Raw genomic sequence first — 57319 nt, 5'->3', positions numbered from 1 at the left:
CTGGACGTGCTGATCGAGGCGAACACCCGATACCGGCAGGGCGCGGGGAGTTCGTGCTAGATGCTGATGACTAGCTTGCCCGAAGCGTGCCGGGACTCGACGAGCGCCAACGCTTCCCGCGCCCGCGCGAGCGGATAGGTCCCGGTGATGTGCGGATCGAGCCGCCCTTCGGCCATCAGCTCGGCAACCCTTTCCAGGCCTGCCCGATCGAGACGACGATGGACGAACTCTCCGCCGAGTTCGGTCACCGAGGGGTCCCCGACGGCGATGAGCTTCTCCGCCAACGGCGCGACACTGCGCAAGGATTCTCCGCCGACCGTGTCGACCACAGCGTCGAAGTCGCCGAGTTGGTCCACGACGTTGCCTGCGGTGTAGTCGACGAATCTCGCCCCGTACTTCGCCGCGAGATCCCGCTTGGCCGTGCTGCCCGTACCCGTCACGACGAGTCCCCGGTCCCGTGCAAGCTGGGCCAGCGCGATCCCGACGCCGCCGCCGATCCCGTTCACCAGCAGGGACGCGCCCTCAGGCAGGTCTAGTTGATCAAGCACGTCCAGTGCCGTGGTGCCCGCGACGGGGATGGTCGCCGCCCAGGTCCACGGCAGAGTGTCCGGGATGCGGGCGGTGGATTCGCCGAGCAGCAGCGTCGTTTCGGCGTACGTGCCCGCCCCGGTCAACGCGAACCCGGTGACCCGATCGCCGACTTCGAGCCCCGTCACGTCTTCGCCGACTGCGAGCACAGTTCCCGCCGCTTCCATCCCGATGACCTGGGGAAACGGCAGATGTCCATTCAGATCGGGGACATGCCCGGCCCGAAGCAGATGATCGAGCGGATTCACCCCCGCGGCGGCGACGCGGACGAGAACCTCGGCGGGACCGGGCGTCGGGTCTGGCCGTTCGAAGAACTCCTGAACGTCGGCCGCGCCGAAAGCCCGGTATCCCAAGACGGTGCTCATCTGCTGATTCCTCCTGCATCTCGGTTTGTTCGAAACCGACGCTATTCGTTGACACCGATGTCAACTTCCAGCCGATGTGACCCGGCCGACATGGTCCGTGGGAAGCTGAGTCGTCGGAGGGGGACTCCAGGTGGACGAGCCGATCACGAACCAGATCCTGGGTCCGGTCACGGGCAAGGTCGTGCAGATCGGCCACGCGGATTCGGTCACCTACGCGGGTGCCTCGCCCGCTCGGTCCCGCTACCTGGAGTGGGTGCGGCAAATCGCGCCGCGCGAACTCGTCGGCCGCGACGCGGAATTAGCCGAACTGACGCGATTCTGCACCGCGCCGGACGGCCCGGACTACGTCTGGTTCCGTGCTGAACCGTGGACCGGAAAATCGGCGCTGATGTCCACTTTCGCCCTCAATCCGCCCGCCGGGGCGCGGATCGTCTCGTTCTTCGTCACTGCCCGGCTGGCCGGGGACGACACGCGGGAAGCGTTCGTGGACGCCGTCCAGGAGCAGCTCGCGGAAATCCTCGAGACGGCGAAGGACCCGGAAGCCCGCAACCTGCCCGCGGTGTTCGCGGAGGCCGCCGCGCGGTGCGAATCCGACGGGCAGCGGCTGGTGCTGGTGATCGACGGGCTGGACGAGGACCGAAGCGCCGGGGGACGCAGCATTGCCGCTCTGCTGCCCTTCCCGTCCGCCGGACTGCGGGTGATCGTCGCCAGCAGGCTCAATCCGGACGTCCCGTCCGACGTCCGGGCGGACCACCCGCTGCGCGCCCCCGGCATCGAGAGGCTCTTGGCCCCGTCCGAGGCCGCCCGCGCCGCCCAAGGCGACATGGAACGCGAACTGGACGCCCTCCTCTCCGGAGAACCGGACCTGCTGGGCCTGGTGACAGCGGCTCGAGGCGGGCTTTCCCGCTCGGATCTGGCAGAGCTGACCGAGCGGCCGGTGCGGAGCGTCGAGCGAGCGCTGGGCAGCGTGGCGAGCCGGTCCTTTTCGCGCCGTCCCGCGCAGTGGCACGCCGCCAAAGCCCCCGAGATCTACGTGCTGGGCCACGAAAATCTGCATCGCGAGGCGGAAGAAGCGCTGGGCGCGGACGCGCTGGCCGACTTCAGGTCCACATTGGACACATGGGCGCACCGCTATCGCGCGGCTGGCTGGCCCGCCGAGACACCGCAGTTCCTGCTGCGCGGGTACTTCCGGCTGGTGCAGGAAACCGGCGATCCGGCCGCTCTCGCCGATTTGGCGGCTGACCCCGCGCGGCACACCCGCCTGCTGGACGTCTCCGGCAACGACCTGGCCGCGCTGGCGGAGCTGGATGTCGCGAGCGCAGCGGTGCGGAACGCGGCCGAGCCGGATCTTCTCCGGCTCGTCACGCTGGAAACCTACCGGGACAACTTCCGGGACCGAAGCAACGTGATGCCGTTGGAGCTCCCGGCGTTGTGGGCGAGTCTCGGCGAGATCGACCACGCGATGGCTCTGGCGCGGTCGGTGCTCGATTCCGACCGGAAGCGGATGGCTCTCACCGCACTGGCCGCCGAACTCGCCCGCACCGGCAGGCCGGACGAGGCCCGGCAGCTGGCGGCCGAGCAGCCGGAGGCGGAGGTGCGCGATCTGCTGCTGGCCGAGATTCCGCTTGCCCTGGCCGAGGACGGCCGCCGGGCGGAGGCTGTCGCGTCCCTGGATCCGGGACTCAGCGCGGACCGGCGCAAGCAGGTCGAGGCGCACCTCGCGGTCGCCCGTCCCGATCCGGATTTCGCTCGGGCGATCCGCCGGGTGATGGCGATGTCGCCCGGTCCGGGACAGACCTCGGCATGGAAGCGGCTGGTCCGCCTGGTCGCCGCGGTCCACCCGGGCCTTGCCGAGCGCTTCGTGGAGGCGAGCGCTGGACACCCGTCGCTGGACCGGGTCAAACCAGCGGTTGAGATCGCCGGAGTCTTCCGCCGCAGCGGCGAGGTCGACCGGCTGCGCGCGTGGGCGGAGCGACACGGCCTGGAACAGCCCGAGGTGACGCTCTACGCCGATCTGCTGGCCGGGAAGGAACTGAACACGGCCGGGGAAGACGAACGGGACGCGTGGGCGCTGATCGACCTCCTGGCCGCGGCCGGGGAGCTGCCCCCGATCCCAGCGGTGCTCGCGGGTATTTCGGACGCGTCCTGGTACGAGGCCGCCAGCGGCCGGTACTTCGCCGCGCTCGCGGAAGGCGGCGAACCGGACCGTGCCGTAGAACTGACCGTCGGGTTCCGGCCGAAGTCCAGGGAACGGGATTCGCGCCGGGAAATCCCCGGTTTCCTCGTCCGGATCGCCGAATCCGTGCTGCGGAAGGGCGACGAGGCCCGGGCACGGGACATCGCGGCCAAGGCGGAGGCGCACGCTCGCCGCCCCGTGCTCGCCCGCCGCGTCGCGGACGCGATCGTCGCGCTGGTCGAGGCGGCCGCAGCTGCGGGCGACATCCGGCGGACCGAGGCGCTGGCCCCGCTCGTGCCCTCCGACCGGTATCCCGGGATGCGGACGTTCGTGCACCTGCTCGCCGAGCGGGGGGAGGCGGCGATCGCGGAGAAGGTGATCACCGGGCTCCGCGATCCGGAGCAGACGTGTGGACCGATGCTGCTGCTCGCCCACAGGCTGCGGCAGACCGGCGACACCGCGGCGCTCGCCCGTCTCGCCGCGCAGGTGCGCGCCTGGCTCGACGGGTACGACGACGGTCCGTACCTCGGCTGGCGTGACTATTTGACGATGATGTGCGCGGTCGGCAGCCGGGAGGAAATCACCGACACCATCGCTTTGTGCAGTCGGCACAGTCGGCAGGCACTCGACTATGCGATCGGCAGCGTGGCCGAGCTGGCCGCCCGGGGCGAGGACGGTCCCGCCCTCAAACTGTGCGGTTTCCTGAAGGGGTACGACCGCAGCAATGCACTGTCCGCCTTGGTTTCCGGATTGGCCGAGGCAGGATGGGCGGATCGCGCGGAGGCCATCGCCGAACGCACCAGCGGCGAGTACCGGCGCCAGCAGTTGCTGGAGGCGTTCGCACGGGGAGTCGCCTCCCGGGACCTGGAACGAGCGCTGGCGAAAGCCGAACAGGTCGACTATCCGCCGGTGCGGGCGAGGCTGCTGGTCGACCTGGCCGCGCACGCGGATCCGGGCCAGCGCAAGCGCATCCTCGCCGCAGCCGCGGAACTGGACCATTGGTCGACCATCGTCCCGGCCCTCGGGGCGGAAGAACTGGCCGGTCTTCTCGACGTGGCCGACCGCATCGGCACGCTCTACCTCCCGGAAGACCCGGACGCGTGACCCTCGACGCCCACCGCCCCGGGCAAAGGCGGCAGACCCTATCCTGAGACGCGTGAACTGGACAGTCGACGTTCCCGTAGACACTCTCCCCGAGCTGCCGCCCCTGCCTCCTGAGCTGCGGGACCGCCTCGACACCGCCTTGTCGCTGCCTGCCGCGCAGCAGCCGGAGTGGCCCGACGTCGCGCTGGCCAAGCGGGTGCGCGGCGTGCTGGAGAGCGTGCCGCCGATCACTGTGCCCGCCGAGATCGACCGGTTGAAGAGCCGGCTCGCCATGGTGGCTCGCGGGGAGGCCTTCCTGCTGCAGGGCGGCGACTGCGCGGAGACGTTCGAGTCCAACACCGAACCGCACATCCGGGCCAATCTGCGCACGCTGCTGCAGATGGCCGTCGTGCTCACCTACGGCGCCAGCCTGCCGGTGGTGAAGGTCGGGCGGATCGCGGGCCAGTACGCGAAGCCGCGCTCGTCCGGCACCGACGCGCTCGGGCTGCCCGTCTACCGCGGCGACATCATCAACTCGCTCGTCGCCAAGCCGGAGCTGCGGGTTCCGGACCCGGGCCGGATGATCCGCGCCTACGCGAACGCCGGCGCGGCGATGAACCTCGTCCGCGCGCTCACCGGGGCCGGCATGGCCGACCTGCACCAGGTGCACGACTGGAACAAGGACTTCGTGTCCTCGTCGCCCGCGGGGGAGCGGTACGAGGCGCTCGCCGCCGAGATCGACCGCGGCCTGCGGTTCATGAACGCCTGCGGCGTCACCGACACCTCGCTGCAGTACACCGAGATCTTCGCCAGCCACGAGGCGCTCCTGCTCGACTACGAGCGCGCGATGCTGCGGCTGGACCAGGCCGACGCGGCGAACCCGAAGCTGTACAACCTGTCCTCGCACTTCCTGTGGATCGGCGAGCGCACCCGGCAGCTCGACGGCGCGCACATCGCGTTCGCCGAGCTGCTGTCGAACCCGATCGGGCTCAAGATCGGCCCGACGACCACGCCCGAGCAGGCGCTGGAGTACGTCGAGCGGCTCGACCCGCGCAACGAACCGGGCCGGCTCACGCTGATCTCCCGGATGGGCAACGGCAAGGTCCGCGAGGTGCTGCCCGCGATCGTGGAGAAGGTCGAATCGTCCGGGCACAAGGTCATCTGGCAGTGCGACCCGATGCACGGGAACACGCACGAGTCGTCCACCGGGTACAAGACCCGGCACTTCGACCGCATCGTCGACGAGGTCCAGGGCTTCTTCGAGGTGCACCACAAGCTCGGCACCTACCCCGGCGGCATCCACGTCGAGCTGACCGGCGAGGACGTCACCGAATGCCTCGGCGGGGCACAGGAAATCTCCGACGTCGACCTCTCCGGCCGCTACGAGACCGCCTGCGACCCCCGGCTCAACACCCAGCAGTCGCTGGAGCTGGCCTTCCTGGTCGCGGAGATGCTGCGCGGCTGACCTCCGCCCGGGAGTGCTGATCCCGGGCGGAGCGGACACCGGACCCAGCACGCGATGCCGAGGTACGTGAGGGGAACCCTGAGGGAATCAGATTCCCCCAGGGTTCCCCTCACGTACCGTTCGCGGGAACGGTGCCGCGCGGCCCATCGGCCAGCCGGTGCTCCGCATCCTCTGGCCAGCACCGCTGCAACGGACCCGCCGCACCCGGCACTGCCGAGAAACCCCAATGTGGCATTCGGTGCGTGAGATGCACCCAATGTGGCGTTCGGTGCGTTGAGCGCACCCAATGCCACATTGGGGCGCAAGACCGCGCACAAGCCGAAGCCGCAGCGCACCGCTCACGAGGCGGCCAGCAGCTCCGCCGCCGATTTGGCCACCGCGTCGCGCAGCGACCCGAGATCCGCCACCGCGTCCGCGTTCGCCTGCAGTCCGATGTGGACACTGTCGAGATACGGCGCCACCGCGATGCCCACCGCCTGGTGCGGGGCCAGCGGCACGAACGGGTACACCTGCGTCAGCGGCGCTCCGGCCAGCGCGTGCCGGGCAGGCGGCACCGGCACGGTCGTCACCACCAGGTCGAACAGCAGCGGCGCGGCCAGCCCGGCGGTTCGCGTGCCCAGCCAGTGCAGTGCGGCGGGCACCCGGTCGGCCAGCAGCGGGAAGGCCCCGGCGCCGCGCGAAGGTCCGGCGGCTTTGTTGCGCGTCATCGCGGCGCGCACTTCGGCCAGCCGACGCACCGGATCGTCCATTCCGATCGGCAAATCGCACAAATAGCCGGAAAGCTTGTTCCCGCCCACTTGCTCGGCCGCTCTCCCGCGCACGCTCACGGGAATCAGCGCGCGCACGGAACGTCCCGCCGCGCGAATGCCGCGATTGATAAGCCATTCGCGCAAAGCACCGGACAACACCGCGAGCACGACGTCATTCGTGGTCCCGCCGTGCGTTCGCCGGATCCGGCGAAGATCGGCCGAGGCCAGCCGGGCGAAACCGAGGCGGCGTTCGGCGGTGGCGGGTGCGGCCAGCGGCAGGCACGGCGGACGGGCCGCCCGGACCACCGACGACGCGATTCCCGCTGTCTCCAACGTATCCCGTACCGCCTCCATCGGCGTGCGCGGCTGCGGAATCGCCGGTTCGGGCTCCGGGAGCGGCAATCCGTCCAGGAGTCCTACCGTGACGGCGTACGCGCCCGCGCCGTCGGTGAGCGCGTGGTGGAGTTTTAGCAAGATCGCGAAGGTTCCGTCCGGAAAACCTGTCACCACAGTGAGTTCCCACAACGGACGGTGCGGGTCGAGCGGTTCGGCGATCCACCTCGCCGCGAACTCCGGGAGCGGGTCCGGGTCGTACAGCGTGGTCAGCCGGTGGTGGTGAATGTGTTTCACTGCCCGGAAATCCGGGTCGTCCACCCAGGTCGCGGAGCCGGGCGGGAAGAGCCCGGCGCGGATTTTCCGGCGCAGCGGCGGGATATGCGCCGCCCGGCGGGCGAGCAGCGCGGCCAGCCGGTCCGGATCGATCGGCTCCTCCGGTGCGAACACCAGGGCCACGCCCATCTGCATTGGCGCGGTTTCCCTGGAGAGGCAAAGAAAAGCGACATCGAGCGAGCTGAGCGGGGCAGGCGCCATGGTCCACCTTCCAACGTCCGGCGTCGAGTGCGAATGTCGAGGGCGAATGTCACGACACTACTCGGGTATGACCGGCGGACGGCCGTTATGTTTCGGGGACGCTAATTCCCGCGGATTTCACTCGCCCGGGGCACGGCGCGGCTGCCGTTGCGGCAGTCCGGGTCCGGCGGAGTCGTTGACCTCGGCGGCGATCTGGCGCATCGCGACGCCGTTGCCCGGCCGTTTGGGCAGCCCTGGCCACAGTTCGCTGGCCTCGTGCGCCGCCGCGCGCAGCCGCCCGCCGTCGAGTTTGGTGTGCGTTTCCGGGATCTCGCGGTCGAGCCACTGCACGATCAGCTTCACCGGACCGGCGCTGGGCAGCGGCCACACGAAGACCGGCTGCTCGTAGTGGAACTCCGACCCGCCGCCGTCCTCGACGCGCAGCACCGGTTCGTGCGGTTCGCCCGCGCTCGGCACCGAAACGGTTTCGGAGCTGGCCCGGCCGCCGTCCGGGAACAGCACGCCGACCAGCAGCGAGTTGTAGTCCGGGATGCGCCGGTGGCCGATCAGCGGCGCGCCGTCCATGCGGTCGCGCGAGTACACCGCGATCCGCAGCGTCATCGCCTCCGGCCACACCTCGACCGCGCGCAGCGCCACGATGGTGCGCTCGGACCGGCCCAGCGGCGTCGCCCACGGCACCAGCGCGGGCACGATGTGGTCGGCGGGCGGGCCCGTCCACGGACGGCCCTCGTAGCCGAACAGCTCCTGCTCCCGGACCGGGAACAGGGGTCGCTCGCGAGGACCGTCCGTGAAGAAGCTCATCAGTCCTCGCGGGGGGCGACGCTGCCGTCGGAACCGGACTGCTTGGGGCCCATGGCGTCCATCAGCTGGCGCGCGAGGCCGAGGCCCGTGCCGCCGAGGGAGAGCGCCTTGGTGAACATGTCCGACATCCCGTCCGCGCCGTTCAGGACCACCATGTGGTCGACATTGCTGAAGGCCTGCGCGCCGGCTTCGACGATCTCCGGCCAGCGCTCGGCCAGCTGTTGTGCTACCACAGCCTCCTGGTTCTCCGCCAGTGCGGCCGCGCGCGCCTTGATCGCCTCGGCCTCGGCGAGCCCCTTCGCTTTCGCCGCTTCGGCTTCGGCCAGACCCTTGGCTTTCGCCGCGTCCGCGTCCGCGAGGCCCTTCGCCTTGGCCGCCGCGGCTTCGGCCTCGCCAGTGGCCTTCGTCGCGCTCGCGCTGGCTTCCGCCCGGGCCTTCGTCGCCTGCGCTTCAGCGTCCGCCGCGGTCTTGACCCGGGTCGCGTCCGCGCCCGCCCGCAGTTCGGTTTCCTTCGCCTGTGCTTGTGCGCGGGCGATTTGCGCGTCGCGTTCCGCGTCGGCCGTGGTGCGCGTTTCGTACGCCTTCGCGTCGGCCGGTTTCCGCACCTGCGACTGCAGCCGCTGCTCGGACAGCGCCGCTTCCAGTTCGGCCGCCTTGGTCTCCTGGACCACGACCTCCTGGCGCGCCGTCGCCTCGGCCAGCGGACCGGACTGGCTCGCCTTCGCCTTGGCCTGGTCCACCTCGGCCTGGTACCCGGCCTGCTGGATCTGGCTTTCCCGGATCGCGCCCGCCTTGCGCGCGGCGGAGACCTGCTCGGCCTCGGTGGCCTCCTGGTCGCGCTGCGCCTCGGCGATCCGCGCGGCGGCGGCGATCGCGGCCGCGTGCGGTTTGCCGAGGTTGACGATGTAGCCGGACTCGTCGTCGATCTCCTGGATCTGCAGCGAGTCCACGATCAGCCCGAGCTTGATCATCTCGGTCGCCGACGACTGGCGGACCTCGCCGGTCAGCGCGTCGCGGTTGTGGATCATCTCCTCGATGGTCAGCCCGCCCACGATCGAGCGCAGATGCCCGGAGAACAGCTCGTGGATGGTGTCGTTCATGCCCTTCTGCTGGTCGAGGAACCGGCGGGCGGCGTTCGCGATCGAGGCGAAATCGTCGCCGACCTTGTAGATCACGACCGCGCGCACGGTGACCGGAAGCCCCTGTTTCGTCACGCACGAGACCTGCAGGTTCACCCCCCGGGTGTCCAGCGACAGCCTGCGCGCGGTCTGGAAGCCCGGCAGCACGTTCACGCCGCGGCCGGTGATGATCTTGAACCCGAGGCTGTCGGCCGTTTCGGTGCGCTCGACCCGGACGCCCCAGCCGGAGATGATGAGCGCCTCGTTCGGCTCCGCCACCTTGTACAGGATCCGCAGGAGCCCGAACAGCAGGATCACGGCCACGACCGCGATCACCACGATGACCCAGATTTCCATAGCCCTCGCCGCACTTTCCGTATTCAGCTGGCACGGCGCTCAGGCGCCGTCAGCACTGCGACGCGGTCAAGCGCGCAACGGTTGCCACCTTTCCACGTAGACCGTGCGCGGAGGCTCGAAATCGACCACCAGAACGGGTGTTCCGACGGAGAACGTGGTGTCCGGCTCGGCCGGGTAGGCGTAAAAGGCCTCGGTGCCGCCGCGGACGCTGAGCAGCACCTCGCCGATCAGCCCCGGCCCGACGGTGCCGGTCACCCGGCCGCGGCTGCCGATCATCCGCCGAACCCCCGGATCTTGACCTTGGTGCCCTTGGGCACGAACGAGCCGGGGGCCGGGTCCTGCTGCAGGACGAAGTCGAAGCCGCCGCCGTGCCCGTGGCCGTTGCCGTCGCCGCCCTTGCGGTCGACGTCGAGCCCGGCCTGCTTGAGCATGTCCGCGGCCTGGTCGAACGTGCGGTACCGGACGTCCGGGACCTGCACCGCGTTCGAAACGTAGACCTTGACCTTCTTGGTCCCCGCCGAGCCCGCGCCCGGGTCGGTGCGCGTGACCGCGCCCGCGGGCACGGTCTGCGAGAACTCCTCGCCGCCGTCCTGCGGCTGGAATCCGGCCTGCTGGAGGATCTGGAACGCCTCGGCCTTGGACCGCCCGGTGACGTCCGGGACCGGCGGAAGCGGCTCCGGGCCCTTGGACAGCACCAGCGTCACCTGGCCGCCGATGTCCACCGGGGTGCCCGCCGCCGGGCTCACGCTCACGACGGTGCCCTGCGGCGCGGTGTCGCTGTACTCCGGAGTGCCTTGGACGACGGTGAGCTTCTGCTCCTGGACCGCCTTCGTGGCCGTGTCGAGCGCGGTGCCGACTTGGATGTTCGGCACCTTCGGCTTGCCCTTCGACACGACCACGGACACGGTCGCGTCCTGGTCGAGCGTGGTGCCCGGGGCCGGGTCCACCTTGATCACCTTGTTGGCGTCGACGGTGTTGTCGAACTCCTGGCTGTAGCGCGGGTTCAGCTTCGCCGCGCGCAGCTGGTCGCCCGCCTCGGCCTGGGTCAGCCCGGCGAGCTTCGGCACCGTCGTGGTCGTGACCTTGGAATCGCTGAGGATGAACGCGAACGCGCCGATCAGCCCGCCGAGCACCAGCACCCCGGCGATCGCCAGCGCGATCAGCTTGCGCTTGTCGCGCGGTTTCCGCGGCTCAGCGGGAGCGGGAGCCGGCGGCCCGGCGTGCGGCGGTCCGGCCGGGGGAGGCGCGGCGGGCACGGCGCGGGTCATGGCGCGCGTGCCGCGCGGCCCGGAGACCGGCATGGTCTGCTGGCCCGGCGGAACGTTCTGCTGGACCGCCGGGATGTTCGGGAGCGTGCGTTCGACGTCCGACACCCGGTCGCCGTCCGGCGGCGGGGGCACCGGCACCGCGACCGGCTGCAGCCCCAGCTCGGCGCGCGCGGCCTGCAGCTGCGCCAGGAACTCGCCGGCGTCGGCCGGGCGCTGCTCCGGGTCGCGGCGGGTGGCGCGCAGGATCAGGTCGTCGAGCACCGGCGGCAGGTCCGGGCGCAGTTCGCTCGGGCGGGGCACGTCGTCGTTCACGTGCCGGTAGGCGACCGAGATCGCCGTGTCGCCGGTGTAGGGCAGGCGGCCGGTGAGCATCTCGTACAGCAGGATGCCCGCCGAATAGACGTCGCTGCGGGCCGTGGTGTCGCCGGTGGCGACCTGTTCGGGGGCCAGGTAGCCCACGGTGCCGAGGATGACGCTCGAGCTCGTGGTGCCCGCGCTGGCCACCGCGCGGACCAGGCCGAAGTCGCCGACCTTGACCACGCCGCCCGCGAGCTGCCCGCTGCGGCCGATGAGCACGTTCTCGGGCTTGACGTCGCGGTGGACCAGCCCGGCGGCGTGCGCGGCGGCCAGCGCGGCCAGCACCGGCTCCGCGACGCTCAGCGCGAGCGAGACGTCCAGCTGGCCCTGCTCGTCCAGCAGGTCGCGCAGCGTGCCGCCGTTGACCAGCTCCATCACCAGGAACGCGAGGCCGGTGTCCTGGCCCGCCGGGGTGTCGAAGCCCTGGTCGTGCACGGCGACCACGTTCGGGTGGTGCAGCTGGGCGGCCGAACGCGCTTCGCGCACGAACCGGTCGACGAACGACCGGTCGTCGGCGAAGCGCGGGTCCATGATCTTGATCGCCACCGCCCGGTCGAGGCGGGTGTCGAGGCCCCGGTAGACGGCCGACATCCCGCCCCTGGCCAGCAGCTGGTCAACGCGGTACCGGCGTTCGAGCAGGGTGCCGACGAGGCTGGGCTGGGTGCGCGTCACGGTGGGCAATCGTACGGAAGGGCGCGCGCGGCGGGGCGGGTCACCCGTGCGTAGCAGTGGGCCGGACGGGGGAATGTGGCACAGTGTCACCTGTGAGTGGGATTCCTGTCGCCGACGACATCCTCGACACCGAGGTCGCGGTCAAGCCGTTGCCGGAGGTGGCGGCCGCATTGGGGGTGTCGGCCAACAAGGTCCGCCAGATGCTGCGGGACGGCGAGCTGATCGCTGTCCGGCGCAAGGGCGAACTCTGCGTGCCCGCCGCCTTCTTCGTGAAGGACGGCATCGTCAAGGGGCTGGGCGGCACGATCACCGTGCTCGCCGACTCCGGCTTCAGCCGCACCGAGATGCTCCGCTGGCTCTTCACCGCCGACGACACGCTCCCGGGCAGCACGCCGATCAACGCGCTGCGCACGAGCCACGGGACCGAGGTCAAGCGGCGCGCGCAGGCGATGGCGTTCTAGTCCCTTCCCGCATTGCTCCGGAAGGGCTGACAACAATCGCCCTTCCGGACAGAAACCGCGTTGGTCGTTGACGCGGTCAATTGGTCCAGTCCATCCTCGGGAACCGTCCTGAAAATCCTGCTCTGCCGCATGCTGGAGAGGAGCATCGGGCATGGGAGGACGGGTTTCCGGAAGACTCCGCGCGGTCGCGTCGATCGCGCTGGTGCTGGGCAGTTCCGCTTTGCCGGCACCACCCGCGGCGGCCGCGCCCTTCGCCGTGGCGGCACCGCGAGCGCGGGAAGTGACCTTGCCGACGGGGGACCGGCTGACGGTTTTCCCGGGGCCGAACGGCGGCACGAATTACGCCTTTTCGTCGCCGCCGCGCACCGCTTTCCAGTCGTATCAAACCGACGGCGGCGACCGTTATGTCATTCCGGGCGAGGCCGTTCCGTTTCTCGGGCGGCTGGACAAATCGCTCTTCGACGTCACCGCGCTGGCCCGGCTGCAGTCCGGGCAGACGCCCCTCGAGCTGACGTTCCCCGCTGGCTCGGCCCCGACGGCGTTGCCCGGCATCACGCTCGCCTCGTCCGCCGGGAACACCGCGACCGGGTACCTCGCTTCGGCCACGGAATTCGCCGCTGACCTGCACCGACGCCTCGCGGAGGACGCCGTCGCCGGCCGTCCGGCAGGCAGCAGCGCGCTGCCCGCGACGATCCGGCTGGCCGGCGCGTCCCGCGAACAGCAGCCGCAGTATCCGATGAAAATCCTCGAACTCCGGCTCCTCGACCTGCAGGGCCGCTCAGTCAACGGCATCGTGTCGCTGATCAACACCGATTCCGCGGCCAAGCTGCTGCGGCATGTCGACGTCGACGGCGTCACCCGGATCGCGGTTCCCGAAGGGCATTACACCGCGTCCTCGACCTTCTCCGACTTCGACAGCACGGGGAGCGTGATCGCCACGCGGACCTCGTGGGTCGAAGGGTTCACTGTCGGCGATTCGCCGGACGCGCAGACTCTCACCGTGGAGGAGAAGTACGCGACCGCCGAGGTGAAGGTGGCTCCGTCGAAGTCGACCACGCAGGCTTCGCTCACCACCAACTTCTTCCGCGAGGACGCGACCGGCCGCGGATTCGCTGTCGGCATCTCGGGCAGCACAACCAAGCAGTACGTGCGGCCGGTGCCGAAGCCCGCTCAGGGCTTGCTGCACTACGTCGTGCAGTGGGCAGGCAAACCGCCCAAGCCCGAGGACCGGTACCGCGTCGACCTTTCGTTCGCCAGCGACGGCATCGCCGAGAACCAGTCGTTTTCCACAAAGGACAGTGAACTAGCGACGGTCGAGGACCGGATGTACGCCGATCCCGCCGACACCATGCCGGTCGCGATCGACAGCGGCCCGGTGGACCCGGTGATCCTGCGGCACGGACTCGGCGCGAGCGGCTTCTTCATTCCCGCCCCCGGCGTCCTGACCGACTACCTCGGCACCACGCACACCACGGAATGGGTGCAGTACGAGCAAAAAGGCTCGTCGTACACGCTCATGACCGCCGATCCGCGTACCTACCGGCCGGGCAGCACCACGACCGTCGACTGGTCGCGCGGCCCGCTGACCGCCGGTCTCGGGCAGTGGAAGCGGGACCGGCTGTGCGAGGCGTGTTATTCCGGCGGCATGGTTTCGGTCGCCATCCCGGAATTGCGCGACAGCGAACCGGACCACACCGCGATCCCGTTGTTCTACGCTCCGCAACTGCACTTCTCCTTGTACCGCAACGATCAGCAACTGTTCGATCAGGACGGTGCCTACGGCGCGTCGGTCGAAGTGCCGAAGACACCAGCGACATTACGAGGCATGCTGGACGTCGACCGGACCGCGATCCCTGGCGTCGGCCAGGCCGGAAAACTGCACACTGAACTGACGCTGCAGTACGACCCGGCCGCGGCTGGCCCCACGCTGCCGTCCCCGCATCGTTGCCAGGCAGTCGATCCGACGCAGCCGTGCCGGATTCTCGGCGCGCTGACGGTGGATTACCGGCTGGATTCCGATCTCTCCACGACGTCGTCCTCGCCGCTGCAGGTGCTTGAACTGCACGTCGGCCACGCCGCTTACAGCGGTGCCGGATCGCATTCGCCGATCACCTCGGCGACCGTTTCGGTGTCTGTCGACAACGGAGTCACCTGGCAGCCCGCGCAGGTCTTCGGATTGTTCGGCGAATACGTCGCCATGTGGTGGAATCCGCCAGCCGGGACCTCGCCGTCGCTGAAGGTGACCGCGCGGGACCTGGCGGGCAATGCGATCACGCAGACGATCAGCAACGCCTACACCGTCGGGAAGGCCGAGCGATGAAACGCATCCTCGCTGTGCTGCTTCTCCTCGGCGCGCTCATCCCGTCCGTCGCGTCCGCCTCCCCGCGTGACCTCTGCGGTCCCGCCGCGCCCGGATTCGCCCGGTGCTACGCCAAAGTGGACAGTCGCGCTGCCTTGCGCGCCAGCGGATACAGCCCCGCTGACCTGCGTTCCGCCTACCGCCTGCCCGACACCGGCGGCGCGAACGAGACGATCGCCATCGTCGACGCTGGCGACGCCCCGACCGCCGAAGCGGACCTGGCGGTATATCGACAAACCTACGGCCTCCCGGCCTGCACCACAGCGAACGGCTGCTTCCGCAAAGTCAACCAGCACGGCGACGCTGCTCCACTCCCGCCGCGACAGGGCGACTGGCCAGTGGAGATCGCTTTGGACCTGGACATGGCGTCCGCCGCCTGTTCCCAGTGCAAAATCCTGCTGGTGGAAGGCGACGACGCGTCCTTCGACGCACTCGGCACCTCGGTGGACACGGCCGTGAAACTGGGCGCGACGATTGTGTCGAACAGCTACGGCGCACCGGAAAGCCATTGGTCCGGCGATTTCGCCGCGCATTACCGGCATCCCGGCGTGGCGATCGTCGCGTCGAGCGGTGACGGCGGATTCGCGGCACCGAGCGCGCCCGCGGTGTACGCGAGCGTCGTCGCGGTCGGCGGCACCTCACTGTCCAAAGCGGACAATGCGCGCGGCTGGACCGAATCGGTGTGGAAGGGCGCGTCGAGCGGATGTTCGGCCTGGGTCCCGAAACCCGCGTGGCAGAAGGACCCGAACTGCCCAGGACGGACCGTCGCCGACGTGGCCGCGGTAGCCGACCCCGTCACCGGACCCGCCGTGTACGAGACCACAGTCCTCCACGGCTGGACGGTAGTCGGCGGCACGAGCGCGTCTGCCCCGTTCATCGCCGGAGTCATCGCTTTGGCCGGACATCACGATCAGTATCCGGACGCTTCGCGGCTGTACGCTGGGAAACTCAACGACGTCGTCGGCGGAGACAATGTCGTATTCGAGGAATGCGGAGACTACCTCTGCACCGGCGTCCCGGGATACGACGGCCCGACTGGCAACGGAACGCCTAATGGACTAGCTGCTTTCTGACCGTCCACAACGGATGCGCGACTGCGGCGACCACCTGCATCCCCGCCGCCGCAACCAAACCGACGGCGGGGGAGCAGGCGGCTAACGGCCCGGCAACGGCGTTCCCCAGTGCTATCCCGGCGATCTTGACACTGGCCGCGGTGGTGAACACCTGCGCCCGCATTTCCGGCGGCGCTTCCCGATGCCGAACCGCGAACAACGACGCGAGTTGTGGCCCTTCGCCAATCCCGGTGAGTGCCACCGCAATCACCAATAGCGGCGCGTTCGGTGCCACCGCCGCCCCCGCGAGCCCAATCCCGATAGCGACCGTGCTCAGCTGCACCGCGCGATCCGGCGAATACGACCGCCGCGAGAGAACCGCATTCGCCAGCAACGACGCGACCGACAAGCCGACGAGCAACAACGTCCCGTACCCCGCGCTGCCAAGCCGTTGCTCGCCGATCAACGGATAGCAGACGAACGCCATCCCGATCCCGACGCACGACAACGTCGAGGTGGCGGTCGACTGTCGCAGCGCAGGATTCCGGACGAGAACCGTTGCCGCTGCAAAGAATCGCGGCCGCTGCCTTTCACTGTTGCGGGGGAGCCGCCACGCGAACGGCACCGCGAGCAACGCCAGCGCCCCAGCCGCGACCATCGCGACTGGAGCCCCCGCCGCCGTGGCGAGCACTCCCGCGAGCCCCGGCCCGACGAGCGCCGCCGCGGTGAACGTCATCGCGTCGAGCGTGCTCGCCCTGCCGAGTTTCTGTGCGGGCACCAATGCGGGGACCTGCGCCGTCCACCCGCCCCCGATCGCCGGTGCCAGCAACCCGCTCGCCACCGCAATCCCCATCACCAGCGCAAACGGCACCGTCCCGAACAGCGCGGTGATCGCAGCCAACCCCGCCGCGTACCCGATCAGCCCGACCGCGAGGATCCGGCCAGGCGTGGGCGACCGGTCCAGGAGCGCGCCCAGCACCGGCCCGCCCACCGCCGCCGCGACAGTGAGCCCGGCCAGCAGCGTCGACCCCGCGACCGCTCCCGAAGCGCCCACGCCGAGCAGCAGCACCGCCGGGCCGGACAGCTCGTCACCAGTGCGCGCAGCCGTCGCCCCGATGAGATAGGCCGCGAATCTGTAACGGCTTGTCACTGTCAAGATGTTACAGTGGCTCATGCCTGGAACGCAGCCGGATTTCGCGGGCCGCTCCGCCCGGGACGCGGTCCGCCGTGCCGTAGCGCTGCTCGATGTGCTGCTGACGGCGGATCCTTCGCCGGATTCGGTAGTCGCAGTCCTGGTCGAGCACGGCGAACCGGAACCCCGGCTTTCCGCGCGCGACGTGGCCGAGTTGCGTGCCGCCGCGCTGGAACTGCGGGAGGTCTTCGCCGCCCCCGACGCCGCTTCGGCCGCCGAGGTGCTGAACGCCCTGTTCGCCGCCTACGCCGGACCCCCGCGCCTGACCGCACACGACGACGACTTCGGCTGGCACCTGCACGTCGACTCGTCCGACGACGGCCCGTGGGGAGCCTGGCTGATCACGTCCTCCGCACTGGCCTTGGCCACCCTGCTGGCCGACCGCCAAAGCGTCCCCGGCGGCCTGTGCGCGTCGCCGTCGTGCGGGAAACCCTTCGCGCATCTGGGCGGGGGAAGCCCGCGCCGGTACTGCTCTTCCCGTTGCGCCACAAGGGAACGTGTCGCCGCCCACCGCGCCCGGCTGACCTGAGCGCCATGGAGACTCTTGCCCTGGCTGCGCTCGTACGACGCCAGCGCCGAACCAACCCGCGTTATCGAGACCTGGAAGTAACTGCGCGCCGTACCAACGCAGGTACCGCGACCGCGACCCGTCGCGCCTTGCCGACGACCGCGCGCCGGTTCAGCACGGCGTAGTCCATCGCCTCGATCTCGTCCAGAATTCCTTCGTACAACGTGACAGCCGTCCGCACGCAAGGCCGAGATTCCGGTCGCAGCAACGGAATCCCCGCCTCAGCCCGCCGATACACCGCCCGGGTCCGCGAAACCGCCACCGCAAGCGCCGCCCGTACCCGAGGATCCGGCCGCCCACTCCGCCGCGCGTCCAGCAACACCGCCCGATCCACCCCGAACGTTGCCAGTTCCTCAGTAGGCAGATACAACCGCCCGCGATCGAGATCCTCGCCGACGTCGCGCAGGAAATTGGTCAGCTGAAACGCTTCCCCCAACGCCGCCGCGCTAGGCGAAGCCTCCTCCACCGGCACGACAGTCCCGAACACCGGCAACATCTGCAGTCCGATCACACAAGCCGAACCGTAGATGTACTCGCCGAGATCGGCGTAAGTCGCGTACTCGGGAACCGTCAGATCCATCCGCATGGAATGCAGAAACGCACCCACCAAATCACGCCGGATGTCGTAGCGAGACACCGTATCCGCGAGTGCGGCCAGCACCGGATCGGCCGGGACGCTTCCGTCGTAAACCTCGTCGACGAGCCCGGCCACTTTGTCCAGCGCGACCGCCGGATCGGTGCCGGGCTCGGGGTTGTCGACCAGTTCGTCGGCCATCCGCGCGAAGCCGTACAGCGCGTGCGCGGCCGGCCGGGCCCGCGCCGGAAGCAGCCGCGTGGCAAGGAAAAACGTGCGGCCGTGATGGGCATTGATGCGCCGGCATTTCGTATAAGCAGAACGCAGCGCGGGTTCGACGATGCCGGCCGCGTCGAGTTCGCTCACCGGCCGGTGATCCTTTCCGCGGCGAGCCGTCCGGAGATCAGCACCGGCGGGATGCCGACGCCCGGCGTCGTCCCGCATCCGGCGAGCACCACGTTTTCCGCCGCCCGCACCAGGTTCGCGGGCCGGAACGGGCCGGTCTGCGGGAAGGTGTGCGCGAGCGAGAACGGTGTCCCGGCGGTCAAGCCGCGCGCCGCCCAGTCGACCGGAGTGAGCTGTTCGTCCACAATGTAGGTTTCGCGGAACCCGGTGAGCCCGCGCGATTCCAGTGTACGCAACAGTTCTTCGCGGTAAGCCGGGCCGACGCGCGACCAGTCGATCGGGCCGGTGTTCAGGTTCGGGGCCGGGGCGAGCACGGAGACGATCTCGCCGCCGTCGCCAGCGAGCGTCGGCTCGGTCGCGGTCGGGCGCGTGACCAGCAGCGACGGATCGCTCATCAGCTTGCCCTCGCGGACAATCTCGGCGAAGGTCCGCTCCCACGCCTGGCCGAAGAAGATCGTGTGGTGGTCCAGTTCCGGCCACGAACGGTCCGCGTGCCCATGCAGCACGAAGGCCGACGGCGAGTACTTCAACGGCAGCACACGCCGCGGACGCGCGCCGATCAGCCGGTACGCCGCCGAAAGCTCTGTCGCGAGCACCACGGCGTCACACTCAATACGCTCGCCCGAACGCGTGCGTACAGCGCGTACGCGCGACGACACCCGCTCAAGCCACGCAGCTTCCGTACCGAACCGCAGTTCGGCTCCCGCGCGCGTCGCAGCGTCGGACATCGCGCGGGCGATCGCGCCCATGCCGCCCCGCGGGTAGTACACGCCGCCGACAGTGTCCATGTACGCGATGACCCCGTACGCGCCGAGCGCACGCGTCGGGTCGAGACCTGCGTACAGCGCCTGAAACGAGAAGAGCCGCCGTACGCGCTCGTCGCGCAAGAAGCTGGCGACGCGCGGGCCTAACCGGCCGAAGCCGCCCAACGCCGCGAGCTTCACGAGTTCCGGACGGACAAGGTCCAGCGGCGAATCGAAGTTCGCGCCGATGAAGTGGTCCTTCTGCGCCGCGTACAGGTCAGTGAGCCACCGTCGCAGCCGCCGGTAACCGTCCGCCTCGGCCGGACCGGCGAACGAACGGATCTCGGCTTCCATCGCGTCGCCGTCGGTGTGCACGGCGAGCGAGCTGCCGTCGGCGAAACGAGCCCGGTATGCCGGATCGAGCCTGGTCAGCGGCACGGTGTCGGCCAGCGATTCGCCGACCGCGTGCAGCGCTTCGTCCACCAGTTCCGGCATGGTCAGCACGCTGGCCCCGGTGTCGACCGCGTTCGCGCCGAAGTCCTGCTGCCCGGCCCGTCCGCCGGGCGTCTTCCGCTGCTCCAGCAGCGTCACCCGCCGTCCCGCGCCGAGCAGGTGCAACGTGGCCGAGAGCCCGGCCAGCCCCGCGCCGACGACCACCACGTGGTCGGCGTGCCCGTTCACCGTCCGCATCAGAAGTTCCGCTGGGTAGCCAGCCGGATCAGTTCGGCGAGCGCCGACGGGGCGGGCTCGGCCAGGTGCGCACGCTCCAGCGCGGCGTTCGCGGAGGCGGTCAGCTCGTCGATCTGGCGTTCCACCGCGGCGACCGCGCCGACCGAGGTCAGCGCCTCGCGGACCTGGTCCACGGTGCCGCCGGTGAGGTCAGCGGCACCGATCGCGTCGGCGATCACCTTGGCCGCGGCGTGGTCGCCCTTCTCCGCGGCCAGCTGCAGGCCCAGCGCCACGAGCAGCGTGCGCTTGCCCTCGCGCAGGTCGTCGCCGGCGGGTTTGCCGGTCACTGACGGGTCGCCGAACACGCCGAGCAGGTCGTCGCGCAGCTGGAAGGCCACGCCCACGTCGCCGCCGAACTCCAGCAGGGTGGCGATCAGCCGGTCGTCCGCACCCGCGAGCGAAGCGCCGAGGTGCAGCGGCCGCTGGACGGTGTACGCGGCCGTCTTGAGCCGGTCGATCCGCAGCGCGGCCTCGGGCGAGGCGTCGCCCACGGCCTGCGTACGGACGTCGAGGTACTGCCCGGCGAGGACCTCGGTGCGCATCGCGCGCCAAGCCGGGCGAGCCGCCGCGATCGTGGCCGCGGGCAGCGGGGCCTCGGCGAACATGTCGTCGGCCCAGGCCAGCGCCAGGTCGCCCACCAGCACCGCGCTGGCCAGCCCGAACACCGACGGCGAACCGAGCCAGCCGCGGTCCGCGTGCAGTTTCTCGGCGGCCACGTGCACGGTCGGCCTGCCGCGGCGCGAGTCGGAGGAGTCGATGAGGTCGTCGTGGATCAGCGCGCAGGCCTGGATCAGCTCCAGGCTCGCGACCGCCTGCAGCGCGCCCTCGGCGAGCGGACCGGAAGCCGCGCCGCCCGCGCCGCGCCAGCCCCACCAGGCGAACGTCGGGCGGATCCGCTTGCCACCGCCCAGCACGAAACCGGACAGCGCCTCGATCCCGGCCGCGACGCTCGGCTCGGTGCGCAGGATCTCGGTCCCCGCCCGGCCGAGGAAATCGGCCAGCGCACGCTCCACGTGCACGGGGAGATCGGCGTCGAATCCGGGCGCGTCCATGCCTTCATCCTCCGGGACGCGGGCGGCCGGGGTCACGCCGGGCGCCCCCGGATGTGGCGCACCAGACGCGCTCAGCCGCTCCGGAACGCGTCAGGACGCCCGCTCGCCGCGAAGTATTCCGCCGCCTCCGCGGGCCCTCGCGGCCGGTAGCCGGGTTCCAGGCAGCCCGCGTACCAGTCCTTCGCGAGGTGCCACAGCGCGTCGAGCCCGAGCACCTCGCCCGGACTGTCCACACAGGACTCGGCGCAGTACAGCCGCTGCTTCCCGCGATCGCCCGCGAGCTGGTCGGGCGAGGCCGGGAAGTACGCGACCTGCGCGCCCTCGGGCGGCCGGTCCCGCCGCACGACCAGCGCGGACGGCTCGCCGCAGCCCGGGCAGCGCGTCGCCACCAGCACCTCGGGCTCGCCGGAGACGAGGTGCGGGATCGCGAACGAATCCCAGGCGCACCCGCCCCACCACATGGTGTGCTCGCCCATCACCGCGAACCCGAGCGGGACCGCCGCGAACGGCGCGGCCAGCGCCACGTGCTCGCATTCGTCGAGCCACAGCCATCTCGGGTCGGCCATCCGGTGCAGCGCCTGTTTCGCCACCGCGAGCGACCCGTGCGCGGCGTCGGCCAGTTCGGGCGCGGTGGGCGGGCGGCCGCGCGAGGCGAACGCGCGGTAGACGGCCACGCGCACGTCTTCGTCCCAGGCCAGATCGTCTTCACTGCTCATGGGCTCGCCTCCCCGGAGGGTTCGCCCCTGACGGTACGCCGCGTGGCCAAGGCCACCCGTCGGCTCTGCCGGGGCTCGAGCCGAGCCACTACCATTTCACTCCATGACGTCGGTGATCGAAAGGCTGCGGGGGGACGGGCCCGCGTTCTCCGTCGAGTTCTTCCCGCCCCGCGACGAGGCCGACGAGGCCGTCCTGTGGAAGGCCATCCGCGAGCTGGAACCGCTGGACCCGGCGTACATGTCGATCACCTACGGCGCGGGCGGTTCGAGCCGCGACGGCACCATCCGCAGCATCGCCCGCGTCGCCACCGAGACCACGCTCTGCCCGATGGCGCACCTGACGGCGGTCGACCATTCGGTGTCCGAACTGCGGAACGTGATCGGCTGGTACGCGGCGGTCGGCGTGCGCAACATCCTCGCGCTGCGCGGCGACCCGCCCGGCGACGTCTACGGCGACTGGGTGCCGCACCCCGAGGGCCTCACCTACGCCGAGGAACTGGTCGAGCTGGTCCGCTCGCTCGGCGACTTCTGCGTCGGCGTCTCGGCGTTCCCGTACGGCCACCCGCGCTCGGCGGACCTGGAATCGGACACGAAGCACCTGGTCCGCAAGTTCCGCGCGGGAGCCGATTTCGCGATCGCGCAGCTGTTTTTCGAGGCCGAGGACTTCCTGCGGCTGCGCGACCGGGTCGCCGCCGCGGGCTGCGACGCGCTCGTGCTGCCCGGCATCATGCCGCTGACCACCCTGCGGACGCTGCACACCACGATCAAGCTGTCCGGTGCCCCGGCGTCGCAGCGCCTGCTCGACCGGCTCGAACCGCTGTCGGACGACCCCAAGTCCTTCCGCGCGGCGGGCATCGACTGGGTCACCGAACTGTGCGAGAAACTGATCGCCGAAGGCGTGCCCGACCTGCACTTCTACACCTTCAACCGGTCCAAGGCGACCCGCGAGGTGGTGACCCGGCTCGGACTGGTGCCCGCCCGCGCGTAACTGCGTGGGCTCGGGGCGCCTCCGGCCGGTAGCGTGCCGGACATGGCTTCCACCGAACAGAGCGTTCCGGAGATCTGCGACCGGTACGTCGACGATTACGTGGCCGTGGACCCGGTCGCGGCCACCATGCTCGGCGTCGCGGGCTACGACGACCAGCTCACCGACTATTCGCCCGCCGGCCACGACGCCCGCGCGGAGCTGGCCCGGCGCGCGCTGGCCGCGGTGACCGCCGCGGAACCGGCGGACGCGGGGGAGCGGGTCGCGAAGGCCGTGTTCAGCGAGCGGATCGGCCTCGAGCTGGAGATCCACGACGCGGGTCTCGACGCCGCCTCGCTCAACGTGATCGAGAGCCCGGTGCAGGGCCTGCGGATGGTCTTCGACCTGATGCCGACCGACACCCCCGACGACTGGGCGAACGTCGCGGCCCGGCTGCCGAAGGTGCCCGAGGCGCTCGCCGGCGTCCGCGCGTCGCTGCTGGCCTCGGCCGACAAGGGGCGGGTTTCGGCGCTGCGGCAGGTCTCGAAGGTCGCCGAGCAGTGCGAGACGTGGGCCGGGCTCAAGGACGGACCCGGGTTCTTCGCCAGCATGGTCGCCGGGGCGGGGGTCGATTCGCTGAAGTCCGACCTGGCCGCGGGAGCGCGGGCCGCGGACGAGGCGTTCGCGGAGTTCGCCGGATTCCTACGCGCCGAACTCGCTCCGAAGGCCCCGGTGAAGGACGCCGTCGGCGAGGACACCTACCGGCTGTGGTCGCGCTACTTCATCGGCGCGGAGCTGGACCTGCGCGAGGCGTACGAGTGGGGCTGGCACGAATTCTCGCGGCTGGAAACGGAAATGCGCGCGGTCGCGAACCGCATCAAGCCCGGCGCGACGCCCGCGGAGGCCGCCGCGGTGCTCGACGCCGACCCTCGCTACCGAGTGCAGGGCCGCCCGCAGTTCGAAGCGTGGATGCAGCAGTTGTCGGACGACGCATTGAAGTCCTTGCGCGGCAAGCACTTCGACATCCCGGACCGGCTGATGGCGCTGGAGTGCAAGATCGCCCCGCCGGGCGGCGGCGTCGGCGCGTACTACACCGGGCCGAGCGAGGACTTCAGCCGTCCCGGCCGGATGTGGTGGTCGCTTCCCGCCGACCGCAACGAATTCACGACCTGGCGCGAGGTCTCGACGGTCTACCACGAGGGCGTCCCGGGCCACCACCTGCAGATCGCGACCGCGGTCAACCAGGCCGAGACGCTCACGAAGTACCAGCGGCTCATGACGTTCATCTCGGCGCACGGCGAAGGCTGGGCGCTGTACGCGGAGCGCCTGATGGAGGAACTCGGCTACCTCTCCGACGACGGCAACCTGCTCGGCATGCTGTCCGAGCAGATGTTCCGCGCCGCCCGCGTCGTGGTCGACCTCGGCATGCACCTGGAACGGGAAATCCCGGCGGGCACCGGATTCCACGAGGGCGAGCGCTGGACGCCCGAGCTGGGCCTGGAGTTCATGCTGACCCGCACGATCACCGACCACGCGCACGTCCACGACGAGATCGACCGCTACCTCGGCTGGCCGGGCCAGGCCCCCGCGTACAAGCTCGGCGAACGCCTGTGGCTCGCCGCGCGCGACGACGCCCGCGCGCGGCAGGGTTCGGCGTTCGACATCAAGCAGTTCCACACCAAGGCCCTGCAGATGGGCGGCATGGGACTGGACACCCTGCGCGAGCAGTTGGCGCAGCTGGACTGAGACTGCTTTCCCGGGCCGGTGTTCCCGCACCGGCCCGGGTGTCTTCCTCACATGGTTACCGCTCAGCTCATCGAAACCGCCCGGTTGGACCTGCTGCCGCTGTCTGTCTCGCATGCCGAGGAGATGGCGTCGGTGCTGTCCGACCCGGCCTTGCACACGTACATCGGCGGCGCGCCGGACTCCTTGGCGGCTCTCCGCTCGCGCTACCGGCGGATGACCGCGGGCTCGCCCGATCCGGCGGTGTCCTGGCTGAACTGGGTGATCCAGGTGCGCGATTCCGGCCTGGCGGGCACTGTTCAGGCGACGGTCAGCGGCTCGGTCGCCGAAATCGCCTGGGTGGTGGGAACTCCGTGGCAGGGCCGCGGCATCGCCACCGAAGCCGCGCGAGGACTCGTGGGCTGGTTGCTCTCGCAGCCGGTGGACGCGATCATCGCCCACATCCACCCGGAAAACCGGGCCTCCGCCGCCGTCGCGGCCGCTGCCGGGCTCACTGCCACTGACGAGTGGCAGGACGGCGAAATCCGTTGGTGCCGCACGGCACAAACCCGTTGATCGTCTCCTCGGCCTCTGGTTAAGCTCCCGTCCGTGCAGTGGCTCCTCGTCGTCATCCCACCACCAGCCTCCTGAGCGGGGCAGTTTTCGCCGCGTGCGCCCGAAACCGGGCCCGCGGCCACCGGATGACGTCCTGAACCGGCCTATGCACGCTGCCCCGCGTCGTCGATTTCCGATTCCTTCGACGCAGGAGCCCACTTCCGAATGTCTGTTCTCGTACCTTCGCGCGCCCGCTCGTCGGCCGCCCTTGTCGTAGCCGGTGTGCTCTGGGGAACCGGCGGCCTGTCCGGCTCGCTGCTCGCCCAGCAAGCCGGCCTGCACCCGCTGGCCGTCGCCACCTATCGCCTGCTCATCGGCGGCGCCGCGAGCGCGGTCTACGTCGCTCTCACCGGCGGACTTCGCCTTCCTGCCAAGCAAAACTGGCGCCGTCTCGTTCTCATCGGAGCCCTCTTCGCGCTCTTCCAAGCCAGCTACTTCGCCGCTGTCGCGCTCAGCTCAGTCAGCACAGCGACGATGACCACGATCGGTGCCGCACCCGTTGTCCTCACGGTGTTTTCCGCGGTGCGGCGGCGTCGCGCACCCCAGTTGTGGACGCTGGTGTCCGTCGGCGGCGCCGTCGCGGGGCTGGTGCTGTTGCGCTGGTCGCCGGAAACCGCGACGTCACCCGCCCGGCTGGTCGGCGGTCTCGGCTTCGCGCTGCTCGCGGCGACCGGGTTCGCCGTGCTCACGCTCGTCACGGCGAAGCCCGTCGACGGCCTCGATCCGTTGGCTACCACGGCATTCGGCTGCCTGACCGGCGGTTTGCTGCTGACGCCCGCCGCACTGTGGCTCGGCATGGACCTGCCCGCCCGCGCCGACGTGCTGCTGCTGGCTGTGTATTTCGGCGTGGTCCCGACAGCCGTCGCGTATGCCGCGTACTTCCGCGGTCTCGGCGGCGCCCACCCAGTGCTGGGTGCGCTGTCCGCGCTGCTGGAGCCGCTGACGGCGTCCGTGCTTTCGGTTGTTTTCCTGCACGAACGGCTGAGCGCGTTCGCGTGGGGCGGCGCGGTGCTGCTCGTGGCGGCGCTCGCGGTCGGCTACTGGCGGCCTGAGCCCCGGTGAGCATCATTCACGGACTGCCCGCATTTTTGGAGATTTCGCCACGAACGGGTGACAGATTCCGCTACGGTGCCGCGCATGATCACCGAAAACCGAATATTCCGGGCATCGGCGCTGGCTGCTGGGGTGGCTCTGCTGGCGTTGCTCGCGGGCTGCGGCGGCTCGACCGCGGGCACCGCCGCCGCGGACTCTCCCACCTCCGAAGCGAAACCCCCGATCACCGACCCCGCGGTGCAGGCGGCGGCCCTGCGCACCGTGGATCCGTGCGCGCTGCTGGACAGCAAGACCCTCGGCGGCGTCGGCGCCCCGGACCAGTCGAGCATTTCCTCCTCCGAATGGGGCGAGTGCCGCGTCGACGTCAAGGACGCCGGCGGCAAGACCGTCGAATTGGTGCTGCGCGTCGGCGACCAGCTGATCATGTCGAAGGACCCGGTCGAGAAGCTCGAAGGCCTTCCGCTGGTCGTCGACGGCGACAAGCCAGGGTCGTGCTGGGTCTCCGTCGTGACGTCGTTCGAGCAGTCGCTGGGGATCACCTTCCAGACCAAGTCCGCCGGCGACGCCTGCGCGCCCGGCCGCGCGGCGCTGACCAAGGTCGTGCAGGCCCTGCACAGCTCCCCGCCGCAGTACAAGCAGGTGCCCGGCTCCGTGCTGACGACCGACCCGTGCGCGGTGGCGGGCAAGCAGGCCGTCGAGGCCGCGCTGGGGCAGAAGTCCTTCGTGGAGCCCAAGAGCCTGCACGAATGCGACTTCTGGTCCGGCGACGGCACCCACTACCCGCAGGTGTCCGTGCACCTGCACCAGGGCCTGCCCGCCGACGCCGGGGACGGCCAGCCCGCCGACCTCGGCAATGGCGTCACGGCCATCCAGAAGAAGGACGCGGACAGCAGCGTGGTCAGCTGCGACGCGACCTGGCGCAAGATCGAGACTCCGAAGGACGACGAGGCTCACGGGTACGGCGAGATCGTCTCCGTGCAGTTCAGCGGCGAGCCCGAAAGCGGCCTCGACACGGCCACCGCCTGCACGAAGGCGGTCGCCGTGGCCAAGACGGTGGTGCCGTCGCTCGGCCACGCCTGATAGCTCGCAATTGCTGGCGCGCACGGCCTCTGGGGGCCGTTTCGCGGAGACGCTCCGCTGCGGTAGGCGAGCGCGCCGCACGCCCGGTCCGGCACCGGGCGTGCGGCGTCCTACGCTTGCGCCTGCTGCGCTTCGAGCGGCAGCGACCGCCCCAGGATCGCGAACGGCCGCGGATCGCCGGTGAACTGGTAATCGCGCAGAACGTCGACGAACCCCATGCGCCGGTACAGCTTCCACGCCCGGCTCGTGCCTTCCGGCGTGGAGAGCAGGACGTTCGCGCTGGGGACGCCGTCGAGCAGCCGGCGCAGCAGGTCCTGGCCGATCTGCTTGCCCTGGTTCTCCGGCCGCACGTGGATCTCGGTGAGCTCGAAGTAGTCCGTCAGCCAGCGCTCGGCTTCCTCCGTCCCGGCGCGGCGGGTGAGGCCGTGCCGGACCTGCTCGTGCCACCACTGCCCGGCGCGGCCCTTGTAGCCGTAGGCGACTCCGAGCAGCACGCCGTTGTCGTCGAGGGCGGCCATGCAGCGCCAGCCCTCGCGCAGCGCGTGGGTGAGCCACATCGGCGCGCGCTGCTCGGCCGTGCCCTCGGGGTAGCGCATCGCGTTCACGTAGATCGCCAGCGCTTCCGGCAGCCGGGAGCGGAACTCGTCGGCGGAGAGCTGCACGTACCGGGAGCACCCGGAGGAGGACATGGCGGTCACAGTCGACCATCCTCCCCTTCGCCCGCCAGATCGCCCGGGGTGCCCCCGGTGAGCGTGACGAGCGCGTCGAACGTGGTCGGGAAGACCGATTTCGGATGCCCCGCCGCGGCCCACACCTCGGGACAGTCGCGCAACGCCGTGTCCACGAGCGTCACGAGCCGCTCCGGATGCCCGACCGGAGCGACGCCCCCGATCGGCTGCCCGGTGTGCTCCCGGACGAACGCCGCGTCCGCCTTGCCGACCTCCGCGACCCCCGCGAGTTCCGCCAGCCGGGACTCCTTCGCCCGATGCGCCCCCGAGGTGAGGGCAAGCAACGCCACCTCGACCCCGTCGCTCGTGCGGGCCCGGAAAACCAGGCTGTTGGCAATAGCGCCGACCGGCACGCCGAGCGCCTCCGCGGCCTGCGCGGCAGTGCGCACCTCGGCGGGCAGCACCCGCACTCCGTCAGCGGCGGCGTGCTGCCCGGCCTCGCCCAGCGCGGCGGTGACCTTGGCGACAGCGGGATGGTCGTGGGTGCTCACTCCGTTATGAGACCACGCCAGTGCGGCCGTGTCCCGCACCACGTGCCCCGATTCCACCGGCGGGGTTGAGCGGAGTGGCCGGCGCGGCTACTCTGGAAACAGATCGAACAGACGTTCGATACCCGGTGGGAGCGCACCGGCCGGTCCCGGGGTGGGGGAAGCACCTCGGGCCCCGGCCGGGCCCACCCGAGCAGGAGGAGGGTCGCCATGTCCGTCTCGGTCGTGTCCCCCGCGGACCGTGCGTTGGAGGACAGCCCAGACCGACCTGGCGCGGTTGGCGAACAACTGACGTTCGGCGCGGCGGTGCAGCCGGGAAGTGCTGGTTCAGCCTCGGCCGTTCCCTCGGACAGCGCTGCTCAAGCGGCGACTTCCGCTGCGCACGTGGTTCCCGAAGGCAGTGCTGTCCAACCGTCGGCTTCTGGCGCTCCGTCTGCTTCGGCTCCGTCGTCCGCTTCGACGGCTGGCTCTGCTCGGCGTGCTGCTCCGGCGACCGACCCCGCGCTGCCCTTTGCGCCAGAGGACATCTCCACCGCGCGATCCGTCGCAGCGGCCCAGCCCACTCTCCAGCCTGAGCACACCCCGGCGGGTTCCTCCGCATCCAGGCTGTCGGAGAACCGCTCCACCGCACTGCCTGCTGCGGCGACCGGTCCCGTTTATCAGCCTGAGCTCCTCCCCTCATTTTCCCCGACCTCAACGCCGTCGGAGAGCTTCTCTGCTGCAGTGGCCAATTCCGCTGCCCAGTCAGAGCGCGCTGCAGCAGGTTCCCCCATCTCGAAGCCGTCGAAGAACCGCCCCACCGCACCCTCTGCCACAGCGGCCAACCCCGCTCCCCAGACCGAGCGCACCCCGTCGGGCGCTCCAACCTCCAAGCCAACCGTGCACCACGTCCCCGAGCCCGCCCTGCCCAGTTCGCCGCCCCCGAGGCAGGTCGTCCACCGCAGCCGAGCCGCCGTCCGGCCCTCCGCCGAGTCGGCCGCCCATCGCTCTGGCAGCCCGGGCCAGCCGCAACTCCCGCTGTCCCTGCGCCCGCCGGTCGCTCCCGAGGCGGTCACCCTCCTCACCCAGGCCAATCGCGGACTCGACCACGCGGAAAACGAACGCGACCCAGCCGAACGCTTCATCGGCGCCTATCTCGCCGCCCTGCGCGGCGCGGGTGCGGTGCTCGCCGTCCGGGGCCGTCCGCGCCGTGGCCGGGGCCGTCCCGCCAGCGGCTGGGTGCTGCTCGACGCAGTCGCTCCCGAACTGCGCGAATGGTCGGCCTTCTTCGCCGACCATTCCGAAACCCGGGCCGCCGCCGAAGCGGGCATCACCGGCCGCGTCACCGCCGAATTGGCCGAGGGCCTGCTGCAGGCAACCGCCCAGTTCCTCGAATTGGTCCGCCGGGTCGTGCACGGCCTGCCGATGTCCGGGGAAGCTCATGTCGCGTGAACTCGGCACGGTCGACCACGGCCGGTTGCTCGAGGCGTTCGCCGCGGAGGCGCTGCTGCTGGGGGAGGTGGCGCACTCGGCGTCGCCCGATTCGCCGGTGCCCACCGCCCCGGGCTGGACGTTGAACGAGCTGCTCAAGCACGTCGGAGCCGTGTACTGGCAGGTGCTCGGCTGGATCCGCGAAGGCCGCCGCCCCGAACTGTGGCGCGAGCCCCTGCCCGGCCAGCCGGTCGTCGATTTCTACTCCGCCGCCCGCACCGAACTCGAGGTGGAACTGGCCGACCACGACCCGGCCTCCCGAGCCGCCACCTGGTGGTCCGCCGACCCGACCCACGGTTTCTGGCGCCGCCGCATGCTCCACGAAACCCTCGTGCACCGAGTGGACGCGGAAAACGCAGCCGGAACCGGCGACTCGACAGTCCCGGACGACTTGGCCGCCGACGGCGTTGACGAAGCTCTCACCCTCTACTTCGGACATAAGCTCACCACCATGGGCATCTCGGGAACCCGAAACGGCACAGTGGGTTTCCACACCGGAGGCCACAGCTGGATCGCGAGAGCGGGCCCCGGCGAAACAGAAGCCTGGCGCTGCTCTGCCCGAGAAGCCGACGCCGCGGACGCGATAGTCACCGGCTCGCCCGAAAACGTGTACCTCTGGCTCTGGGGGAGAGTCCCGGTGACCATGGTCCACACCGACGGCGACCACGAATTGTCCGCCCAAACCTGGGCCCTGCTGCGACTGGCCACCAGGTGACCGCCTAGAACCGAAAGCGGGGAAGCTTCTCGGTTTCTCACCGGCCACCTGGCGATCCGGCTGTGCCGGCAAGCGCGATACCCCCGCGCTTGCCGGCACAGTTCTTTCACCCGGTCTCGCCAGCGCACGATCCGCCGTTTTTGTCGGTCCTCCCCGTTACCGTGGCGACATGGCAACCCGTCTGGTCAACCTGGCCATCGCCGCCGAACAACCAGCCCGCCTGGCCCGGTTCTGGTCCGGCCTCCTTGGCTGGCACACCACCGCGGAATCCCCGGACGAGGTCCATCCCGCAGCGAACGACGGCTGCGATCTCAACCTGGTCTTCGCCCGCTCGTCTCGCCCGAAGACCGCCAAAAACCGGCTGCACCTAGACCTCTCCAGCACGTCCGACGAACACCAACGCGAAACCGTCGCCCGAGCCGTTTCCCTAGGCGCACGCCCCATCGACATCGGCCAGCGCGACGTCCCATGGATAGTCCTGGCAGACCCCGAAGACAACGAGTTCTGCGTGCTGGAACCTCGCCAGGAATACGCCAGTGCCGGTGCCCTAGCAGCGATCGTCGTGGACGCAGAGGACCCCGCACGCCTAGCCCGTTTCTGGTCCTCGCTCACAGCTTGGCCCATCACCGCCGAAGAGCCCGCCATCACCACCCTGCGCAACCCCTCCGGCCGCGGCCCCACTCTCGAATTCCTCCGCGTGAAAACCCCGAAGCACGACCGAAACCGCCTCCATCTGGAACTAGCCCCGGCCCTCGACGACGACCACGCCGCCGAAACCCGCCGCCTCCAAGCCGCAGGTGCCCACCGGGTCGATCAGACCGACTTCACCGACCCGGAAGACAACGAATTCCGCCTGCTCGCCCCACGCTGATCCGCGCCACGTTTCCCGCAGATCACGCATTCCCGGGCACCCTCTGACACGCCCGAAACACCACAGGACGCCCCCGGTTACGTGCGTCAGGAACGGTAAGTCCCATGGACATGCCTTCGACGCCCCGCAGCCTCCTCGCAAACGCCCTCACCGACGAGTCGGCACACCTCGCTCGCTCCGAGTCAAACCCCAGCCATTCCAAAGAAAACCGCCCACCGGCCCGAGCCTGGCGAGTACGCGTACGCTCCGACGACTACCCCGGAACGCTGGCCCGCTTCGCGATCCGACTAGCGGACCTCGAATGCCGCATCGTCGGCCTCACCAGACACCCCGTGCCCGGCGGCGTCCTAGACGAGTTCGTGCTGCGCCCCGCAACCGGGCTGCCACAACACCTCCTGATAGACGCCCTCCGCGACGAAGGCGGAGATTGCCTGGGGATGACCGAAACCGCCATCCCCGAACTCCGCGCACCGGCCCCCGCACCCGAGGATTCGATCGCCGAGGCCGTCGCCCGGGAACTCCTCGCCCCGATCACGGACACACCCGCCCCCGACCGGACGACTGCCGCTGCGCCTGATACCGGGGAACACGGTGTTCCGGATGCAACTGCTTTCCGCGCCGACCGGGAGATTCGTGCTGAGATTCCTGCGTACGAACGCCATGCTTCGTCAGCGTCGGCGGCTGACCAGACGACCCGTTCTGAAGCCGATGCCAGCGAACGCTCTGCGGCAAATCCGCTCCCGGGCGCGGAGAACCCGCCCGCTGATTCCGTCGTCGGAGAATCGCGCGGTCCTGGAGCAAGTACTTTCGCTGCCGATCGAGAGGCCACCTCCGGCACCGGCGTCCGGAAGCCTGCCGCAGCTCAACCGCTCGCGCTGGGGAAGTCCGATGGCGATGCCGCGATCCGGGAGTCGCCTGCCTCGGCGGTGAACGGATTCGTCGCAGTTCAGGAGGCCGCAACGGGAGCCGGTACTACGGAACTCCGTGCGGCGACTGCGCTCCCCGTCGCGGGGGAGTTGTGCATCGGGACTGGAGACCTGCCCGCCCCGGCAGCACCCGCGCGCGCCTTGGCGCGAGAGGCAGCTGTCGAAACCAGCGTTTGCGGACTTCGCGATTCGACCGCAACGGCCCTCAGCGCCGCTCGGCGGGCGATTGCTGATCCCGGTTGCCGTGCTCCGATGCTGCGGTCGGTCCTGTCCGCCGACCTCGTCACGCTGGTTCCCGCGAACGAATCCAACCCGGCGCGCACGGAGGGCGGGCACCGGGCGGTCTTTCCCTTCGGCGACGGGCAGGCGTTCGTCGCGCGGCGGCGGTGGGTGGCGTTCGCTGACTCCGAACTTGCTCAGGCTGCGGCGTTCCTGGAATTACTCGCCGCGGCGGAGCAGAATCTGGCCGGGCCGGTGGTGCTTGACCGTCCGGACGGGGTCGCGGTCGTTCTGCGGATCGGTACTCCGCGCGACATCGACGCGATCGGCGCGGTGCATCTTCGCTGTTCGGCGAAGACATTGTTCAACCGCTACCACACCGGGCTGCGCACGGTTCCCCGAAAATGGCTGCACCGCTTGCTCATGCCGCCGCGCGGAACCAGTTTGCTCGCAGTGTGCGGCCCGGACGTGATCGGGTTCGGACAGCTGATCTCTCAGCGCGACGGCACGGCTGAGGTATCGCTGCTCGTCGAGGATGCTTGGCAGCGACAGGGAATCGGCACGGCGTTGCTCGCTCGGCTGGTCGCCCTCGCCGGGGCGGACGGGATCACGGAACTGACTGCGGTCCGTCTTCCGAGCAACGATGCCATGGCCCGGACTGCCGCGCGCGCCGGGCTGTACGCCGAAACCAGCCCGGACGACGACACGGTGCTGCGGCTCTTCGCCGCCCAGACGCCCCGGATGTCCCGGGCTCCGCGGCCGGTCAGCGGTTCCAGAACCAGTCTTTGCCCCGCGCCTCGCGCAGCGCCTGCTTCTTCCGGTCGGGAGTGAGCCGGTCGAGGTAGAGCTTTCCGTCGAGGTGGTCGGTTTCGTGCTGGAGGCATTGGGCCAGCACGTCGACGCCCTCGACCTCGATCGGCTCGTTGCGCAGGTCGACGCCGCGCACGACGGCGTGCTTCGCGCGGACTGTCGGGAACCACAGCTCCGGCACGGACAGGCAGCCCTCGCCGATTTCGTGCGTCTCCTCGGAGAGGTGGGCGATCTCCGGGTTGATGACGTACCCGGTCAGCCCGCCGACGTCGTAGCTGAACACCCGCAGCCCGACCCCGATCTGCGGCGCCGCGAGCCCGGCCCGGCCCTCCGGCTGCACGCTGTCGAGGAGGTCCTTCACCAGCGCCTCGATCTTGCTGTCGAACGTGGTCACCGGGTCGCACACGGACTTGAGCACCGGGTCACCGAAGTAGCGCAACTCGCGCATCGCCATGATCGAACGTCCTTTTGTCCACCGAGGGGCCACGAGAAGTCTAGTGACGCCACCTGCTTCCCCGACGCGGGTCCGCCGACCACGCCTCCTCGCCGCGCGACGGGGCTGGCCGGTCTGCGGAGCCATGGGTCGGACGCGCTCGCGTTCGTGGCTTGGCCACGCGCCAGCCTGAGACGGACCGAGGCAGTGTCAAGCTCTCAAACGGAGTCCCTTCGGAGTCGCACGGAAGCCGGCTTCCTGCAGGATCTCGGCCAGCTCAGAGGTCAGCGCGTGCTCTCCGTCCGCGCGCTGCACGGCCAGTTGACCCAGCCAGCCCTCCCGGACAGCGGTCGACAAGGCAGCCGCGGCGGCCTGCAGCGAACCGCGTTCCTCCGTGAAGCTCAGCAAGGAGCGACCGCCGCGTTCGACGTACAAGGCCGGGATTCCGTCGACCAGCACCGCCAGTGCTCCGGCTTTGCGCGCTGGCCGGTGTTTCGTGTCGCCAGTCGCGGCAGGCCAGGACAGTGCCGCGCCGTACGGCTGTGCTGGGTCCGCGGCGGCGAGAACTACGGCTCGAGCGCTCTCATTGCGGCTCGCAGTGGCGGGCGCGGTGCTGGAGAGGGCGCGCAGCCGGTCCACTGCGCCCTTCGCCGCGAACTGTGCGGCGCCGAGACCCTCGACGACGTAGCCGCGAATGACCTGCCCGGTGTCCTCCATGCCACGCAACACCTTGTAGATCCCGGAAAAACCGCCGGTGACCCGTTCGGTGTCGAGCGCGCCTCGGGTGAGGACGCCGTGCCGTTCCAGAAACGCCTCGGTGCGGGCATGCGCACGACGAGTCGGCTCGGCTTCCCGAAGTGGGGTCAGTGCCCATCGGCCAGCGGCGGTCGGCGGTCCGGTGCGTGAGGGCATCGCCGGACGCCCGGCGCGCATGCGGGCGTACCGGCCGCGTGGTGCTTGCCGCCGCGGCTTGTGCGCGCCGTGGCCTGCGACCTGCGCGCGCAGCGGCGCGAGTGTGTCGCCGGTGACCAGCCCAGCCCACACCAGATCCCACAGCGCGGCCACCACGGCACCGTCGTCCGGCGATTGCTCCAGGCCCGGCGTGACCCGGTCGACGAGCTGCCGGAAGAACAACGCTCCGCCTTCCAACGCCGTCACGATGGCTTCGTGCAGCGGGCTGGTCGGCGGATTCTCCTCGACCTCGGGCAGCAGAAGATCCGCGACGTCGGACGGAGCCAGCGCCAGCCAGCCGTCTCCGCCGGAGAGCGCGCCGCAGCCCGACCAGGTGACCTCGCCCGCGGTGGTGAGTTCGTCGAGCAGTGCGGGGGAGTAGCCCGGCAACCGGCTGGGCAGGATCAACGACTCCACCGCGCTCGCCGGCAAGGGCGCGCCGGCCAGCTGTTCGACCACCGACAGCACGTCGTCGGCCGTCGGCGCGGACCGCAGCCGCGCGCCGATTCCGTGCCACGAGGGCAAGAACCGGCCCAGCGCCGCCGGTTCCACGGGCTCGACCTCTGCCCGCAGCCGGGCGAGCGACGCGCGCCGCAACCGCCGCAGTACGGCCGCGTCGCAGTATTCGACGCCCACACCATGGGTTTCCGGATGTCCCACCGGACTCAGCTCGCCGCGGACCAGCCTGCCTTCACCGGTGAGCCGGTCCAGCACGCCGGTGACAACTGCTGTTCCTAGCCCGAACCGATCTGCCGCAGCAGTCGCGGAGAACGGACCGTGAGTCCGCGCGTAGCGGCCGAGCAGATCGCCCACCGGATCCGCCACCGGCTCGGTGAACGCCTCGGGCACGCCGACCGGAAGCGCGACGCCCAGCGCGTCTCGCACCCGTCCGGCGTCCTCGATGGCCAGATACCGCTCCTCGCCGCCGATGCGCACTTGGATCGCACGCCGTGCCGAGGCGAGTTCTGCCAGCCACTCCGGCTGGATCCCGCGCTCCGCGGCTTCCGCGACGGACAGATCTCCTAGGAACCGCAGCAAGTCCGCCGCGTCCTCCGCCGACCTTGCGTGCCGGTCCGGATCGAGCCGCTGCAACGACCGTTCGACCTCGGCCACGGCCTCCGGATCGAGCAGTTCGCGAATCGCTTCCGTACCGAGCAATTCGGCCAGCAGCGCGGAATCCAGCGACAACGCCGCGGCCCGCCGTTCGGCCAGCGGGGCGTCTGTCTCGTACAGGAACATCCCGACGTAACCGAACAACAGGCTCCGTGCGAACGGCGACGGGGCCGGCGTCTCCACCTCGACCAGCCGCACCTTGCGCGCCCGGACGTCCGACATCAGCTCCCGCAGCCCGCCGACGTCGTAGACGTCCTGCAGGACCTCGCGCATGGCCTCGAGCACGACCGGGAACCGTTCGTACTTCGCCGCCACTGACAACAGCTGCGACGCCCGCTGCCGTTGCTGCCACAACGGAGTGCGCCGCCGCGGATCACGTCGCGGCAGAAGCAACGAGCGTGCCGCACACTCCCGGAACCGCGCCGCGAAGACCGCCGAACCGCCGACCTCCGCCACGATCAGCTGCTCGACCTCCTCCGGGTCCAGCAGGACGTCGTCGGCGCCGATGGCGACTTCGCCGCCGTCGGCGTCGAGCGCGTCGGGCAGCCGCAGCACGATGCCGTCGTCGGAGTGCGCCACCTGGGCGTCGACGCCGCGGTTTTCCCGCAGCCGGGCGGCGATCGCGAGCGCCCACGGAGCGTTGACCTGAGCGCCGAACGGCGAGTGCAGCACGATTCGCCAGTCGCCCAGTTCGTCGCGGTAGCGCTCGAGCAGGACGACCCGGTCATTGGGCACGTGCCGGGTCGCTGATTTCTGTTCTTCCAGATACGCCAGCAAGTTGTCGCAGGCGCGCTGGTCGAGCCCGGCCGCGGCGGCCCGGTCTCGCGCCGCCGGGGTGTCCGAAGTGGACAGTTCGCGGACGAACGCGCCGAGCGCCCGCCCCAGTTCCAGCGGCCGTCCGGCAGCGTCGCCCTTCCAGAACGGCATCCGGGCGGGCTGGCCGGGAGCGGGCACGACGATCACCCGGTCATGGGTGATGTCGGTGATCCGCCACGACGAGGTGCCGAGCAGGATCGTGTCGCCGACCCGCGATTCGTACACCATCTCCTCGTCGAACTCGCCCACGCGCGAGCCGGGTTTGCCTTCGTCGCCCGGCGTCATCACGGTGAACAGCCCGCGGTCCGGGATGGTGCCGCCGGACGTGACGGCGAGCCGCTGCGAACCCGGCCGCCCGTGCAGTTCGCCGCCGACCCGGTCCCACGTGATCCGCGCCCGCAGCTCGCCGAACTCCTCGCTCGGATAGCGGCCGGCGAGCATGTCGAGCACCGCGTGCAGCGCGTCGTCCGGCAGCGAGCTGAACGGTGCCGCCCGCCGGACGAGCGCCGCCAGCTCCGGCACCGTCCACGGCTCGAGCGCCACCATCGCCACGACGTGCTGGGCCAGCACGTCGAGCGGGTTGCGTGGGTAGCGCACCGCCTCGATCGCCCCGGTCGCCATCCGTTCCGCGACCACCGCGCACGACACCAGGTCGCCGCGGAACTTCGGGAACATCACGCCGGACGACACCGCGCCGACCTGGTGCCCGGCCCGGCCGACGCGCTGCAGCCCGGACGCCACGGTGGGCGGAGCCTCGATCTGCACGACCAGGTCCACCGCGCCCATGTCGATGCCGAGTTCGAGCGACGACGTGGCCACCACGCACGGCAGCCGCCCGGACTTCAGTTCCTCTTCGACGTGGGTGCGCTGCTCGCGGGACATCGACCCGTGGTGCGCCCGCGCGATGACCGGCTCCGCACCCGACGTGACGCCGGACTGCCCGACCGCCTCCGCCGGGAACGCGTCGTTCTGAGACAGACCGGTCTGCTCGGACGCGAGTTCGTTGAGCCGCGCGGTGAGCCGTTCGGTGAGCCGCCGCGAGTTGCCGAACACAATGGTGGAGCGGTGCGCGCGGATCAGCTCCAGCACCCGTTCCTCGACCGCGGGCCAGATCGACGGCCGCTTCACCGCCGCGCCGGCCACCTCTTCCTGGGTGCCGATCCCGCCTTCGGACGGCAGTTGCGACAGCGACGTGAGGTCGTCGAGCCGCTCCATCGGAGACGGTGCCGGGCCGTCGAGGTTCGCCATGTCCTCGACCGGCACTTCCACCCGCACCTGGATCGTCTTCGCGAGCTTCGGCTGCACGACGGTGACCGGGCGACCGCCGGCGAGGAACGCGCTCACCTCGTCGACCGGGCGCACGGTGGCCGACAGCCCGATGCGCTGGGCCGGCTTGGGCAGCAGCGCGTCGAGCCGTTCCAGCGACAACGCCAGGTGCGCGCCGCGTTTGCCGCCCGCGACGGCGTGCACCTCGTCGACGATCACCGTCTCGACGCCCTTCAGCGATTCCCGCGCCGAGGACGTGAGGATGAGAAACAGCGACTCCGGCGTGGTGACCAGCACGTCCGGTGGGGTTTTCCCGAACGACCGGCGCTCCGCCGCCGTGGTGTCGCCGGTGCGCATGCCGACCTCGATCTCCGGCGCGGGCAGGCCGAGCCGGTGCGCGGCCTGGGAGATGCCCGCCAGCGGCGCGCGCAGGTTGCGCTGCACGTCGACCGCCAGCGCTTTCAGCGGCGAGACGTAGAGGATCCGGCACCGCTCGCGCGGGTTCGCCGGCGGCGGTTCCGCCGCCAGCCGGTCCAGTGCCCACAGGAAGGCGGACAGCGTCTTGCCGGACCCGGTGGGCGCCACGACCAGGGCGTGCTGCCCGGCGTGTGCGGCCCGCCAGGCCCCTTCCTGCGCGGCCGTCGGGGCGGCGAAGGCTCCGGCGAACCAGGTGCTGGTCGCCGGGGAGAAGAGGTCGAGGACGTCGTTTGCCACGGGATCCATCATGCGCGGCACCCCCGACAATTTCCGGGGCCAGGGCAGTGCGGTCCGAGCCGGACCCGCTCGTGTGGGTGACCGATCGGCCTAGATCGCGTACTTCCACACAGTCAGCGAATAGGCCGAATACCAGGCCCCGACCAGCACGAATACGGTCGTCGCGGCGATCATCGTGGATTTCTTGCGACCGGCCAGCCCCATCGCGACGGGCAGCAGGAGCGCGAAGTCCGGAAGCAGGAACCTCGACTTCAGGGCAGGCAGCCCGGCGCTGCACAGGACCAGCACCACGACCCCCGCCGCGTACGCGGCCAACGGCCACGGAATCCGGCGGCCGGTCACGGAGACGACCGCGAGCGCGATCGCCGCGAGCGTCACGAGCACGACGAGCGTCTCCCACGCATTGCCCGAGGTGAAGAGCGTCTGCGTGATCCACTTCCAGGCTTCGGAACCGGCGTCGAAACGCGTGTTCCAGCCGCGAAGCTCCACGTCCTGCCAGCCGGTCAGGCTGCCGGTCTGCACCGCGACGAACATCCAGTAGCCGAGCAGCCCGAGCGGCGCGACGAAAACGCACACGAGCGCGTTCCACCGCTGTCTGTTCCGCCACACGTCGACGGCCGCGGCGATCACCACGACAGCGACCAGCACGCACGCGGTGGACCGGGTGAGCCCGGCGAACAGCGTCGCGGTGGCGGCGAGGTACCACTTGCGTTCGAGCACACCGACCAGCGCCCACGCGGCGAACGCGGTGAAGAGCGCCTCGGTCATCACCATGCTCTCGGCGATCGCCATCGGCGCGGCGCCCCACAACACGGCGAGCAGCAGCCCCGCCCGCTGGCTGTGGACGAGCCGGCCGATCCGGTACATCGCCGTCGCGGCCGCGATTCCGGCGAGCGTCGACACGAGGATGCCCGCCCCGAAGTACGACACCCCAGGCAGCTTTTCGAGCATGCCGGTCAAAGCCGGGTACAGCGGGAAATAGCCGTACGCCGCATCGGGATAGGGCAGCCCGGCGGCGTCGAGCGGATTGCTCACGCCGGTGTAGCTGTGCTCCGCGATCTGGAGATACCACCAGCCGTCCCACGACTGCAGCCGGTCGCCCAGCGGCAGGTCCCGGGGCGCGGCCATGGCGGCGAGCGCACCGACGCCGACCAGCCGCACCACGAGGAACAGCACTGCCGCGTGCACGTAGCCGGAACGGCCCCATTTGGCCGCCGCGACCCGCCACGGTCTTGCCGGACCGCCCGCCGCGGTCTGTCCGAACTGTGCTCGGCGAGTCTTGTCCACTAGCTCTGTCATTGCCTCCCCGTCCTCGGAAGACGAGACGTTCCGTTGTCTCCCGGGGTTGCGCGCGCCGCGAGTTTCGCGGGTCCGCACGCACGGTGACCGGGCACGTGGCAGCATCTCCGCCAGCGCTGCTTGAGTCGAGGGGAAATTACTGTGCGGATCCTGTCGGTGGACCTCGGGACGTCCAACACCGTTGCCGTCCTTTCCGCGCACGGCAGGCCGCCTCGCGTCGTAGAGGTCGACGGGTCGGCCAACATGCCCTCCGCGGTGTTCGCCGGTGAAGACGGCACACTCATGGTCGGCCGGGACGCCGAACGTCGCGCGCGCCTCGACCCGACACGGTTCGAGCCCAACCCTAAACGGCGCATCGACGAGCAGACACTGCTGCTCGGCACAGACGTCGTGCCGGTCAACGAAGCGCTGGCCGCGATCCTGCGCCGGGTGCTCGACGAGACCACGCGCCAGCTCGGCGGCGAGCAGCCGGACGAGGTCCGGCTCACCCACCCCGCGCAGTGGGGCCCGGTGCGCCGCAACGTATTGCTGAGCGCGGCGCGGCTTGCTGGCGTTCGCGGAAACGTAGTCCTCGTGCCGGAGCCAGTCGCCGCCGCGGCGCACTTCGCATCGTTCCCGGAGCGCGCGTTGGCGCCAGGACAGGCTCTCGCGGTGTACGACCTCGGCGCGGGCACCTTCGACGTCGCAGTCGTCGGCGCGAACCAGAACGGCTACACAGTGCTCGCCGAAGACGGTCTGCCCGACCTAGGCGGCCTCGACGTCGACCAGGCGCTGATGGTCCACGTCGGACGTGAGGTGTCGCACTCGGACCCGCAGCGCTGGCAGCGGCTGCTTCGCCCCGAGTCCACTGCGGACCGGCGTACGCGACGCGCGCTGCAAGAAGACGTGAAGGCCGCGAAGGAAGCACTGTCTCGGCATCCGCAGACAGAGGTCCCGATGCCGGAGCCGTTCAAGGACGTGCTCGTCACGCGCGGAGAGCTCGAAGGCTTGGTGCGTCCCGCGATGCTGCGCAGCGTGGAGCTGCTCTCGCGGACGCTGCGTTCGGCTGGGCTGACCTCGGATCGTCTTGTTGGCATCTACCTCGTCGGCGGTTCGAGCCGGTTGCCGCTGGTCGGGTCGATGATCGCGGAGAAGCTCGGCGTCGTCCCCACGAGCCTCGACCAGCCGGAGACGGCCGTCGCGCTGGGTGCGCAGCACGTCGCTAAAGACGGACTGTCGATGCGTACGCAGAACGTCGAGGGCCAGGTGGCGTCAGGCGCGCCGTACGCGCCGCCTGTTGCGCCACAAGGCAACTACCCGGCGTACTCGCCGACGCAGCCACAGCCGATGCCGCCGTTCCAGCCTTCGCCGGCACCGTCCAACTTCCCGACGTACACGCCCGCTGCGCCGGAGAAGAAGAGCCGCACCAAGCTGTTGATCGGCATCGCGGCGGCTGTGGTGGTCGTGCTCGCGGCGGGGCTGACAGTGTTCCTGACAACACAAGGTTCGTCGGTGAAGACGTACACCGCTGATGAATGCCGTACGCCGGGGCAAGCCGACTCGTCCGGACTGACCGGCTGCATGCGTCAGCTGGCGGGCAAGGTCGCTGACAACGGCGGCTGCGCTCCCGGCATGGGCAACGGTCCGGCCGCGCCGGCGAAGAGCCTCGGTGCCGCGTCGACGTGCGCCGCGCCGGGACGCGCGGGCACTCAGGTGACGTATGTGCAGGGGCAGTCGGCAGCGGAGCTGAAGCAGTACACCGACGGACTGCTCTCCTCTGCGGGCGGCGACCGCACCGAAGCGGACTGGAAGGGCAACGCCCTCGAAGGCCACTACGCGGCGGCGGCCGGGCAGTCGTCGGCGGTCCTCGTTTTCACGGTGAAGGACCGGCCCCTCGTCGGGTTCCTCTATCAGGTGAATTCCGGCGGGCAGGCGGCCACGCCGGGCGCCCTGGCCGACTACTTCGAACAGAACGTCCAGCCGGGGGAGTGATCCGCGGCGGAGCGGGAAAGCTAGCATTCGCCCGATGCGTATCACGGTGTTCCGACGGCTGATGGCCGAGGAGTTCGGGTCCGGACGCGCCGAGATGCTCGCCAAGGACCACGTGTTCAGCGGGCTCGGCGGGCGCACGGTCGAAGAGGCGCTGAACTCGGGGACGTCGGCGAAGGAGATCTGGCGAGCGGTCTGCGTCGAGTTCGAGGTGCCGCCGGAACGGCGCTGACCTGGGAGTTCCAGCTCCGGAAGCGGCGGAGGGCGAAAACCTCGCCGGACGGGCGTGTCGCTGTAAACCTCGAACATCTGTTCGTCTATGGTGTTGTGCACAACGGGGCCAGCGATCCACAGATCAGTCGCCGCGCCTGGAATTGTCGGTCCCTCCCCGTAGCGTCGGACCGGACAGAGCTTGGACCCCGGACAAGCTTGATCTGGACAACCGAACAGACACAGGCCCCAACCAGCGAGGTGGACTTCCATGCCAGCAGCACCCGACAAGGACAAGGCGCTCGAGCTCGCCCTTGCGCAGATCGACAAGCAGTACGGCAAGGGCTCGGTGATGCGCCTCGGCGAGGACAACCGCCCGCCCGTCTCCGTGATCCCCACCGGCGCGATCGCCCTCGACGTCGCGCTCGGCATCGGCGGCCTGCCCCGAGGCCGTGTCATCGAGGTCTACGGCCCGGAGTCCTCCGGTAAGACCACGGTCGCCCTGCACGCGGTGGCGAACGCGCAGCGCAACGGCGGCATCGCGGCGTTCATCGACGCGGAGCACGCGCTGGACCCGGAGTACGCCAGGAAGCTCGGCGTCGACACCGACGCGCTGCTCGTGTCCCAGCCGGACACCGGCGAGCAGGCGCTGGAGATCGCGGACATGCTGATCCGCTCCGGCGCGCTCGACATCCTGGTCATCGACTCCGTGGCCGCGCTCGTGCCGCGCGCCGAGATCGAGGGCGAGATGGGCGACTCGCACGTCGGCCTCCAGGCCCGCCTGATGAGCCAGGCGCTGCGCAAGATGACCGGTGCGATGAACAACTCCGGCACCACCGCGATCTTCATCAACCAGCTGCGCGAGAAGATCGGCGTCATGTTCGGCTCGCCGGAGACCACGACCGGCGGCAAGGCGCTCAAGTTCTACGCCTCGGTCCGCCTCGACGTCCGCCGCATCGAAACGCTCAAGGACGGCGGCGAGCCGGTCGGCAACCGCACCCGCGTCAAGGTCGTCAAGAACAAGATGGCCCCGCCCTTCAAGCAGGCCGAGTTCGACATCCTCTACGGCGTGGGCGTCTCCCGCGAGGGCTCGCTCATCGACATGGGCGTCGACCAGGGCATTCTGCGCAAGTCGGGTGCCTGGTACACGTACGAGGGCGACCAGCTCGGCCAGGGCAAGGAGAACGCGCGGAAGTTCCTGCGCGACAACCCGGACATCGCCAACGAGATAGAGAAACGCATCAAGGAGAAGCTCAACATCGGCCCGCAGGTCGACGCCCAGGCCGAGGCAGTGCCCGCGCCGGTCGACTTCTGATCCGGGGAGGGGAGGGGATCGGCAGGTTCCCTCCCCGGTGCTCGGGTCAGGTATCGGGCTGTCGCTGAAGCCTGGGTCTGGTGCGGTTCGCCGCGCCGGGGTCCCCCGGTGAGGTCCAGGTCCGCTGCGATCAGTCGCGCCGGGATCTTCGGCGAGGTCTGGGCCTGGTGCGGTTCGCCGTAGCGGGATATTCGGGCGTGGCGGTGTTCCGGAGGCGTCGGCGTCGGCGTCCTGTTGCTTGGCGGGAGAGGATTCCCTGCCTGGGTGCGGGGCGGCTGAGTGCGGTCGGCGGATCGTGAGCTGATTGCAGCTGGAGTGGTCGGCGGGTCGTGCGCGATCGCGGCTGAATTGGTCAGTGGATCGTGAGCCGACTGCAGCTGGGCCTCTCAGTGGATCGTGTGCGATTGCGGCTGCGCCGGTCAGCGATGGGGACCGGATTGCGGCTGGGGTCGGTCGGCGAGGTGTGCGCGGTCGACCCGAGGCGGCGGGCGCGCGGGCTTGCCGGTACCGGGATTCGCTGGCGCGGAGGCTGGTCGCGTCCGGTCCGGGTGTTTCGTCGGCCGCGGTTCGGTCGGCGGGAGGCAAGACGGTGCTGAACCGGCGGTGTCCGGCACCGGGTGAGAAACGGTGTGGCGGTGCCGTCGTCCGACGGCGGCACTGGGAACGGGAGTGTGGTCGTGGCCAGGGCGCCGAAGGTCGATCCGATGGAGTTGCCTCCGGAGGAGCGGGCCAAGAAGGCCAAGGAGATCTGCTTCGACCTCCTCGCCGCCCGGCCGCGGGCGGTCGAGGAGCTGCGGCAGACGTTGCAGCGCAAGGGTTTCGACAGCGAGACCAGCGAAACCCTGCTCGGCAAGCTCGACCGGGCCGGTCTCGTCAACGACGCGGAGTTCGCCGAAGCCTGGGTCCGCGACCGGCACGCCAACCAAGGGTTGTCGCGCACGGCGTTGGTCGCGGAGTTGCGGCGCAAGGGCGTCGACGACGAGGTCGCCGCACTTGCGGCGGAGGAAGTCGACCGGGAATCCGAGGAACAGCGGGCTCGCGAGCTGGTGCGCAAACGGCTGAGGTCGCTCGGGAACGTCGACGAGCAAACCGCGATCCGCCGGTTGCTCGGGTTCCTCGCGCGCAAGGGCTATCCGCAAGGACTGGCGTACACAGTGATCCGCGACGAGCTCCGCGAGTTCGGCGCGGAATCCAGCCTGCTGGACGACGCGACGGTCGACTGATCGGGCCTGCGCCACCAAGAAACCCGCCGCCTCCAGCACGAAGGCGACGGGTTCCGGGAAGGCTCAGCGCAGCGCGGCAGCTTCGGCGGCCAGCTTCTCGACGGCAGCGAAGTCCTTGGCCGCCACCAGCTTCGACGGCGTCAGCCACGATCCGCCGATACAGCCGACGTTCGGCAGCGCCAGATACGACGGTGCCGACGACACCGTGATCCCACCGGTCGGGCAGAACTGCAGCTGCGGCAGCGGTCCGGCGATCGACTTCAGGAACGCCGCGCCCCCGCTGGCCTCCGCCGGGAAGAACTTCAGCGCGCTCAACCCGCGTTCGGCCAGCCGCATCGCCTCCGACACCGTGCTCGCGCCCGGCAGGAACGGCAACCCGGTGGCGAAGGCGGCGTCCAGCACCGAGTCCGTGCAGCCCGGCGTCACCAGGAACTTCGCGCCCGCGTCGGCGGCCTGCTTCGCCTGCTCCGGCGAGGTCACCGTTCCGGCGCCCACGACGATGTCCGGCACCTCCGAGGCCACCCGCTCGATCGCGGTCAGCGCGACCGGCGTGCGCAGCGTCAGCTCGATCACCCCGATCCCGCCGGCGTGCAGGGCGCGGGCCGTCGGGACCGCGTCGTCGACGTCGTCGATCACCACGACGGGCATCACGGGGGACAGGGCGAGCAGGTCCGTGCCGGTGGTCACTGACCGACCTCCTGGGTCTGGAGAGCGTAGGGGGACGCGTCCATTGTCCCGCTTCCGAATGGCGGAACGCCCCGGGCGAGGTCCAGCTCCGGCGTGAGGGCCCCGAAGACGCTCGCGCCCTGGTCAGCCGGGCCGATCGCGCGCCGCAACGCCCCGAACAGCTCCCGCCCGGTCCCGCTCCACGCGGCCTCCGACGGCGGAGCGTCCGCGAGGTCCCGCCGTGCCAATTCGTCATCCGCGATCAGTACGTCGAGGGACCCGGACCGGGCGTCGAACCGGATCACGTCGCCGTCGGCGATCCGGGCGATCGGCCCGCCCACCGCGGCCTCCGGTGTCACCTGAATCGCGGCCGGAACTTTGCCCGACGCGCCCGACATCCGCCCGTCAGTGAGCAGCGCGACCCGGAATCCGCGGTCCATCAGCACGCCCAGCGCCGGCGTCAGTCCGTGCAGCTCCGGCATTCCGTTCGCCTGCGGACCCTGCTGCCGCAGCACCACGACAACATCCCGGTCCAGTTCCCCGGCCTCGAACGCGACCTGGAACCCGTCCTGCGACGTGAACACCCGCGCCGGTGCCTCCACCACCCGGTGCTCAGGAGCCACCGCCGACACCTTCGTGACCGCCCGTCCCAAGTTGCCCGCCACCATCCGCAGCCCGCCGTCCGGCGCGAACGGCCGCCACACCGGACGCAGCACCTCCTCGTCGAGGCTGCGCGTCGGCACGTCTCGCCACACCAGTTCGCCGTCCGACAAGATCGGCTCTTGCGTGTACCGGCGAAGACCGGGACCCGCGACGGTGAGCACGTCCTCGTGCAGCAGGCCCGCGTCGAGCAGCGTGCCGACGAGGAACTGGATGCCGCCGGCCGCGTGGAAGTGGTTGATGTCCGCGCTGCCGTTCGGGTATACCCGCGCCAGCAGCGGCACGACCGCCGACAGGTCCGAGAAATCGTCCCAGCTCAGCTGAATCCCGGCCGCCGCGGCGATCGCCACCAGGTGCATCGTGTGGTTCGTCGACCCGCCGGTGGCCAGCAGCGCGACGATGCCGTTCACGAACGCTTTTTCGTCCAGCACCTGCGAAATCGGCGTATACGCCTCGCCTCGGGACAGTTCGACGACCCGCCGTCCGGCCTCTGCGGTGAGCGCCTGGCGCAACGGCGTGTTCGGTGGCACGAAGCTGGCGCCCGGCAGGTGCAAGCCCATCACCTCGACCACCATCTGGTTCGAGTTGGCGGTGCCGTAAAACGTGCAGGTACCAGCGGAGTGATACGACGCGGCTTCCGCGTCGAGCAGGTCTTCCCGCGTCGCGAGCCCTTCCGCGTATAGCTGGCGCACGCGGGCTTTTTCCTTGTTGGGCAAGCCTGAATTCATCGGCCCGGCCGGCACGAGCACCGCGGGCAGATGCCCGAACGACAGCGCGCCGATCAACAATCCCGGCACGATCTTGTCGCACACGCCGAGCAACAACGCCGCGTCGAACATGTCGTGGGACAACGCGATCGCCGTCGCCATCGCGATCACCTCGCGGCTGAACAGCGACAACTCCATGCCCGGACGACCCTGCGTGATGCCGTCGCACATCGCGGGCACCCCACCCGCGAACTGCGCGACACCGCCGACTTCGCGGACAGATTTCTTCAGCCACGCCGGGTAATCCTGCATCGGCTGGTGCGCGGAGAGCATGTCGTTGTAGGAGGACACGATCGCGACGCCGGGCGCGCGCAGCTGCCGCAGCGCCTGCTTGTCGACGCCGTCCATCGCGGCGAAACCGTGCGCGAGGTTGCTGCAAGCGAGGCCGCGGCGGACCGGCCCCTCCTCGAAAGCGGCCGCGCTGCGGGCGAGGTACGCCGCGCGCGTGTCCGCGCTGCGCTCGGCGATCCGGTCGGTGACGTCGGCGAGAACGCGGTGCACCGCGGCGGTCGGGTTCGGGCTGCTGCTCATCTCAAGCTCCCGGCTCGTGACGGGTTCGCGAGACGGCGGCGCTGGCGTCGCGGGAACGTGACGGTGCACACGGTAACCCGAAAACCCTCTGGAAACAAAATCGATTCAGAAGACCCCCTATGGGGTGACGGTGCCGGGCCTGGGCCGGGCGGGCGGGCGGCGCTGGTCCGGGAGGTGCGGCTGGTGCCGGCGAAGCCGGTGATGCGGCCGTGGAGCTGGGCTCAGGGGTACTCAAGGCGGTGTCGTCCGCGGCTGAAGACACGGATCGGGCGATGTGAATAGGTGTCAGCAGTTTGGGACAGGCACTATCCGCGGCCGGAGGTGACTGTGGATGCGAGATTCGGAGATGCCCGCCCCGTACGACCGCGTTTTGGGCACGGCACTGCGGAACGCCCGGATCGAGGCGAGCTTCGGTTTGGGCGAGCTGGGCCGGTGGCTCGGGGTCGACCCGGCGCTGCTGTCGAGCTGGGAGCTGGGCCAGCGGATGCCGACGCTGGAGGACGTGGCAGGGGTACTGGGCGCGCTCGGAGTGGTCGGCGAGAAGAAGGCGCGGATCATGGCGCTGGCGCGCGAGCTGGCGGGGTCGAGCTGGGTCATGCGGGGATCGCAGGCGGATACGGCGCACTACGCGATGGTGGCCGGGCACGAGCGGACCGCGGAGTCGGTAACGGTGTGGGCTCCGCTGCAGATCCCGGAGTTGCTGCAGATCCCCGATTACGCGCGGCTGGTGTTCGGTCCGGGCCTGCGGGACAAGGAGATCCTGGAGCAGGTTGTGGAGAACCGCTTGAGCCGCAACGAGATTCTGTTCGGTGCGGAGGCGGTCGAGGCGCAGCTGTTCGTCGGAACCGAGGCACTGCGGAACCATCTTGGCGATGCCGAGGTAATGCTGCGGCAGGTGCGGTACCTCATGGAGGTTTCGCAGACGGTGAAGATTCGGCTGGTCCCGAGTCCGGCCGTTTCGGAGGACGCGTTCAGCCGGTACCGGCAGCGGGACGAGACGGAAGTCGTGTACTGCCCGCACCATCGCGCGGGTGTCTTTCTGGTCGGTCGGCAGGCTGCCCCGTACGCGGGAACCATCGAGCGGCTGGCCGAGTCCGCGCTGTCTCGAACGGATTCGCTGCACAGCTTGTCGGCCGCGGCCGCCGGTTTCGCGGAGGAGGTGAAAACCCAGCGGCTGGCGAATGAGGCCGGACTGACGCGGCTCTTGGCGGGCGAGGATCCCGCTGGCTAGCGGAACAGGCGGAAGAACCCGCGCACCTGCTCGACCAGCGACTCCGGCTGCTCCAGCGCGGCGAAGTGGCCACCACGGGGCAGCTCCTCGAACCAGCGCAGGTCGGTGAACCGCAGCTCGGCCTCCCGCCGCGACGGGCGGGTGATGTCGCGCGGGTAGACCGACAGCCCGGACGGCGCGGTCACCTTGTCCCGGAAGTCGGCGAAGCTCTCCCAGTACAGACGCGCCGACGACGTGGCTGACGCGGTGAACCAGTAGACCGAGATCTCGTCGAGGATCGCCTGCCGCGACACCGCGTCCTCGGGATGGCCGTCGTTGTCCGTCCACGCCCAGAACTTCTCGGCGATCCAGGCGGCCTGCCCCGCAGGGGAGTCGGTGAGGCCGTAGCCGAGGGTCTGCGGCCGGGTCGCCTGGAGCGCCGAGTACCCCCGGCCGGTGCGCTGCATTTCCTTCTCGGCCTGGAGATTCGCCAGCTCCGCCGGCGTCGGGTCGTCGAACGCGCCCGCCGCCACGGATCCCAGGTTCAGGTGCACGCCAGCGACCCGCTCGGGAGCCACCTCGCCCAGCGCGCCGGACACCGCCGAGCCCCAGTCGCCGCCCTGCGCGCCGTATCGTTCGTAACCCAGCGAGACCATCAACGTGTCCCAGGCGCGCGCGATGCGAGTGACACCCCACCCGGTCGTCGACGGCTTGTCACTCCAGCCGTACCCGGGCAATGACGGCGCGACCACGTGGAACGCGTCCGCCGGGTCACCGCCGTGCGCGCGCGGATCGGTCAGCGGGCCGAGAATCTCCAGGAATTCGAGCACCGAACCCGGCCACCCGTGCGTGAGCACGAGCGGGAACGCGTCCGGCTCCGGCGAGCGGACGTGCAGGAAGTGGATGCCCAGCCCGTCGATCGTGTCGCGGAACTGCGGGAAGGCGTTCAGCCGCGCGGCGAACCCGAAGTCGTAGTCCTCGGCCCAGCTGCTGCACAGCTCCCGCGCATACGCCAGCGGCAACCCCTGCGACCAGTCGTCCACCGTCTCGCGCTCGGGCCACCGGGTCCGGCGCAATCGCTCGCGCAGGTCCGCGATCTCGGCTTCGGTGACGCTGACCTCGAACGGCTCGGCGGACATTGGCGAGGCTCCTTACTGGTCAAGGCCCCTTCCGCGCGGGAGCGTCCCTGCCAGGTACGTTGTGACATGCAAAAGCTCATTTGCATGTCACGCTACGGCGCGGCGAGGAGACACGTCAAATGCAGGATGCGTATCACGGCCCAGCGGCAGTCCAGGCGGCCGTCGACCTGGCCAACACCTTGAGACCGATCAAGGGAGAGGACGCGCTCGAGACCGTGGAGCAGCTCCGGGAGTTCCTCGCCGACCATCCCGCGGCTGCCCCTCGGAGTTCGGCCGCAAACCAAGGCCCGCGGCATCTCACCCGCGCCGATCTGACGGAAGTCCGCGCGTTACGCGAGACGGTGCGCGAGATGCTCGAACGGGCGGCTGCGGACCCGATCGAAGCCGCTGCCCTGATCAACGACGGCCTGCGTCGCAACCGCGCCACCCCGGTACTGCGCCACGAGGACGACCGCTGGTGGACCGAGGTAATCTCCGACACCGACCGCTGCTCGGCGCACCTAGCGGCGACCTTGCTGAGCGCACTGGCCTCCGTGATCGCCACGCTCGGTCCCGCTCGTCTCGGCGTATGTGCCGGGTTGAACTGTCGAGCCACTTTTGTTGACCTGTCGCGCAACGGCTCGAAGCAGTACTGCACCCGAAACTGCGCACACCGGGCGAGTGTCGCGGCCTACCGGAGCCGTCGCAGCCCGCGTTGAATGCCGGCTGACGTCCCAGGGACGTCCTGGACCCCACTTTCGGCCCCTATCTGGCGAGAAATTCCCAGGTCAACAGGTACAACATGCCCCGCTCTGGTAAATGTGCTACTTGTCACAGTGCACCGCGCGAGGCAGAGTCGTACCCGGCGACGTTGATCGTCACCCGAACTGCCGGCCCCACCATCAGGGAGGCTTCCGATGTCCACCACAGAGATCGCCGAACTCCGGCGCACCATCGGCCAGTTGCGGCAGTGCGTGGGCGCATTGCGATCGCGCTACGGCGACGCGTCCGCGGTGCGCCGGCTGGCCAACGACGTCGAGCGGCTCGACATCGACACCGCTGATCTGGACGGGCACCCGCCCGCTGTGCCCGCGCAGGCGAAAGCCGTCGAACGCGTGCCTGTCCCCGATACTCCCTACGATCCGGCGCTGTGGAGCGGCGCTGACGACGAAGGTGTCGGTGGCTACAAGCGCGACCAGCGGTGAGCGCCCCCGCTGACAACGACGTCAGCCGCGCCCCCACCGGCGTTCGAGCGCCGGGGCGGGCGCGGCTCGCCGCCCGGACACTGCGCACCGACCGGTGGTGGCTGTCGCCCCTGCTCACTGTGCTGGGGCTGGCCACCTTCGTCGTTTACGCGACTGTCCGGGCATTCGTGCGCACCGCCTACTGGGTGCCCGAATACCACTATCTGACGCCGTTTTACTCCCCCTGCGTGTCCACTTCCTGCGTCCCGGGATCGAGCCACTTCGGGCACTGGTTCGGCGAAATGCCGACCTGGCTGCCGCTCGGCGTGCTCGTGCTGCCGTTCCTGCTCGGGTTCCGGTTGACCTGCTACTACTACCGCAAGGCCTACTACCGCTCCGTATGGTTCTCCCCGCCTGCCTGCGCGGTCGCCGAACCGCACGCGCGCTACACCGGCGAGACGCGGCTGCCGCTGATCGTGCAGAACGTGCACCGGTATTTCTTCTACGTCGCGTGCGTCGTGTCGCTCGTCAACACCTACGACGCCATTGTCGCCTTCCGGAGTCCCACCGGGTTCGGTTTCGGGCTCGGCAACGTGATTCTCGTGCTGAACGTCGTGCTGCTGTGGGCGTACACGCTCTCCTGCCACTCGTGCCGGCACGTCACCGGCGGGCGGCTCAAGCATTTCTCGAAACATCCCGTCCGGTACTGGATCTGGACGCAGGTCACGAAGCTCAACACGCGGCACATGGCCCTCGCGTGGACGACGCTCGGCACGCTCGTGCTGACCGACTTCTACGTGATGCTCGTGTCCAGCGGTGCGATCTCGGACCTGCGATTCGTGGGCTGAACCCCGGAAATCCAGCAGCGCAAGGCAGTTCTCCCCAGCTCGTGAGGTGGCTTATTCCATGACCGAGGTCGAACGGCACAGCTACGACGTGGTGGTGATCGGTGCCGGCGGCGCCGGTCTGCGCGCGGTGATCGAAGCGCGCGAACGCGGTTTCAGCGTCGCGGTGGTGTGCAAATCCCTTTTCGGCAAAGCGCACACGGTGATGGCCGAGGGCGGCTGCGCGGCGTCGATGGGCAACGCGAACTCGAACGACAACTGGCAGGTGCACTTCCGCGACACCATGCGCGGCGGGAAGTTCCTCAACAACTGGCGGATGGCCGAGCTGCACGCCCGGGAAGCGCCGGACCGCGTCTGGGAACTGGAGACGTACGGCGCGCTCTTCGACCGTACCGCGGACGGGCGGATCAGCCAGCGCAACTTCGGCGGGCACACATACCCGCGGCTCGCGCACGTCGGCGACCGCACCGGGCTCGAGCTGATCCGCACGATGCAGCAGAAGATCGTTTCGCTGCAGCAGGAGGATTTCAAGAAGTACGGCGACTACGAGGCCCGGATCAAGGTCTTCGCCGAATGCACGGTCACCGAGCTGCTGCTGGACAACGGCGCGGTCGCCGGGGCGTTCGGCTACTGGCGCGAGAGCGGGCGGTTCGTGCTGTTCGAAGCGCCCGCGGTGGTGCTCGCGACGGGCGGCATCGGCAAGTCGTTCAAGGTGACGTCGAATTCGTGGGAGTACACCGGCGACGGGCACGCGCTGGCCCTTCGCGCCGGCGCGAAGCTGATCAACATGGAGTTCGTGCAGTTCCATCCGACCGGGATGGTCTGGCCGCCGAGCGTGAAGGGCATCCTCGTCACCGAGGGCGTGCGCGGCGACGGCGGGGTGCTCAAGAACTCCGAGGACAAACGGTTCATGTTCGAGTACGTGCCCGAGGTGTTCAAGGGCCAGTACGCGGACAGCGAGGGCGAGGCCGACCGCTGGTACACCGACCAGGAGAACAACCGCCGCACGCCGGACCTGCTCCCGCGCGACGAGGTGGCGCGGGCGATCAACTCCGAGGTCAAGGAGGGGCGCGGATCCCCGCACGGCGGCGTGTTCCTCGACATCGCGAGCAGGCTGCCCGCCGAGGAGATCCAGCGGCGGCTGCCGTCGATGTACCACCAGTTCAAGGAACTGGCCGACGTCGATATCACCAAGGAGGCAATGGAGGTCGGTCCGACCTGCCACTACGTGATGGGCGGCGTGGAGGTCGACCCGGACACCGGCGCGGCGAGCGTGCCCGGGCTGTTCGCGGCGGGGGAGTGCTCCGGCGGGATGCACGGGTCGAACCGGCTCGGCGGCAACTCGCTGTCGGACCTGCTCGTGTTCGGCAGGCGAGCCGGACTGGGCGCAGCGTCCTATGTGGACGGTCTCAAGGACCGGCCCGCGGTTTCGCAGTCCGATGTGGACACCGCGGCTGCGATGGCGCTCGAACCGTTCGACCCGCCTGCCGACGGCACGCCGGAGAACCCGTACACGCTGCACACCGAGCTGCAGCAGTCGATGAACGACCTGGTCGGCATCATCCGCAAGGCCGGGGAAATCCGGCGGGCGCTGGAAAAGCTCGCGGACATCCGCCGTCGCGTGCGGCAGGTGGAGGTGGAAGGCCACCGGCAGTTCAACCCCGGCTGGCACCTCGCGCTCGACCTGCGGAACATGCTGCTGGTGAGCGAATGCGTCGCCCGTGCGGCGCTGACCCGCACGGAAAGCCGCGGCGGCCACACTCGCGACGACTACCCGTCGATGGACGCGGACTGGCGGCACCGGCTGCTCGTCTGCTCCGCGCAGCCGGGCGACAACCCGCTCGTGCCGGACGTCGACGTGGCCGTGAAGGAACAGGTCCCGATGCGGCCGGACTTGCTCGAGCTGTTCGAACTCGACGAACTGGGCAAGTACTTCACCGACGGCGAGCTGGAGACCCACCCCGGGAGGACCGCGTGAGCTACCAGGCGAAGTTCCGCGTGTGGCGAGGCGACGCGACCGGCGGCGACCTGCAGGACTTCACCGTTGAGGTGAACGAGGGCGAGGTCGTGCTCGACATCATCCACCGGCTGCAGGCCACCCAGGCCGCCGATCTCGCCGTGCGCTGGAACTGCAAGGCAGGCAAGTGCGGCTCCTGCTCGGCGGAGATCAACGGCAGGCCGCGGCTGCTGTGCATGACGCGCATGTCGACGTTCACCGAGGCCGAGGTCGTGACGGTCACGCCGATGCGCACCTTCCCGGTGATCCGCGACCTCGTCACCGACGTGTCGTTCAACTACACGAAGGCTCGCGAGATCCCGTCGTTCACCCCGCCGGAGGGGCTGCAACCCGGCGAGTACCGGATGCAGCAGGTGGATGTCGAGCGCTCGCAAGAGTTTCGCAAGTGCATCGAGTGCTACCTGTGCCAGAACACCTGCCACGTCGTCCGCGACCACGAGGAGAACAAGGAGAGCTTCGCCGGACCTCGTTACCTCATGCGGATCGCCGAACTGGAGATGCATCCGTTGGACGTCGCCGACCGCCGCGACGCCGCCCAGGACGAGCACGGGCTCGGGCTCTGCAACATCACGAAGTGCTGCACCGAGGTGTGCCCGGAAGGCATCCACATCACCGACAACGCGCTGATCCCGATGAAGGAACGCGTCGCCGACCGCAAGTACGACCCGATTGTCTGGCTGGGGGACAAGCTGTTCCGCCGTAACCGGTGACCAGCGCGCTCCCTCGGCACGACGCCGTGGCGGCTGGGTTCGCGGACTGCGGACCCCTTCACCCGGTCTGTGGGCGTATTCAGTTGTGGTTGGGCGATAGGCATTTCCTCCTCAGACGGCGACTACGGACGTAATGGCATGGAGCAGATCCCGTCCGGCTGGACGGCCGGGCGAGCGCCAGTACCGAAGCCGAAGCCGAAACCGGCATCGGCAGCGGTCCCGGCACCGGGACCGGCACCGGGAACGGGGCCGAAACCAGCATCGGCACCGGCACCGGCGATGAAGCGGGACGTGCTGGCGGACCGCATCATCGGGGCGCTGGCTGTCTCGTGCCCCGGTTCCCGTGCGCAGCTGCGCGGTTCGCTGCACACGGGAACCGCGGACGAGTACAGCGACATCGATGTCGAGTGGCTCGTGCCCGACGGCGGCCTGGCCGGCTGCCTGGCCTCCGTGCGGGCGACGCTGGAGCGGGTGCAGCCGGTGGCGGCCGTCCGGACGGCGCCTGACTGGTTCCACTCGACGCGACAGCGGTTGCTGTTCGTGCGGTTCGCCGAGGTTTCCTTGTTCTGGCGGCTTGATCTCGCCGTGCGCGAGGTCGGGGCCGGTCCGGGCGATCCGGCCGATCACGCGCGGGACGGAGAGTGGTCCAAGCCGGCCAGTGCGCTGGCCAACGCACTGGGAGCGATCAAGGCAGTTGCTCGCGGGCGCTACGAGGATGCTCGAGGGCTCTTGTCACGGGGATGTTCTCGCATTGATGAAATCGACGTTAGCACGGGTTCGTGGGTCGATGGCATCACTCGATTGGCTCGTGCCGCGGCGAGCCGGGAAGCGGAGCTGACCGCGCTGGCGGAAGAGACGATTTCCCTTGCCAGAGAAGAACTTTCCGGAAGGACCCAGTCATGATCACCGGTGCCCACGTGATCCTCTACAGCAAAGACGCAACGGCCGACCGGGAGTTCCTCAGGGACGTACTAGAACTAGGCCACGTGGACGCAGGCAACGACTGGCTCATTTTCCGTTTGCCCCCAACGGAACTCGCGGTTCACCCGTCCGAAGGCGACCCGCGGCAAGAGTTCTACCTGATGTGCGACAACCTCGACGAAACAGTCCGCCAGCTGACCGGCAAGGGCGCCAAAGTGGACGATGAGGCGACGACAGCCTCGTGGGGCACGCGAGTGTCGATCCGCCTCCCCAGCGGCAGCGTCCTGCCGCTGTATCAACCGCGCCATCCGACAGCGCACGGCTGAAAACAAGAAACCCCCGGCGCCGCAACGAAAGCAGCGCCGGGGGCTTCAAACGAGAACGTAACGAACCGTCAGACAGATCCAGCGCCCCCGAGCGCGTTGCTGCCCGCGGCAGCGGCGAGCCCCGCCTGCTTGATGCCGGCGTCCGTGTCGATGTGCTTCTTGCTGCGGCGGTTGCGCCGCTCCAAGTACGTCGCGAGCGCGGTCAGCAGCAGGCACATCGCGATGTAGATCGCGGCGGCCACGAGGGTCGACGGCACGATCGGGCGGCCGAAGTCGCCCTGGCTGCCGATGTAGCGGGCGTAGTACAGCAGCTCCGGGTACGTCACCAGGAAGCCGAGCGCGGTGTCCTTGAGCAGCACCACCAGCTGGCTGATGATCGTCGGCAGCATCGCGCGCAGAGCCTGCGGCAGCAGGACCGTGAACATCACCTGGGTCTTGCGCATGCCGAGCGCGTACGCGGCTTCGCTCTGGCCCTTCGGCAGCGACTGGATGCCCGCGCGGAACACCTCCGCCAGCACCGAGCCGTTGTACAGCGTCAGGCCGAGCACCACCGCGAACAGCGGCGACGTGTCCACGCCGAGGGTCGGGAGGCCGTAGTAGAACAGGAACATCAGGATCAGCAGCGGGATCGCGCGGAAGAACTCCACGATGAACGTGCAGAATCCGCGCACCCACGCGTGATCGGAGAGCCGTCCGGCGGCGAACACCGCGCCGAACACGATGGCGAGCACCGCGCCCAGCGCGAAGGCCTTCACGGTCGCCAGCACGGCGGTCGCGAGGTCGCTCTGCACCTGGGAGTACTGCAGCCATTCCCATTTGCGGGCGGTGAACTGGCCGCTGTCGATGAAGCGGAAGATCACGAACGCGATCAGCGCCACCACGGCGACGATGCCGAGCACCGCGTAAATCCGGTGCCGCATCCGCGCTTTCGGGCCCGGGGTGTCGAAAAGAACCGTGCTCATCGGGCCACGCTCCAGCGCTTCTCCAGGCTGCGCTGCACCAGCGACAGCACCGACACGAGGATGATGAAGCCGAGCGCCACCCACAGCAGCGCGATCATCTGGTTGTCGCCGCGTTCGGACACGTACTGCCGGATCGCGCCGGCCTCGGCCACCGAGAACCCGCTGGCGATCGTCGTGTTCTTCAGCAGCGCGATGAGCATGCTGACGAGCGGCGGCACCACCGACCGCAGGGCCTGCGGGAGGACGATGCCGCCGAGGATCTGCCCGGACGACAGGCCCAGCGCGCGGCCCGCCTCGGCCTGGCCGATCGGCACCGTGTTGATGCCCGAGCGCACGACCTCGCAGATGAACGCGGACGTGTAGATCGTCAGCGCCACCGCGGCGGTCGGGAAGTAGTCGATCTTGACGATGTCGAGCAGCGGGTAGGCGAACACGAGGAACGCGAACACCAGCGTCAGCGGCGTGTTGCGCAGCACGGTGACGTAGGTCGTGCCGATCGCGCGCAGCATCGGGACCGGGCTCACCCGCAGCATCGCGAGGACCGTGCCCAGCACGAGGCTGCACGCTCCCGCGATCAGGAACAGTTCGATCGTGGTGAGAAAGAACGGACCGAAGAGGTCCAGATTGTCGAGCAGGACGTCCATGGAGCCTTCCCCGCGTCCGTGTGCCGATAGTGGGTGTGCGGCGGCCGGTGGGCGAAAGCTTCGCCCACC

The 57319-nt window shown here is 69.9% G+C and carries 49 protein-coding genes and 1 pseudogene (1 of these 50 cut by a window edge); 29 read left to right on the top strand and 21 right to left on the bottom strand.

The features are described 5' to 3' along the window. Positions 1-60, top strand: the end of a protein-coding gene (locus ABZX37_RS38015) for a MerR family transcriptional regulator (protein WP_354748002.1). The gene continues 312 nt to the left of window position 1, outside the view; 60 of the gene's 372 nt are visible here — the last part of the coding sequence; its start codon lies off the left edge, out of view; the stop codon is at positions 58-60. Here ABZX37_RS38015 and ABZX37_RS38010 read toward each other — a convergent pair. Continuing rightward, a complete protein-coding gene (locus ABZX37_RS38010) occupies positions 57-953 on the bottom strand; it encodes an NADP-dependent oxidoreductase (protein WP_354748000.1) in 897 nt (298 codons plus the stop codon). The genes ABZX37_RS38015 and ABZX37_RS38010 overlap by 4 nt on opposite strands. Before the next feature lie 130 nt (positions 954-1083). Here ABZX37_RS38010 and ABZX37_RS38005 point away from each other — a divergent pair, with 130 nt between their 5' ends. Further along, the gene (locus tag ABZX37_RS38005) at positions 1084-4233 is read left to right on the top strand and encodes an ATP-binding protein (protein WP_354747998.1); all 3150 of its coding nucleotides are present in this window, start codon (positions 1084-1086) and stop codon (positions 4231-4233) included. Positions 4234-4285: 52 nt separating this feature from the next. Next, on the top strand, positions 4286-5677 hold the full coding sequence (locus ABZX37_RS38000) for a class II 3-deoxy-7-phosphoheptulonate synthase (RefSeq protein WP_354747996.1): 1392 nt from the start codon (positions 4286-4288) through the stop codon (positions 5675-5677). Between the two features lie 338 nt (positions 5678-6015). Here the strand turns inward: ABZX37_RS38000 and ABZX37_RS37995 are convergent, their stop codons facing one another. The 5 genes from ABZX37_RS37995 to pknB form a co-directional block, all read right to left on the bottom strand. Then, positions 6016-7296, bottom strand: coding sequence for a wax ester/triacylglycerol synthase domain-containing protein (locus ABZX37_RS37995; RefSeq protein WP_354747994.1), 1281 nt, complete (start codon positions 7294-7296; stop codon positions 6016-6018). Between the two features lie 117 nt (positions 7297-7413). Beyond that, positions 7414-8097: a hypothetical protein gene (locus ABZX37_RS37990; RefSeq protein ID WP_354747992.1), complete on the bottom strand. Its 684-nt coding sequence runs from the start codon at positions 8095-8097 to the stop codon at positions 7414-7416. Further along, the gene (locus tag ABZX37_RS37985; protein WP_354747990.1) at positions 8097-9572 is read right to left on the bottom strand and encodes an SPFH domain-containing protein; all 1476 of its coding nucleotides are present in this window, start codon (positions 9570-9572) and stop codon (positions 8097-8099) included. The genes ABZX37_RS37990 and ABZX37_RS37985 overlap by 1 nt, the downstream gene beginning before the upstream one ends. Positions 9573-9638: 66 nt before the next feature. Next, positions 9639-9848: a hypothetical protein gene (locus tag ABZX37_RS37980; protein ID WP_354747988.1), complete on the bottom strand. Its 210-nt coding sequence runs from the start codon at positions 9846-9848 to the stop codon at positions 9639-9641. Continuing rightward, a complete protein-coding gene (gene pknB / locus ABZX37_RS37975; protein ID WP_354747986.1) occupies positions 9845-11869 on the bottom strand; it encodes a Stk1 family PASTA domain-containing Ser/Thr kinase in 2025 nt (674 codons plus the stop codon). Before pknB ends, ABZX37_RS37980 begins: the two co-directional genes overlap by 4 nt. 92 nt (positions 11870-11961) lie before the next feature. Between pknB and ABZX37_RS37970 the strand changes: the two genes are divergently transcribed. The 3 genes from ABZX37_RS37970 (at position 11962) to ABZX37_RS37960 (ending at position 15762) form a co-directional block, all read left to right on the top strand. Next, positions 11962-12330: an Rv2175c family DNA-binding protein gene (locus tag ABZX37_RS37970; protein ID WP_344268071.1), complete on the top strand. Its 369-nt coding sequence runs from the start codon at positions 11962-11964 to the stop codon at positions 12328-12330. A gap of 151 nt (positions 12331-12481) precedes the next feature. After that, positions 12482-14650 carry a hypothetical protein gene (locus ABZX37_RS37965; protein WP_354747984.1) on the top strand — a complete coding sequence of 723 codons (2169 nt, stop codon included), beginning with the start codon at positions 12482-12484 and terminating at the stop codon, positions 14648-14650. After that, complete coding sequence (locus tag ABZX37_RS37960) at positions 14647-15762, top strand: S8 family serine peptidase (protein ID WP_354747982.1); 1116 nt, start codon at positions 14647-14649, stop codon at positions 15760-15762. Before ABZX37_RS37965 ends, ABZX37_RS37960 begins: the two co-directional genes overlap by 4 nt. On the opposite strand, the gene ABZX37_RS37955 is transcribed toward ABZX37_RS37960, so the two are convergent. Next, the gene (locus ABZX37_RS37955) at positions 15740-16891 is read right to left on the bottom strand and encodes an MFS transporter (protein WP_354747980.1); all 1152 of its coding nucleotides are present in this window, start codon (positions 16889-16891) and stop codon (positions 15740-15742) included. The two genes, ABZX37_RS37960 and ABZX37_RS37955, sit on opposite strands and share 23 nt — an antisense overlap. Positions 16892-16913: 22 nt before the next feature. Here ABZX37_RS37955 and ABZX37_RS37950 point away from each other — a divergent pair, with 22 nt between their 5' ends. Continuing rightward, entirely contained in the window at positions 16914-17462 is a 549-nt protein-coding gene (locus ABZX37_RS37950) for a CGNR zinc finger domain-containing protein (protein ID WP_354747978.1), read from the top strand. A 61-nt stretch (positions 17463-17523) separates the two neighbouring features. Here the strand turns inward: ABZX37_RS37950 and ABZX37_RS37945 are convergent, their stop codons facing one another. The 4 genes from ABZX37_RS37945 to merB form a co-directional block, all read right to left on the bottom strand. Further along, complete coding sequence (locus ABZX37_RS37945; protein ID WP_354747976.1) at positions 17524-18441, bottom strand: phytoene/squalene synthase family protein; 918 nt, start codon at positions 18439-18441, stop codon at positions 17524-17526. Then, positions 18438-19913, bottom strand: coding sequence for a phytoene desaturase family protein (crtI, locus tag ABZX37_RS37940; RefSeq protein WP_354747974.1), 1476 nt, complete (start codon positions 19911-19913; stop codon positions 18438-18440). Before crtI ends, ABZX37_RS37945 begins: the two co-directional genes overlap by 4 nt. Beyond that, complete coding sequence (locus ABZX37_RS37935) at positions 19913-21004, bottom strand: polyprenyl synthetase family protein (protein WP_354747972.1); 1092 nt, start codon at positions 21002-21004, stop codon at positions 19913-19915. The genes crtI and ABZX37_RS37935 overlap by 1 nt, the downstream gene beginning before the upstream one ends. Positions 21005-21075: 71 nt before the next feature. Continuing rightward, entirely contained in the window at positions 21076-21720 is a 645-nt protein-coding gene (gene merB / locus ABZX37_RS37930) for an organomercurial lyase (protein WP_354747970.1), read from the bottom strand. A 103-nt stretch (positions 21721-21823) separates the two neighbouring features. Here merB and metF point away from each other — a divergent pair, with 103 nt between their 5' ends. The 5 genes from metF (at position 21824) to ABZX37_RS37905 (ending at position 27154) form a co-directional block, all read left to right on the top strand. Beyond that, positions 21824-22708, top strand: coding sequence for a methylenetetrahydrofolate reductase [NAD(P)H] (gene metF, locus ABZX37_RS37925; RefSeq protein ID WP_354747968.1), 885 nt, complete (start codon positions 21824-21826; stop codon positions 22706-22708). A gap of 42 nt (positions 22709-22750) precedes the next feature. After that, the gene (locus ABZX37_RS37920) at positions 22751-24430 is read left to right on the top strand and encodes a DUF885 domain-containing protein (protein ID WP_354747966.1); all 1680 of its coding nucleotides are present in this window, start codon (positions 22751-22753) and stop codon (positions 24428-24430) included. 51 nt (positions 24431-24481) lie between these two features. Beyond that, positions 24482-24982 (top strand): GNAT family N-acetyltransferase, encoded by a 501-nt coding sequence (locus ABZX37_RS37915; RefSeq protein WP_354747964.1) that lies wholly within the window; start codon positions 24482-24484, stop codon positions 24980-24982. Between the two features lie 204 nt (positions 24983-25186). Beyond that, positions 25187-26083, top strand: a complete 897-nt coding sequence (locus ABZX37_RS37910; protein WP_354747963.1) for a DMT family transporter — start codon at positions 25187-25189, stop codon at positions 26081-26083. A 75-nt stretch (positions 26084-26158) separates the two neighbouring features. Then, complete coding sequence (locus tag ABZX37_RS37905; RefSeq protein ID WP_354747961.1) at positions 26159-27154, top strand: DUF3558 family protein; 996 nt, start codon at positions 26159-26161, stop codon at positions 27152-27154. Positions 27155-27264: 110 nt separating this feature from the next. On the opposite strand, the gene ABZX37_RS37900 is transcribed toward ABZX37_RS37905, so the two are convergent. Continuing rightward, positions 27265-27852, bottom strand: a complete 588-nt coding sequence (locus tag ABZX37_RS37900) for a GNAT family N-acetyltransferase (protein WP_354747959.1) — start codon at positions 27850-27852, stop codon at positions 27265-27267. Continuing rightward, positions 27849-28373: a YbaK/EbsC family protein gene (locus ABZX37_RS37895; protein WP_354747958.1), complete on the bottom strand. Its 525-nt coding sequence runs from the start codon at positions 28371-28373 to the stop codon at positions 27849-27851. The genes ABZX37_RS37900 and ABZX37_RS37895 overlap by 4 nt, the downstream gene beginning before the upstream one ends. Positions 28374-29249: 876 nt before the next feature. Here ABZX37_RS37895 and ABZX37_RS37890 point away from each other — a divergent pair. The 5 genes and pseudogenes from ABZX37_RS37890 (at position 29250) to ABZX37_RS37870 (ending at position 33402) form a co-directional block, all read left to right on the top strand. Further along, positions 29250-29801, top strand: a complete 552-nt coding sequence (locus tag ABZX37_RS37890) for an SAV_6107 family HEPN domain-containing protein (protein ID WP_354747956.1) — start codon at positions 29250-29252, stop codon at positions 29799-29801. Further along, on the top strand, positions 29791-30555 hold the full coding sequence (locus ABZX37_RS37885) for a maleylpyruvate isomerase N-terminal domain-containing protein (RefSeq protein WP_354747954.1): 765 nt from the start codon (positions 29791-29793) through the stop codon (positions 30553-30555). Before ABZX37_RS37890 ends, ABZX37_RS37885 begins: the two co-directional genes overlap by 11 nt. A gap of 169 nt (positions 30556-30724) precedes the next feature. Then, entirely contained in the window at positions 30725-31426 is a 702-nt protein-coding gene (locus ABZX37_RS37880; protein ID WP_354747952.1) for a VOC family protein, read from the top strand. 218 nt (positions 31427-31644) lie between these two features. Then, a pseudogene (locus ABZX37_RS37875) lies at positions 31645-31857 on the top strand (GNAT family N-acetyltransferase); the annotation flags it as partial. A 747-nt stretch (positions 31858-32604) separates the two neighbouring features. Further along, complete coding sequence (locus ABZX37_RS37870) at positions 32605-33402, top strand: GNAT family N-acetyltransferase (protein ID WP_354748013.1); 798 nt, start codon at positions 32605-32607, stop codon at positions 33400-33402. Here ABZX37_RS37870 and def read toward each other — a convergent pair. The 3 genes from def to ABZX37_RS37855 all read right to left on the bottom strand — a co-directional run bounded on the left by def (position 33335) and on the right by ABZX37_RS37855 (position 39973). Beyond that, the gene (gene def / locus ABZX37_RS37865; protein ID WP_037809726.1) at positions 33335-33835 is read right to left on the bottom strand and encodes a peptide deformylase; all 501 of its coding nucleotides are present in this window, start codon (positions 33833-33835) and stop codon (positions 33335-33337) included. The two genes, ABZX37_RS37870 and def, sit on opposite strands and share 68 nt — an antisense overlap. Before the next feature lie 189 nt (positions 33836-34024). Further along, the gene (locus ABZX37_RS37860; RefSeq protein ID WP_354748011.1) at positions 34025-38683 is read right to left on the bottom strand and encodes an ATP-dependent helicase; all 4659 of its coding nucleotides are present in this window, start codon (positions 38681-38683) and stop codon (positions 34025-34027) included. 81 nt (positions 38684-38764) lie between these two features. Beyond that, the gene (locus ABZX37_RS37855) at positions 38765-39973 is read right to left on the bottom strand and encodes a hypothetical protein (RefSeq protein WP_354747950.1); all 1209 of its coding nucleotides are present in this window, start codon (positions 39971-39973) and stop codon (positions 38765-38767) included. Between the two features lie 141 nt (positions 39974-40114). On the opposite strand from ABZX37_RS37855, the gene ABZX37_RS37850 reads away from it, so the two are divergent. From ABZX37_RS37850 to ABZX37_RS37835, 4 genes are all read left to right on the top strand, one after another. Next, positions 40115-41944, top strand: coding sequence for an Hsp70 family protein (locus ABZX37_RS37850; protein ID WP_354747948.1), 1830 nt, complete (start codon positions 40115-40117; stop codon positions 41942-41944). 34 nt (positions 41945-41978) lie between these two features. Next, positions 41979-42173 carry a DUF3046 domain-containing protein gene (locus tag ABZX37_RS37845; RefSeq protein WP_344268025.1) on the top strand — a complete coding sequence of 65 codons (195 nt, stop codon included), beginning with the start codon at positions 41979-41981 and terminating at the stop codon, positions 42171-42173. A 249-nt stretch (positions 42174-42422) separates the two neighbouring features. Then, complete coding sequence (gene recA / locus ABZX37_RS37840; RefSeq protein ID WP_354747946.1) at positions 42423-43466, top strand: recombinase RecA; 1044 nt, start codon at positions 42423-42425, stop codon at positions 43464-43466. Between the two features lie 704 nt (positions 43467-44170). Continuing rightward, the gene (locus ABZX37_RS37835) at positions 44171-44689 is read left to right on the top strand and encodes a regulatory protein RecX (RefSeq protein WP_354747944.1); all 519 of its coding nucleotides are present in this window, start codon (positions 44171-44173) and stop codon (positions 44687-44689) included. Positions 44690-44752: 63 nt separating this feature from the next. Here ABZX37_RS37835 and eda read toward each other — a convergent pair whose 3' ends face one another. Both eda and edd read right to left on the bottom strand, forming a co-directional pair. Beyond that, entirely contained in the window at positions 44753-45376 is a 624-nt protein-coding gene (gene eda, locus ABZX37_RS37830; RefSeq protein ID WP_354747942.1) for a bifunctional 4-hydroxy-2-oxoglutarate aldolase/2-dehydro-3-deoxy-phosphogluconate aldolase, read from the bottom strand. Continuing rightward, entirely contained in the window at positions 45373-47313 is a 1941-nt protein-coding gene (gene edd / locus ABZX37_RS37825; protein WP_354747940.1) for a phosphogluconate dehydratase, read from the bottom strand. The genes eda and edd overlap by 4 nt, the downstream gene beginning before the upstream one ends. A 331-nt stretch (positions 47314-47644) precedes the next feature. Here edd and ABZX37_RS37820 point away from each other — a divergent pair, with 331 nt between their 5' ends. Beyond that, a complete protein-coding gene (locus ABZX37_RS37820) occupies positions 47645-48544 on the top strand; it encodes a Scr1 family TA system antitoxin-like transcriptional regulator (protein WP_354747939.1) in 900 nt (299 codons plus the stop codon). On the opposite strand, the gene ABZX37_RS37815 is transcribed toward ABZX37_RS37820, so the two are convergent. Further along, on the bottom strand, positions 48541-49662 hold the full coding sequence (locus tag ABZX37_RS37815) for an epoxide hydrolase (RefSeq protein WP_354747937.1): 1122 nt from the start codon (positions 49660-49662) through the stop codon (positions 48541-48543). The two genes, ABZX37_RS37820 and ABZX37_RS37815, sit on opposite strands and share 4 nt — an antisense overlap. A 119-nt stretch (positions 49663-49781) precedes the next feature. On the opposite strand from ABZX37_RS37815, the gene ABZX37_RS37810 reads away from it, so the two are divergent. From ABZX37_RS37810 to ABZX37_RS37780, 7 genes are all read left to right on the top strand, one after another. Continuing rightward, positions 49782-50360: a CGNR zinc finger domain-containing protein gene (locus tag ABZX37_RS37810; protein ID WP_354747935.1), complete on the top strand. Its 579-nt coding sequence runs from the start codon at positions 49782-49784 to the stop codon at positions 50358-50360. Positions 50361-50558: 198 nt separating this feature from the next. Then, positions 50559-50846 (top strand): hypothetical protein, encoded by a 288-nt coding sequence (locus tag ABZX37_RS37805; RefSeq protein WP_009075085.1) that lies wholly within the window; start codon positions 50559-50561, stop codon positions 50844-50846. Further along, the gene (locus tag ABZX37_RS37800; protein ID WP_354747933.1) at positions 50843-51673 is read left to right on the top strand and encodes a hypothetical protein; all 831 of its coding nucleotides are present in this window, start codon (positions 50843-50845) and stop codon (positions 51671-51673) included. The genes ABZX37_RS37805 and ABZX37_RS37800 overlap by 4 nt, the downstream gene beginning before the upstream one ends. Positions 51674-51731: 58 nt before the next feature. Further along, positions 51732-53648, top strand: coding sequence for a fumarate reductase/succinate dehydrogenase flavoprotein subunit (locus tag ABZX37_RS37795; protein WP_354747931.1), 1917 nt, complete (start codon positions 51732-51734; stop codon positions 53646-53648). Beyond that, positions 53645-54397, top strand: a complete 753-nt coding sequence (locus ABZX37_RS37790) for a succinate dehydrogenase/fumarate reductase iron-sulfur subunit (protein WP_354747929.1) — start codon at positions 53645-53647, stop codon at positions 54395-54397. Before ABZX37_RS37795 ends, ABZX37_RS37790 begins: the two co-directional genes overlap by 4 nt. Positions 54398-54676: 279 nt before the next feature. Beyond that, the gene (locus ABZX37_RS37785) at positions 54677-55300 is read left to right on the top strand and encodes a hypothetical protein (RefSeq protein ID WP_354747927.1); all 624 of its coding nucleotides are present in this window, start codon (positions 54677-54679) and stop codon (positions 55298-55300) included. Continuing rightward, positions 55297-55644, top strand: coding sequence for an extradiol dioxygenase (locus ABZX37_RS37780; protein WP_354747925.1), 348 nt, complete (start codon positions 55297-55299; stop codon positions 55642-55644). Before ABZX37_RS37785 ends, ABZX37_RS37780 begins: the two co-directional genes overlap by 4 nt. 68 nt (positions 55645-55712) lie before the next feature. Here the strand turns inward: ABZX37_RS37780 and ABZX37_RS37775 are convergent, their stop codons facing one another. Both ABZX37_RS37775 and ABZX37_RS37770 read right to left on the bottom strand, forming a co-directional pair. Next, positions 55713-56606, bottom strand: coding sequence for an amino acid ABC transporter permease (locus ABZX37_RS37775; RefSeq protein WP_354747923.1), 894 nt, complete (start codon positions 56604-56606; stop codon positions 55713-55715). Beyond that, positions 56603-57250, bottom strand: coding sequence for an amino acid ABC transporter permease (locus ABZX37_RS37770; RefSeq protein WP_354747921.1), 648 nt, complete (start codon positions 57248-57250; stop codon positions 56603-56605). Before ABZX37_RS37770 ends, ABZX37_RS37775 begins: the two co-directional genes overlap by 4 nt. Positions 57251-57319 lie beyond the last annotated feature (69 nt).

The sequence above is a fragment of the Amycolatopsis sp. NPDC004079 genome (assembly GCF_040610415.1).
GTDB classification, from domain to species: Bacteria; Actinomycetota; Actinomycetes; order Mycobacteriales; family Pseudonocardiaceae; genus Amycolatopsis; species Amycolatopsis halotolerans.
Note: the sequence above shows the minus strand (reverse complement) of the source record. Positions and strands in the feature narration are given on the sequence as shown.

Excerpts from the sequence above, each read along its gene's own strand:
- ABZX37_RS37965 (WP_354747984.1), top strand. The coding sequence starts at position 12,482 with ATGGGAGGACGGGTTTCCGGAAGACTCCGCGCGGTCGCGTCGATCGCG.
- ABZX37_RS37910 (WP_354747963.1), top strand. The coding sequence starts at position 25,187 with ATGTCTGTTCTCGTACCTTCGCGCGCCCGCTCGTCGGCCGCCCTTGTC.
- crtI (WP_354747974.1), bottom strand. The coding sequence starts at position 19,913 with ATGCGGACGGTGAACGGGCACGCCGACCACGTGGTGGTCGTCGGCGCG.
- edd (WP_354747940.1), bottom strand. The coding sequence starts at position 47,313 with ATGAGCAGCAGCCCGAACCCGACCGCCGCGGTGCACCGCGTTCTCGCC.
- ABZX37_RS37985 (WP_354747990.1), bottom strand. The coding sequence starts at position 9,572 with ATGGAAATCTGGGTCATCGTGGTGATCGCGGTCGTGGCCGTGATCCTG.
- ABZX37_RS37950 (WP_354747978.1), top strand. The coding sequence starts at position 16,914 with ATGCCTGGAACGCAGCCGGATTTCGCGGGCCGCTCCGCCCGGGACGCG.
- ABZX37_RS37810 (WP_354747935.1), top strand. The coding sequence starts at position 49,782 with ATGCAGGATGCGTATCACGGCCCAGCGGCAGTCCAGGCGGCCGTCGAC.
- ABZX37_RS37870 (WP_354748013.1), top strand. The coding sequence starts at position 32,605 with ATGCTGCGGTCGGTCCTGTCCGCCGACCTCGTCACGCTGGTTCCCGCG.
- ABZX37_RS37860 (WP_354748011.1), bottom strand. The coding sequence starts at position 38,683 with ATGGATCCCGTGGCAAACGACGTCCTCGACCTCTTCTCCCCGGCGACC.
- ABZX37_RS37815 (WP_354747937.1), bottom strand. The coding sequence starts at position 49,662 with ATGTCCGCCGAGCCGTTCGAGGTCAGCGTCACCGAAGCCGAGATCGCG.
- ABZX37_RS37935 (WP_354747972.1), bottom strand. The coding sequence starts at position 21,004 with ATGGACGCGCCCGGATTCGACGCCGATCTCCCCGTGCACGTGGAGCGT.
- ABZX37_RS37785 (WP_354747927.1), top strand. The coding sequence starts at position 54,677 with ATGAAGCGGGACGTGCTGGCGGACCGCATCATCGGGGCGCTGGCTGTC.
- recA (WP_354747946.1), top strand. The coding sequence starts at position 42,423 with ATGCCAGCAGCACCCGACAAGGACAAGGCGCTCGAGCTCGCCCTTGCG.
- ABZX37_RS37770 (WP_354747921.1), bottom strand. The coding sequence starts at position 57,250 with ATGGACGTCCTGCTCGACAATCTGGACCTCTTCGGTCCGTTCTTTCTC.
- ABZX37_RS37820 (WP_354747939.1), top strand. The coding sequence starts at position 47,645 with ATGCGAGATTCGGAGATGCCCGCCCCGTACGACCGCGTTTTGGGCACG.
- ABZX37_RS37920 (WP_354747966.1), top strand. The coding sequence starts at position 22,751 with ATGGCTTCCACCGAACAGAGCGTTCCGGAGATCTGCGACCGGTACGTC.
- ABZX37_RS37880 (WP_354747952.1), top strand. The coding sequence starts at position 30,725 with ATGGCAACCCGTCTGGTCAACCTGGCCATCGCCGCCGAACAACCAGCC.
- ABZX37_RS37995 (WP_354747994.1), bottom strand. The coding sequence starts at position 7,296 with ATGGCGCCTGCCCCGCTCAGCTCGCTCGATGTCGCTTTTCTTTGCCTC.
- ABZX37_RS37845 (WP_344268025.1), top strand. The coding sequence starts at position 41,979 with ATGCGTATCACGGTGTTCCGACGGCTGATGGCCGAGGAGTTCGGGTCC.
- ABZX37_RS37855 (WP_354747950.1), bottom strand. The coding sequence starts at position 39,973 with ATGACAGAGCTAGTGGACAAGACTCGCCGAGCACAGTTCGGACAGACC.
- ABZX37_RS37795 (WP_354747931.1), top strand. The coding sequence starts at position 51,732 with ATGACCGAGGTCGAACGGCACAGCTACGACGTGGTGGTGATCGGTGCC.
- ABZX37_RS37980 (WP_354747988.1), bottom strand. The coding sequence starts at position 9,848 with ATGATCGGCAGCCGCGGCCGGGTGACCGGCACCGTCGGGCCGGGGCTG.
- ABZX37_RS37780 (WP_354747925.1), top strand. The coding sequence starts at position 55,297 with ATGATCACCGGTGCCCACGTGATCCTCTACAGCAAAGACGCAACGGCC.
- metF (WP_354747968.1), top strand. The coding sequence starts at position 21,824 with ATGACGTCGGTGATCGAAAGGCTGCGGGGGGACGGGCCCGCGTTCTCC.
- ABZX37_RS37775 (WP_354747923.1), bottom strand. The coding sequence starts at position 56,606 with ATGAGCACGGTTCTTTTCGACACCCCGGGCCCGAAAGCGCGGATGCGG.
- def (WP_037809726.1), bottom strand. The coding sequence starts at position 33,835 with ATGGCGATGCGCGAGTTGCGCTACTTCGGTGACCCGGTGCTCAAGTCC.
- ABZX37_RS37960 (WP_354747982.1), top strand. The coding sequence starts at position 14,647 with ATGAAACGCATCCTCGCTGTGCTGCTTCTCCTCGGCGCGCTCATCCCG.
- ABZX37_RS38010 (WP_354748000.1), bottom strand. The coding sequence starts at position 953 with ATGAGCACCGTCTTGGGATACCGGGCTTTCGGCGCGGCCGACGTTCAG.
- ABZX37_RS37990 (WP_354747992.1), bottom strand. The coding sequence starts at position 8,097 with ATGAGCTTCTTCACGGACGGTCCTCGCGAGCGACCCCTGTTCCCGGTC.
- ABZX37_RS37915 (WP_354747964.1), top strand. The coding sequence starts at position 24,482 with ATGGTTACCGCTCAGCTCATCGAAACCGCCCGGTTGGACCTGCTGCCG.
- ABZX37_RS37835 (WP_354747944.1), top strand. The coding sequence starts at position 44,171 with ATGGAGTTGCCTCCGGAGGAGCGGGCCAAGAAGGCCAAGGAGATCTGC.
- merB (WP_354747970.1), bottom strand. The coding sequence starts at position 21,720 with ATGAGCAGTGAAGACGATCTGGCCTGGGACGAAGACGTGCGCGTGGCC.
- ABZX37_RS37885 (WP_354747954.1), top strand. The coding sequence starts at position 29,791 with ATGTCGCGTGAACTCGGCACGGTCGACCACGGCCGGTTGCTCGAGGCG.
- ABZX37_RS37905 (WP_354747961.1), top strand. The coding sequence starts at position 26,159 with ATGATCACCGAAAACCGAATATTCCGGGCATCGGCGCTGGCTGCTGGG.
- ABZX37_RS37805 (WP_009075085.1), top strand. The coding sequence starts at position 50,559 with ATGTCCACCACAGAGATCGCCGAACTCCGGCGCACCATCGGCCAGTTG.